This window comes from Halochromatium roseum, from assembly GCF_016653315.1.
GTDB classification, from domain to species: Bacteria; Pseudomonadota; Gammaproteobacteria; order Chromatiales; family Chromatiaceae; genus Lamprobacter; species Lamprobacter roseus.
The window spans coordinates 1-57,671 of record NZ_NHSH01000065.1; the positions used below are offsets into that span (position 1 = coordinate 1).

Below are 57,671 nucleotides of genomic sequence, written 5' to 3' on the forward strand. Positions count from 1 at the left end.
CAACACGTTCAGAAATCGTGCTACTCGCATGGCTGATCAGGTGATCTTGGTCGTTGCAGGGTTGGCCAACCTCAAAAATAACTATGTTTTTCAATGAGAAAACGATTATTATTTGGTCACAAGTCTACTGAATAGAATCTGACGATCGTCGAATCAATGCATTCAAGAGAAACCCCTTTTGCTAACACTTCTATGCGAAAATCCTACGCGAGTAAGGCATCAGCGCCCACCGGCCCTAACTCTCAGGGCGCTTCGCCACCCCGGCAGATGAATCACGTGAAACCACGTTAAGCTCATCACATCCCGACATCAGAGGCTAGAATCGATGCAGACGCCCGACGATCATCAACACATCGTAAGCGCCTACGACCTTGAGCTTGCCCATCTCCGAAGCCTGGTCGTCGACATGGTCTCTGCCGTGGCTCGGCAGACGAGGGATGCAGTCGAGGCACTTGCGACCAACAGCAGCGCACTCGCTCGCGAGATCGTCGACCGCGACCCCGATGTCGACGCACTCAGCCTAGCCGCCGATGAAGAGGTATTCCGGGTCATCGCCAAGCGGCAGCCAACCGCGATCGACCTGCGCCTGGTCTTGGCAACGGCGCGCATCGTGGGCGAGCTGGAACGGGCCGGCGACAAGGCCAAGCGCATTGCAAAGCATTGCCTGAAGCTGATCGACACCGAGACCCGCCCACTCTTACCGGAATTGGCCATCGAGCCGATGCAGCGGTTGATGGACATCGATTGTGAGCTACTACAGGATGCCGTCTCTGGCCTTGTCGAGGCCGATCTGCAGAAGGCCGTTGCCGTTTTCCAGGCGGACTCGCGACTCATAGCCGCGAGTGAGCAAGTGCGCATCAGCCTGTTCGACCCTGCCACGAAACTCAGCGGCGATCACTTCGCCAGCCTGCTCACGGTCGCCCATGCCCTCGAGCGAACCGGCAACCATGCCAACAATATCGCTGAGCAAGTGGTTTACGTGATCACAGGTGAAGATGTACGCTTCCGCAACCGCGAGTTGCTGATTGACCGGTTGCGCAGCAGAGCCCCCGCATCATCCAACCGCTAACGACGCAGATCATCGATCAGCTCCCGATCCTCACCGACGGCTTACCCAACGCCCGCTATCGCCCGCTATCCGGAGCCCCGCACTCGATGTCCAGGTAGTCTGCTCTTGCAAAGAGCGCGGGTTCGACCCGTCGGGCCATGCCCGCCCCTATTGCAACTCGACAGAGGCCTGAATCGGGTTAGCCGAAACGGCCAGTGATGTAGTCCTCAGTCAGCTTGTGCTTGGGCTGATTGAAGATGTCATCGGTGGTGCCGACCTCGACCAGATCGCCGAGATGGAAGTAGGCCGTGCGCTGTGACACGCGCGCGGCCTGTTGCATCGAGTGGGTGACGATGGCGATGGTGTACTGCTGGCGCAGTTCATCGATCAGCTCTTCGATGATCGCGGTCGCGATCGGGTCCAAGGCCGAGCAGGGCTCGTCCATCAGGATCACTTCAGGTGAGACCGAGAGGGTGCGGGCGATACAGAGACGTTGCTGTTGGCCGCCCGAGAGGCCGGTGCCGGGCGCGTCGAGCCGATCCTTGACCTCTTTCCACAGGCCTGCCCGCTGCAGGCTGGTCTCGACCAGCTCATCGAGTTCGGCGCGGCTGTTGGTCAGTCCATGGATCCGTGGGCCGTAGGCGATATTCTCGTAGATCGACTTCGGGAACGGGTTCGGCTTCTGAAACACCATACCGACTCGGGCCCGCAGCGGCACCACATCGATGCTTTTGTCCTGGATCTCTTGGCCATCGAGCTTGATCGAGCCTTCCACCCGCGCTGCCGGAATCGTGTCGTTCATTCGATTCAGGCAGCGCAGAAAAGTCGACTTACCACAGCCTGAGGGGCCGATCATCGCGACCACCTCGTTCTGCCCAATATCAAGACTCACGTTCTTGATCGCGTGGTTGGCGCTGTACCAAACGTTGATGTCCCGGCACCGCATGCGAGGATTCGGCGAGCTGATCTCACCGACCGTGGTGGTGGTGGATTGATCCTGTGCCAGGTGATCGGCCGTCAGGTTAGCGGGTTTCACTGCAATAGCGTCAGCGGTCGTATTCATTAAAGGATCTCATTACCAGCGCCGCTCAAAGCGCCTGCGTAGCAGCACAGCGGTTAGGTTCATTAGGATGAGGAAGGCCAATAGCACCATGATCGCGGCCGAGGTGCGCTCGACGAAGCCACGCTCGGGGCTATCCGCCCATAGGAAGATCTGCACGGGCAGAACCGTGGCCGCATCGGTGAACCCCTGCGGGATGTCGACGATGAAGGCGATCATGCCAATCATCAGCAGCGGCGCACTCTCGCCCAATGCCTGGGCCATGCCGATGATGGTGCCGGTCATCATGCCCGGTAGCGCCAATGGCAGCACATGGTGGAGCCGGGCCTGCAGCGGCGACGCACCAACACCGAGCGCGGCTTCCCGGATTGAAGGGGGCACCGATTTCAGCGCCGCCCGACTGGCGATGATGATCGTCGGCAACGTCATCAAGGTCAGCACCATCGCCGCCACCAACGGTGTCGAGCGTGGCACGCCGAAGAAATTGATGAACACCGCTAATCCCAGCAGACCGAAGACAATCGACGGCACTGCGGCCAGGTTGTTGATGTTCACCTCGATCAGATCGGTAATGCGATTCTTCGGCGCAAACTCCTCCAGATATAAGGCCGCACCGACGGCAATCGGGAACGAGAACAGCAGCGTCAACACCAAGGTATAGAACGACCCCAGCACCGCACCAGCAATACCGGCCAGCTCCGGCTCGCGCGAGGTGCCATTGGTGAAGAAGGGAACATTGAAGCGCTTGCTCAGCAGTCCCTCATGCTGCAGCTGCAGCACCCAGGCGAGTTGCTGATCCGTGAGTCGGCGCGCATCCTGGGGCGTCGTCAGCTCAAGCGTCTCCCAGGTGCCAGCCTCGGCTGGCGCGGCCGAGGCCGGTGGCACCAATAGTTCACCGCGCGCCCGGTTCGGCCCCAATGCCACCAGCTTGATCAGCCCATCGTTGATACGCAGCAGGAAACTCGGTGCGTCGGCGCTGAGCACCAACGCATCGCTCCCTTCGGCCTCTGCGCGTAAGTCCTGGATCTTGGTCTCCAGCTGTGCCATATCGCGCTCATTGCGAGCCGCCTCACGCTCAGCTTCGCCCGCTTGGTCATCGCTCAGTCCACCTTGCTCGAGCAGCGCGGTCTGCGCATCTCGCGAGCGCTGCAGACGCGCCTGCTGGCGCGCTAGACGGTCGGCGTTGTCGATGAGGCGAGCCCGAGCCCGCTCGAGGAGTGGCAACAAGCCGTCATCCGTGACCCGGACAACAACCGCATTGCCGATCTTGTCCAGATCACCGTCGACGGAGGCAACACCAGTGCCATCGAGACGCGAGATCGGCGTCGAGCGTCCCTTCATGAACATGTCGACGTCATCATCGACCAGCAGCCGGACCGAACGCTCGCTACCAATCACCGCCGGATCGCTGGTCACCATCTGCCGCAGCTGCAAGGGTGCCCCTGGGCTGAGCAACGCGTCCAGACTGCGCCGTTGGGTCCGGCCCGTGACCTCTGGAAACTCGGCGCGTAGGGCGTCACGAGCAAGCTTCAAGAAGTTCACAGACCGCAGTTGCCGCGCAATCTCGATCTCATCCAGGCCACCCTCGGCCAGCGTCCCGCTCGGATCGATCAGCTCGGCATTAAAGGCTACCGGCAGCTCAACATAGGACTGGAAAAAGGCCGTGTAACCTTTGCTGACGATGCTGACAAAGAGGATTAGCACGAAGCTGAGCCCAAGCACCACGGCGCTGGCGCCAAACAGCCGAAACCGGCGCTCGGTCGCATAGCGGCGCTTGAGGCTCGCCTCGACGATCTCTCTCGGGCTGCGGCGCGTGCCGCTTGCAGTTGATGTGTTACTCATACTGTTCACGGTATTTGCGCACAATGTGCAGCGCGATGACATTGAGAATCAGCGTGACGACGAAAAGCGTGAGTCCAAGCGCGAAAGCGGCTAGGGTCTTAGCACTATCGAACTCTTGGTCACCGGTGAGCAGGGTGACAATCTGCACCGTCACCGTGGTCACGCTCTCGAACGGATTCGCGGTCAGGTTCGCGGCCAAGCCGGCGGCCATCACCACGATCATGGTCTCGCCGATCGCCCGCGAGACCGCCAGCAATACACCGCCAACGATACCCGGCAGCGCGGCCGGGAAGATGACCCGACGGATGGTCTCGGATTGGGTCGCACCGAGCGCATAGGAGCCATCGCGTAGTGATTGCGGCACGGCGTTGATCACGTCCTCAGAGAGCGAAGAGACGAACGGAATGATCATGATGCCCATCACCAAGCCCGCCGCGAGCGCACTCTCGGAGGCGATGTCGAGGCCGACACTCTCGCCGAGCCCGCGCATGAAGGGAGCGACCGTCAGAGCGGCGAAGAAGCCATAGACGACGGTCGGAATGCCGGCCAAGACCTCCAGCACTGGCTTGGCCCAGGCGCGCACCTGGCGTGGCGCGTACTCAGCCAGGTAGACCGCCGACAACAGCCCCACCGGCACCGCCAGCAACATGGCAATAAACGAGATCAGCAAGGTGCCAGTGAACAGCGGGATGGCGCCAAAGGCCCCTGAAGCACCCACCTGCTCCGCACGCAGTGCGATCTGCGGACTCCATTTGGTGCCGAACAGAAACTCGGTCCAAGGCACCATTTGGAAGAAACGGATGGATTCGAACAGCACCGAAAGCACGATACCGAGCGTGGTCAGGATCGCGATGGACGAGAACAGCACCAGCACGATCATCGCGATCGACTCAACCCGATTGCGCGCCCGAAGGCTCGGCGTGGTGTGCTGCCAGGCCCAGGCCATACCCGCCAGCACCATGGCACCCACCAGCGCCCAGAGCGTTGCGGTGGCAATGCCCTGGAGACGCTGATAATGGGCAGCGGCCGCCTCGACCTCCGCGCTTGGCTCGCGGCCCATCAGGTTGCCGTCGGCCAGGTTACGGATATCGCTGACCAATAAGCTCAACTGTCCTTCAGAGAGTTCAGCGGTCATCTCCGGTGGCAGCTCGGCAAGGGTCAGCGTAGTCAGAATCTGGCCCTGCATACCGGTCCAGAACAGCAACAGCAGCAAGGCCGGGAGGCCAACCCAGAGCGCGGCGTAGTAACCATAGTAGGCCGGCAACGAGTGCAAGCGATTAATCTGAGTGACGCCGCCAGCCACGCCAATGGCACGTTTACGCCCGATGTGATAGGCCAACCCCATGGCGGCCAGGATGATAAACAACAACAGCGAAGGACTCATAAGGACTCGCGGTCTTGATCAGTCTCTGTACAGCTAGAACGCAACACGCCAGCAGCCCTCACGGGCCACTGGCGCTTACGAGCCACAATGCCGCGCCAAAGCCGCATCGCGGATCGAGCCAGCGCTTATTTCGGACTGGACATCGGCTCCAATGCCTGTGATGACTTGGCAACCGTCGCACGCATGTCATCCGGCAGCGGGATCAGCCCCTTACTCGGCAGATAGCCATCCGGACCCCAGGCATTCTCGCTAGTGAAAGCAGTGACGTACTCTTGGATGCCGGGAATGGTGCCGACATGAGCGTTCTTGACATAGAAGTACAGCGAGCGCGAAACCGGATAATCGCCACTGGCAATGTTGTCAAAGGTCGGCTCGACGCCGTCGATGATAGTGCCCTGTAGCTTGTCAGCGTTCTGATCCAAGAAGCTGAAGCCGAACACGCCGAGCGCATCCGGGTTGGAGTCGAGCTTTTGCACGATCAGGTTGTCGTTCTCGCCAGCCTCGACGTAGGCACCGTCCTCACGCACCGAACGGCAGACGGCCTTGTACTGATTCTTGTCTTCCTTCTTCATCGCGGCGATCCAATCGAAGGTCTTGCAGCCACCTTCCATTGCGATCTCAGCGAAGGCATCACGGGTGCCGGAGGTCGGCGGTGGGCCGAGTACCTCGATAGCAACGTCAGGCAGGTCTGGGTTGACGTCCTTCCAGGTCTTGTAGGGGTTAGCCACCAGCTCCTCACCGCCCTTGGGGTTTGGCACATCCTTCGCTAGTGCCAGCCACAGGTCACGCAGTGACAGCTCAAGCTGCGGCGCCTTCTTCGAGTTGGCAACAGCGATGCCGTCATAACCAATCTTGACCTCGGTGATCTCCTCAACGCCGTTTTCCTGGCACTGCTCGAACTCCGAGACCTTCATCCGCCGAGAGGCATTGGTCACGTCCGGATGCTCGACACCAACACCAGCGCAGAACAGCTTCATGCCGCCGCCCGAGCCGGTCGACTCAATCTTTGGCGTGTTGAACTCAGTCGCGTTACCGAAGTTTTCAGCAACCGTGGTCGCAAACGGGAACACCGTCGAAGAACCGACGATGTTGATGGTGTCGCGCGCCATCGCCTGCGACGACAGGGAAAGCGTGCCAAGTACAGCAATGGCAATCACAGATTTGTTCATGGAGAGACTCCATCAGGGGGGTGAATCGAGTCACCTATTGTGTCTCTTAACCATTGATATGATATGACTATAAGATTGCCGTTTGATGACAACGCCTCAGCCGCTGTGCGCAACGCCCTAGACATTCACCGCAGACATCCACGCCAGCTGAGGCGCTACGAGCAGTTGCTTAACGCTGATCGATGATGCGCCGCATGGCGCGCTGGACGCGGTTGCTCGGCACCGAGAAGCCGATGCCGACATTGCCGCCGGAGGGTCCGATGAGGGCGGTATTGATGCCGACCACCTCGCCAGCCAGGTTCACCAGCGGGCCGCCAGAGTTACCTGGATTGATCGAGGCATCGGTTTGGATGAGACCACCGAGGGTGTCACCAGCGATACCACCACGCCCGACGGCACTGACGATGCCGGAGGTGACGGTCTGACCGATGCCGAACGGATTACCGATCGCGACCACGAAGTCGCCTACCTCGAGCGCGGAAGAGTCGCCAAAACGCAGCGCCGGCGCCCGCACCGGTGGAATCTTTAGCACGGCGGTATCGGCGCTCGCATCGCTACCGATCAAGGTCGCCCGGAAACTGCGTCGATCTTTGAGGGTAACGGTGATCTCGGTTGCGTCGCGAATCACATGCGCATTGGTCAGTACATAGCCGCGCTTGGCGTCGATAATCACGCCCGAGCCGGCGCTCTGGGTGCGCTGACGCTGCCCCGATTCGGGTAACGGCAGATCAAAACGCTCCAGGAAACGCCGGAATGCGGGGTCGCGCAGGAATGGATGCTCCTCGAGCCGGGTCTCGGAGTCGACCGATATATTGACCACCGCCGGCGTGATCGGACGCAGCAAGGGTGCGAGTGAGGGGTAGCCTTTACTGCCAATGCCTTTGAGATAGGCCGGCAGCGCGCCCCCCCGATCGGCTGACGCTGAATCCGACCGTGTCCCCGTATCGAGCGGCGCAAGCGCTGTGCCCGCACAACCGCTGGCGAGCCCAAGAATGAGCGCGAACGCGATCAACGCTCGCGCACAGCGTGCTGTCATCGGCATCAGGCTCAAGCTGAACCGGGACCTTAGGCGCGGAGGTTGCGCTTCGCACGCCGCCCTCGATCGCTGCCTACGCCAGTGTGCAATGCCTAGCAAGTCCATGCGCAGCATCAGTTCCTGCGCAACGCCGAGTACTGGGCCAAGGCGCTCGCCACCTGGAGACGGAAGCCATAGGCCACCGGTTGATTGATCATCAGGCTAAACGGCAGCCAGTCGCGCCCGCGGCGCACAAACCCAGCATAGGTGCTGACCCCGCGCAGGGTACCGGTCTTCGCACGCACGTTCGCATCATTGTCTTGTGTCGGCAGCAGATCGAGATGCGGCCGCAGTCGTTCGAGAACCTCTAACATCTGTCGACCGCTGAGGCGATTACCGCGTGAGAGGCCGGCGCCGTCTTCGATGCGGAAATCACGCCAGCCGAAAGTCTGGCGCGCCCAGCGCTCGATGGTCTGCTGCGCGTTGGCCATGCTTGCGCGGCCGCCCTGCTCGCCAAGCAACAGGAACAGATCGTTGGCGACAAAGTTGGTCGAATATTCAAGCATGTTCTTGACCACCTGGCCGAGCGTCTGGCTACTGCGATGGGTGTAGACCAGTTTCGCCGACTGCGGAACCGCGCCTCTCTCAACCTGGCCCCCAACCTGAAGACCGCCCTGCTGCAGCTTGGCCTTGAAAACCTCGCCAAAATGACCCAGAGCGGTCTCGCCATCAACAAGATTGATGCGGTGCTTACCATCCCCCAGACCACGGCCGAGCCGCTGCGCTGTCGGAGTGATCGGGGTTTGTATCTCGGCGCTGGAGACGCGCCCGGCTGACACCAGCAGGCTTACGGTGTTGAAGTTGACCGCGAGCGCGGTGACGGGCGCGTCGTAGGGATTGTTACTCGACGAGCGACCGGGGATGACGACCTGGGTTCCAAACAGCTGGGCATCGAGCCCAAGCCCAGACACTGAGCGCACCCCAACAGCCTTCAGTGCAGTCACCACCTGATCCAGCTCCTCCGAGACCAGGTAAGGGTCACCGCCGCCTTTCACCCAGAGGCGGCCATCGCGGCCCAGATAGAAGCGCGTCTCGAAGCGGTGCTTCAACCCCCAACGCTCAATCGCAGCCAAGGCGGTGATCAGCTTCATGGTCGAAGCCGGAACCAACAACCGATCTGGCTCCTCGGCGATCAACAGGCGGCGGCCATCGCTGACCACTAGACTCGCGTCCTGCAGCGCCAGGGCTTGCTCGACCGGCCCAGCGACGGCAGCGCCTGCCAGCATGGGCGAGACCAACAGGCCAAACAACAAGCCAGTGACCACCCGCAAAGGGAACAGAACGCACATGAAAGACACCCCAAAAGACCGCCTTTAGAAACGCTCGCGAGCATAGCACGCGGCCGTCATTCTACCGCGGCGCAGGCAGCCTTTAACGCTCAGTTTCAGGGTAACGACGGCAGAATCGGGACGATGGCGGCCTCAAGCCTTAGGCTCTAACTCCAGCGACACCGAGTTGATGCAGTAGCGCAGGCCGGTCGGCTTCGGCCCATCCGGAAACACATGCCCGAGGTGGGAATCGCATCGCGCGCAATGCACCTCGGTTCGACGCATACCATAGCTCGTGTCGGTGTCAGTCTCGACCGCGGACTCGCTCAGCGGCGCGTAGAAGCTCGGCCAGCCAGTGCCGGAGTCGAACTTGTGCTCGGCGTCGAATAATTCCGCTCCGCAGGCTGCGCAGCGGTAACGACCAGGCGCTTTGGTGTCAAAGTAAGCACCACTGAAGGCTGGCTCGGTCCCATGCTCACGCAGCACCCGGTATTGCTCAGCGCTCAGCTGATCGCGCCATTCGGCCTCGGTCTTCTTGATCTTCTCGCTCATGCGCTTGACCTCGTCATCTTGGTGACATCGTCATCCTGGTGGAAATTCGGGTTTGTCATGAAGGCGCGCAGCCCGGGGTCGGCTGCGGCTTGTTGAGGCAACACTGCGGGCGTCGCTATACTCGCGAGGTTCCAAGCGGCCCTTCGCTCCTTCACACCTCTGGTCTCAGCAATGCACCCCACTGCGCTCCAAACCCTGACGTTATCTGTGATGGGGCCAGGCCTTGCCGATGTCCACCCTGCTCGCCCGTCTCAGGCCTGAGCATGCGGCGCTCCTCTCGCCCCTTCATCGCCCGCTTGATCATGGCGGTCGCCGCCGTCGGGCTGTTTATCGTCGGCTATCAGTGGGGCAACCAGTTCCAAACCGCCCATCAGCCCCCGCTGCGTATCGAGGGCGTGTTGCTGCGCCCACCCATTGAACTGCCCGAGCTTGATCTGCATGGATCTCAAGGTCCGTTTAACCGCACCGACCTAGACGACCATTGGTCGCTGATCACCTTCGGCTCGCCGGGGAGCGCGGCCGGCCATCGTGGCGTCTCGCGCCTGATCGAGATCGCAAACCGGGTCGCTGATCAGCCCGATCTGCGAAAGCGACTGCAACTCCTGCTGATCAGCGCCGATGACGCACCAATGCTCGCGCGTGACTTCGAGCAGCTCACACCAAGCTTGCGGGTATTGAGTGCCCCCGAACAGCTGTTGGCCGAGCTGAAGACAGCGGTTGGCGCCGGGCAGGACGAGCCCGCAGAAGCTGCCGAGCAACCGCCGCCGTTGTTCCTGGTCGATCCAAGGGCGCGCTTGGTAGCCCTGTTCGCTGGCGGGCAGCCGGCTGCCAAGGTCGCGGATGATCTAAAAATGCTGTCGGAACGGCCAGAGGCATTGGTGGCCGCGCCGCAACCGGCTGATACCGCTACGACGACTAATCCAGACCAATAAGACTGGCACCACGCATCCCTACGGTTCAGCATCGCCCGAATCCGCTGTCTAAAGCATCTCGCTACCGAATCCACCCAGCGCACCCCATTAGCGAACCCGATTAGCGATCCCATCAGTGACCCATCCCACCACCAGATCCCACCGAGGCCGTGCAGCCCGCGGCTTGAGCGCCCGCCTGTTCGTTGGACTGCAGTACCTGCTGCCACAGCACGCCCTCTCCAACGCGATGTTCTGGCTGACTCGCCGCCATTGGCCGGCGCTGACATCCTGGATCATTCGGCTCTATGTCCGCATCTTCCGCGTCGACCTGACGGAGGCCGCTGAGCCCGATCCAGGCGCTTACCCAAGCTTCAACGCCTTCTTCACCCGCAGGCTGCGGGCCGATGCCCGACCGCTACCAAGCCTAGCGGATGCCATCGCCTGCCCGGTCGATGGCCGCATCAGTCAGGCTGGAAGGATTCATCACGGCGAGTTGATCCAAGCCAAGGGTCAGCACTACTCGCTTGAGGGCCTATTGGGCGGCGATCCGTCGCTCGCAGCCTCATTCCAGGACGGCCTCTTTGCCACCCTTTACCTCTCGCCAAGGGATTATCACCGCATCCATATGCCGATTACGGGTCGCCTGCGACAGACCATCCTGGTCCCGGGTCGGCTGTTCAGCGTCAACCCGACCACGGTGGCTGCCGTGCCGGGCCTGTTCGCACGCAACGAGCGCGCCATCTGCCTGTTCGACACCAGCGCCGGCCCGATGGCCGTGATCCTAGTCGGCGCCATCTTCGTCGGCAGCATCGAAACCCTCTGGTCTGGACGCCTGACCCCACCCCGCGCGCACGCGATCCGCGTCGACAACCCTGGAGATGGGGGAGTCAGCCTGAGCCGCGGCGATGAATTCGGCCGCTTCAACATGGGCTCGACCGTGATCCTCCTGTTTCCGGCGCACAGCGCGCACTGGGAGCCACAGCTACAGCCGGGCACGGCGGTGCGCTGTGGCGAGCAGATCGGTCAGTTGGATCGCGACCGTTAGCCAGCTCGGGCGAAGCCTTAGGCGCTTGTCGAATACGCTCGTAGCGACTTGCACCAGAGCATTGCGCAGGATGTCGTGTGCCTTCATTGCAGCTCGTCTGGAGCATCGCCGGACTCTGTATCCGGCTTTTTGTCCGGCTGTTTGTGCACCCATGCGTCCGGCTATGCGACACGGAAGGCAGACGCAAAGACCCACAAGGCGGCCCGAGGGTTGACAGCGCCTCAGGCGCGCTCGACCGGGAACGCCAGCACCGCGTCGATCTGATCTGCGCCAAGCGCGCACATCAGCAGCCGATCGAGTCCCAATGCAATCCCCGCGCTGGCTGGCATGCCAGCCTCAAGGGCAGCCAAGAAGGCCTCATCGATCGGCGGCACCGGCTGCCCTGCAGCCCGGCGTGCACGCTGATCGGCTTCGAATCGCGCGCGCTGCTCGTTCGCGTCGGTCAGTTCCTCGAAGCCATTCGCCAGCTCCATGCCCTCCAGATATAGCTCGACGCGCTCGGCGACGCTCGGATCACCGTCGCGCAACCGCGCAAGCGCCGCTTGGCTGGGCGGATAATCGCGGACAAAGGTCATGCAGCCACGGCCTAGGGCAGGCTCAAGGCACTGGCTCATCAGCAGGTCCAGCCAGCCATCGCGGTCCAGCTCGAGGTGATCGCAGCCTTCAAGGCCCTGTGCCCTCGCCACGGCCTTGAGCACGGCAGGCGTTGCTCGCCAGGGATCTAGCTCCAGCCGATCTCTAAACAGCTGCCGGTAGCTCAGCACCTCGTGCTCAAGCCCCGACCGATCGAGGATCACTCGCACCAGGTCGGCGACCTCATCGATCAATGCACTCAGAGACCAGCCGGGCCGGTACCATTCCAGCAGACTGAATTCGGGATGATGCCGACGCCCGCGCTCGCCATCGCGAAAGACCTTGCAGACCTGATAGATCGGACCACTGCCTGCAGCCAGCAACCGCTTCATCGGCAGCTCGGGTGAGCTGTGCAGATAGAGCTGCTGGCCCGACGGCGCGTCCGCGCCAGACCCAGACCAGCGGGTGCGCAGCGATTCAATGGCCGGATCGGTCGTCGCGCTTGCCGAGAGCAGTGGCGTCTCGACCTCTAAAACCTCGCGCTCGGCGAAGAAGTCTCGCAACCGCTGTAGCATGCGCGCGCGCCCGCGCAGCACATCGATCGAGGCGCTTGGCTGCCAGCAAGCCTGCCCGGCATCAGCGCGACCTCGCAACGTGTCACGCGCGATCGTTGCCCGACTCACCGTTGCGCCATCGCGATCAGGCAGCCGGCAATTGCCTGAAAATTGGCTAATAATCGCCTAACAATCGTCTAATCACCCGAATCACTCTTCTTTGGCGCGCGAGACGTAAGAGCCGGTGCGCGTGTCGACCTTGATCATCTCACCGGTCTGTACGAACAGCGGCACATTCACCACCGCCCCGGTCTCGAGCGTCGCAGGTTTACCGCCGCCACCGGAGGTGTCGCCCTTCAGACCGGGATCGGTCTCGGTAATCTCGAGGACGACGAAGCTTGGCGGGTCTACACTGATCGGCTGGCCGTTATAGAGCGTAACGCTGCAGAGATCCTGCTCCTTGATCCACTTCGATGCCTCGCCGATCGCGGCCTCGTCAGCGGTGAGTTGCTCGAAGCTGCTCGGGTCCATGAAGTGCCAAACCTCACCATCGTAGTAGAGATACTGGAGATCGGTCTCGAGTACATCAGCCGCTTCGACCGAGTCGCCAGACTTGAAGGTCCGCTCGACAACGCGGCCGGTCTTCAGGTTGCGGACCTTGACGCGGTTGAAGGCTTGCCCCTTGCCGGGCTTGACGAACTCGTTCTCGACGATCGTGTACGGATCGCCATCGAGCATAATCTTCAGCCCGCCTTTGAATTCATTGGTCTTGTAACTTGCCATCAGATCCTCTTGCAGTGCATCGTGCGTTCAATGCGATGGTCTACCCGGTAGCGTTATGACTTGGGCCGTCATGACTCGGGGCGCCAATACCGGACAGAAACCAAACCGACTATGGTAGCGCGAACCCAACAGCGATGGCAGACCCCGAGCTGGAAACAGGAGCTGGCGGCGGCCTTTACCGACCCGGTCGCGCTGCTGCAAGCGCTCGAGCTCAGTCCGGCCAAGCTACCCGAACCGATTCAGCGGTCGGCCCGCTTTCCGCTCTTGGTCCCCCGAGGGTTCGCTGCACTGATGCGCCGCGGCGACCCCAACGACCCACTCTTACGCCAGGTGCTTCCGCTCGTCGCAGAGGCACGCCCAGCAGCAGGATTTGTCACCGACCCGGTTGGTGACGCCAACGCAGGCCTTGTGCCAGGATTGCTGCAGAAGTATCGCGGCCGCGCGCTGCTGATCGCGACTGGCGCCTGCGCGGCGCACTGCCGCTACTGTTTCCGCCGCCACTTCCCTTATGCAAGCACAGGCGCTCAGAGCGATCGACTCGCTACCGCCATCGCAGCGCTCGAGCGAACCCCGGATATCGACGAGGTCATCCTCAGCGGCGGTGATCCGCTGATGCTCGATGACGGTGCACTAGCTGCGCTCATCACGCGCCTCGACGATCTCCCACGGCTCAAGCGGCTCCGACTGCACACACGCCTGCCAAGCATCTTACCGAGCCGGATCACCGATCGGCTCTGCGCGATCCTCTCCGGCAGCCGGCTACAGGTCGTCATCGTGGTCCATATCAATCATCCAGCCGAGCTTGGACGGGACGCCTGCCTGGCGCTGCTCGGCCTGGCCGAACTCGGCACGCCGCTGCTCAACCAAAGCGTGTTATTACGTGGTGTTAATGACGAGGTTGAAACCCTGGCCGAGCTGTCGGAGGCCCTGATCGCGACGCGGGTACTGCCCTACTACCTGCATCTGCTCGACCCCGTCAGCGGCGCCGCGCATTTTGACGTCCCGGAGACCAAGGCCCGCGCCCTCGTCACCCAACTCCGGCAGCGACTGCCTGGCTATCTGGTCCCAAGGCTGGTGCGAGAGCAGCCCGGCGAACCCTCGAAAACCGTCTTGCTGTGACCGGTCTTGCGCTGCCCAAAACGGCGGTGCGTCGAGGTCAAGTATCTCGCAGGTTCGCAATCCCGTGCGGCACATGGCCGGTGGTCACATGGCCCTGGGTATCGCGGCAATGGTGCTCTTGATCGTCGAAGAAGATATCGGCATCGAAGGCAGCCAAGAAGGGCCCCTTGGACAGGCCATCAAGGAACAGCGATTCATCGATCCGGATGTTCCAGGCGCGCAAGGTGCGCACCACCCGTTCATGGGTTGGAGCACCGCGGGCGGTGATCAGCGCCGTTCGCAAAGGCGCCTCATCGATCGGGAATAGGGCCTGAATGCGCCGCAGTGCAACGAGAAACCCCTTGAACGGTCCATCGGATAGCGGCTTTTGCGCGGCAGCAACCTCATTCGCGGTGAATGCGGCTAAGCCTTCGGCGCGAAAGATCCGCTCCGACTCATCGGAAAACAGGACGGCGTCGCCATCGAAGGCGATACGCAGCTCCTCATCATCGTCGTCGACCGCGGGTCGAGCCGGAGCCGGCAAGATGGTCGCCGCGGCGCAGCCCGCTTCGAGTGCCTGGCGCACATCATCACGGTCCGCCGACAAGAAGAGATGGGCGCCGAATGCGGAGACGTATCGGTAGGGGCTAGCACCACTGGTAAAGGCCGCGCAATGGATCGCAAGCCCATGATGGCGAATCGAGTTGAAGACCCGCAGCCCCGTGTCACTGCTGTTGCGCGAGAGGAGGATGACCTCGACTCGGCCCCGATCGCCAAGCCGTTCGTTCAGGGCGAGCAGCTTTTTGACCAGAGAGAAGGCAACGCCTGGTGCCAAGATCTCACCCTCATGCGCCACCTGGTAGGCATGATAGGCCTCGACCCCGTGCTCTTCGAAGACGCGATGAGACTCCGAGAGGTCGAACAGGGCGCGAGAAGAGATCGCAACGACGAGACGAATCTGGGGGCCAGTCGTCGTCGCGGCCTCGCTCGCCACGCGGCCAGGGGATTGTTCTGGGGCAAGCCCTGAGTTGGCCGTGCTCACCAGCGCCAGAGCGGGCTCGCCCAATCCTAGCGGGCTCACCAAGGCATGAACGAATTCATGAAGTGCATCGGGCGACCGATACTGCGATTCATCGAGCCAAGATCTTCGCGCATTGTCGCGGTGGTGAAGGTCATCGACTGCATCGATTGGGTCATGGTCTCAATCGAACTCAACATCGGCTCTAGGGTAGCGACATCCCGCGCCATCGAATCGACACCCACCGTCATGGTGCGGACGTTCGAACTTATCTGGCCCATGTTGTCGGAGATCGACTGCATGTTGCTCGCGAGTACCGTCATATTCGAGTCGACACTGATGGCCAGATAATGGACGTCCTTGGCCAAGCTGAACACGAGATAAAAGCCATAGGCGGCGAGGATGATGAAGGCGAACAGCGTCGGATAAACGATCAGCTCCCAGCGTCGAGCGCTGGTCTCAAACGCCTGCGAAAGACGATCCATCGCGAACTGGCTCGCTGCAGGATCGCCTTCTGGCGACTCGAGTCCGGTTGTGCCCGTCTTGTTAAAAGCCTCTCGCTCGAGCGGGTTCTTGCCTGTCATAAGAAATCACCACCTCTCAGGTACCGCCGCGGCCCTCCCAAGGCCAGACCATTGGGTCGGCGCCGGGTGGTATGCATCGGCCGATTGCCGCGCTGAAACTGACGACAGCGTCGGCAAGCCTGCCGATAAATCAGTCTACGAAGCGTAACACGAACGCAGGCTTATACAAGCAATCCGCGCTCAAGACGAGACGTCCAAAGCCTCCGAGCTTCGGTGCCGATCGTTAACTCAACACCTCGGGAAACAAGCTTGCAGCGAGCGCGTAAAATTCTTTCGCCCCTTTGCCTCGGGACTCGAGCTCGAACACGGCCAAGCCTTCGCTAAAGGACCGCCGGAACACGGTGCGTTGCGACAATCGCGACTTCACGAACCGGATATCAGGCAACGCAACCAAGGCGGCCGCCGCTTCGTCGGTCTCCCGGACCGCATGATGGGTATCGCCCCGATTGATGAATCCGAGAATCTCCGGGGGATGAGTGCGCTCAACCGACTTCACCAATTGGATGAAGCGTTGCGTTGACCAAATATCCGCTTGCGAGGGAGGTACCGGCACGATCACACGGTCGCAATGCTGTATCGCCGCGCGCAAGGCCTCCATATCAGAGGTGCCGACATCGATCAGGGTCTCGTCGTGCTCACGGAGCTTATCGGTGCCAAGGGAGGCCCAGTCCAACACTGGAAGCACGGGCTCAAAACCCTCTTCACGCCGCACCGCAGTGACGTCGGTCAGGGTACCCTGTGGGTCGGCGTCTACCAGTTGTACGTCGACCTCGGCCATCGACAACCAGACGCCCATATTAAAGGTGAGGGTGCTCTTACCGGAGCCGCCCTTCAAGGAGCCGATGACTGTAATCATCCGTTCTTGCCGCGATCACGCAAAGTGGCTGGAGGGGTTGGAGTGTAGCAAGACATCAACGCAGCGAGGGCTGCGGCGAGTAGCCTGACCACTCATCATCCGCATGGTAACCGAATGTAACGCCTTCGTCTTGGTAGCTGCGCCAGGGGCCGCGAGGCAGATAGTCGCGCTCATCGATCTGGGGATAAGGGCTGTCTGCGAGTGAGCGTGCATTATCCCGCTCGGACAGCGGACGAAACTCCCAGCCGGCGGAGCCACCTGGACGCAACGCTTGGAGATCGGGGTCGGGGCGAAACTGATAACCACCCGATCCGTACAGCCGATTGCCGTCGGCGTCCGTGAAACGTTGCTGACTGGAGACATCCCACTCCGAAGCGGCATCCCCTGACCAATAGTCGCGTCGCTCATACAGCGATCGGCCATCAGATCGACCACCGACGCTGTCGCGCCAATATCGGCCCTGGCTCGGCTGTCGCCATCCGTCGCTCCCTTCGCTCGGCGCCTCCCGCCAGCGACGCTGATCGCTCCAGTCGGATATCGGCGCTCCCGATTGCCAGTGATGGTCGTGGTCGGCAGCGCCACGGCCGCCGGCATCGAAATCGTCTCGTGGCGCCGAGGACCAGGTTGCGTCCCGAGGATCTTCTGACAGATACCACTGACTCCGGCTATCCCAAGCGCCAGGCCAGTCTGAGCCCTGCCGACCAGGATCTGTTCGCCCCCATTCAGGTGGTCGTGGTGTCCGGTAATCACCGGGGGAGGCGCGAGCTGTGCTGGAATAAGCCGATGACCCATGGCTATCCGTCTCGTAAGGATTCCAAGCCCATAGGAGAGGGCTTGCGAGCAGCGGAATCATGGCCAGCAAGACCAGATGCAGCCGAGCCCGCACAGGTCGCCGCCCACCTAGGGTTGAGCGACCTCGCGCTGAAGGTCTCGAATGCATTCTTTTCATGGTGTCTACCGCATTAACTGGTTTCAGGCCCGTCGTTATCGTCCGTCTTGAGGCGAATACCGCGTCTCGAGGCCTTCGGCTGCGGCTTCGCTGGCGCCGCCTTCTTCGTCGTCGCCTTTTTTGCCGTTCCTTTCTTCGTCGCCGCCTTCTTCGTCGCTGCCTTCTTGACCGGAGCCTTTTTCGCCGCAGCCGGCTTTGCCGGTGCCTTAGGCTCGGCAGCTGTAGCCGACGTCTCCGCTAACGCCTCACTATTCACTGTAGTCGGCTCTGGCCTACTTGTCTGATCTGACGTCTGATCTGGCTCCGATTCCGGGCGCTCAGACGCACCGGCAACAGAGGCACTGGCGGACCCGGCGTCCGTTTCTGACTGACGCAACGCATTGGGCAGTGGCCCGGCTGGCGCGGTTCCCGCTGGCGGTGATGATCGCCGTTTCTTGAGCATTCCCTTGATCCAATCCAACAGCAGCAAGAACAGACCTCGGAAGGCATAGAGCGCGAGCGTCAGAACGCCGCCAATCTTGGCCAAGACGCCGCCGCTCTTTTGCTTACCCTGGGTAGAGGTCGAGTGGGTCGCGCGACCAGGCTCATCGTGCTGTAGATCTTCGGCGCAAGGAACCACCATCCCGGGCGGAGCACTCGCGACGGCCACCTCACAGAGATCCTTGCTCGCGGCGACACAACCGAGAGGGATCACGATCAAGGTCAGCAGCGTCGAGACCAGCACGCCTGATGACAACGAGATCGCCATGCCTTGGAAGATCGGATCGGTGACGATGACGCTCGCGCCAGCCACCAGCGCAAGCGCCGTGATCACGATCGGTCGTGTTCGCGTCGTACAGGAACGAATCACCGCCTCAGCGACCGGCACGCCCTTCTGCACCTCATGGATGGAAAAATCGACTAGCAAGATCGAGTTACGCACGATGATACCGGCCAAGGCAATCCAGCCGATCATCGAGGTGGCGGTGAACTCGCCCCCATAGCCAAGCTCGAAGGCCAGCCAGTGCGCCGGGATGATGCCGAGCAAAGTCAACGGAATCGGCGCCATGATCACCAGTGGGATACGGAAGTTTCCGAACTCCCAGACCACCAGGACGTAGATCAGGATCAAGGCGACGCCGAACGCGGCACCCATGTCGCGGAAGGTCTCGTAGGTCACGGTCCACTCGCCCGCCCATTCAAAGCTCGATACCTGATCCGAGGGCGGCGGCCCCAGCCAGTAGGACTCCGGTTTCACCCCATCCGGCGCTACATAGCCCATCTCGTCGATGCGATTCTGGATCTGCATCATCGCGTAGACAGGTGCCGCTAGGGCACCCCCGACATCCGCCACTACGTACTCAACCGCACGCAGGTCTTTCCGATAGACGATCGACTCCTCGGGCACACGCTCAAAGCTTCCCAGCTCACGCAGTGGAATCGTCGTGCCAGAATTGGTTCGCACCGGCAGATCACCGAGGCCCTGAATCTGCGAGCGTTCGGCGAGCGGCACCTGTACCACGATATCCACCGGCTCGTGGCCAGCACGCATCTTCACGTCGCCGATCTCAGCCCCACCAAGAGCCATAGTCAGATTGCGGTTGATGGCATCCACCGAGACGCCGCGACGCACGGCCTTTTCGGTGTCGACATCAAAACGCCAATAGTCGAAGGACTCGCGCAGATAGTTGTCGACATCGCGCGCGCTCTCGGCTTGGGCAAAGATGTCAGTCAGTTCCTGCGCAAAGGCGCGCCGAACCTCCGCGCTCGGGCCGTGGATCTCGGCCACGACTGACTGCAGCACCGGCGGTCCAGGTGGCATCTCGACCACGGCGATGCTGGCGCCGTTCGCATCCGCCAGCGGCTTCAGCATCTCACGCGCCTCGACCGCAATCTCGTGGCTGCTGCGGTCACGATCGTGCTTATTGGTCAGCTGCACCTGCAGCTCCCCCTGCCAGGGATCGGAGCGCAAGTAGTAGTGGCGCACCATGCCGTTGAAATCGAACGGCCGCGCCGTGCCAGCGTAGAGCTGAATCGCGGTGACCTCCGGCATGCTGCGGATCTTCTCCGCCATCTGATGCGCCAGATTGGCGGTCACCGGCAACGCGGTACCCTCGGGCATGTCCAACACCACCGAAAACTCCGGCTTGTTGTCCAGTGGCAGCATCTTCACCGGCACCCACTTGAAGTAGAAGAAGCTCAGGGTGAAGAGGAAGGTGCCCCAGAGCACCAGCTTAAAGATCAGACGCTTGTGCTTATGCTCGATCAGCGGGGTGAGGATGCCGACATAGAGCTTCTCGAGGTTCTTCGACTCTTGATGCTCGCGCTTCTCGGCGATTTCCAAATAGCGCATGGATGGCCGCAGCCACTTCGAGATCGCCAGATAGGGCGTGAACACGAAGGCCGCGAACAGCGAGATCAGCATCGCCACCGAACCCAGCGCCGGAATCGGCATCATGTAGGGGCCCATCATGCCGCTGACGAAGCCCATCGGCAGCAAGGCCGCAATCACGGTAAAGGTCGCGAGGATGGTCGGATTACCCACCTCACGCACCGCATCGACCGCAGTGACCTCATCGGTACGACCTTCCTCGAGCCAACGCCGGTAGATATTCTCGACCACCACGATGGCGTCATCGACCAAGATGCCGATCGAAAAGATCAGCGCGAACAGGCTCACACGGTCGATGGTGTAATCGGCGATCCATGCCACAAAGATGGTCATCAACAGGACCACCGGAATCACCAACATGACCACGATCGCCGGCTTCAGCGCGCGGAAGGCCGCCAGTACCAGCAAGAAGACGAAGAAGGTCGCGATGAACAGCTTGAAGATCAGCTCCGAGACCTTCTCATCGGCGGATTCGCCATAATTGCGAGTCACACTCACCGCAACATTGTTCGGGATACGCTCGCCTTTGATCTCCTCGACCTTGTCCAGGATCGCATTCGCCACCGTCACGCCGTTGGTCAGCTCTTTCTTCGCGATCGCGATGGTCACCGCAGGCGCGCCATCAGCCCTGAGATCACTCCCAGCCGCCGGACCGCTGTAGTAGGCGACCAGCTGATCCGCATCCTCCGGCCCTTGGCGCACGCGTGCGATGTCATGCACGTAGACCGGGATCTCGTTATAGGTGCCAACCACCAAGCGCTGGATATCTTCAGCTCCCTTCAAGAACGAGCCCGAGACCACTGAGAAATGCGTGCCACTCGATTCAACACCACCAGCGCTCGCCTCAGCGTTCGCCGCGCGGATGGTACTCGCCACCTCGTCCAGACTGATTCGATAGCCAGAAAGCCGTTCCGGATAGGCATCAACGGTAATCTGCTCGGCCCGCCCGCCGACGATGAAACTGTTGCCGGTGTCCTTGACCTCCTTCAACGATTGCAGCACGTCTTGCGCGAGCAGCCGCAGTTGTCCGTCATCGACATCAGGCCGGCCGTTGCCATCGACGTCCTTGGACCAGAGCGTCAGGGTAACGATCGGCACATCGTCGATGCCCTTGGTCTTCACCAAGGGCGGCATCACCCCAGGCGGGATCTTGTCCATGTTGGACGACAGCTTGTCGTTGACCTTGACCAGCGACGGGCCGACCTCCTCGCCGACCTCGAACTCGACTGTCACCAGCCCTTGGCCACGTTGTGCGGCGGAGTAGACGTGCTTAACGCCCGGGATCTCGCTCATGATCCGTTCGAGCGGCTGCATCGTCAGACTCGAGACCTGCTCTGCCGAGGCGCCCGGATATTGCACCATGATGTCGATCATCGGTACTGAGATCTGCGGGTCTTCTTGACGCGGCGTCGCGATGAGACCGAGCAGTCCCATCATCAACATCGCCACATAGAGCAATGGCGAGAGGGGTGAGCGGATGAAGAAACGGGCAGTTCGGCCTGCAAGACCGAGACTGTCACCATCCATCGAAGCAAGGGAGCGAGCGTCTTCTGGCGCTGCGGTGCGAGGGCTATCGTCCTGGCTCATAGCGTGTTTCTTACATCAGGGGCAGACGTGAAAAAACCGAGACAGGGAACAAACGGCAGAACCCCGCCTCGGTCCTCGGAGAACATCTCAGCGGCTTGAGCGGTCGCCCTGCGACCAGCCAGTGGCGATGCCAGGTCCCGGGTTGCTGAGGATGCGCTCACCGGCACGGAGACCACTGAGCACAGTCACACCACCATTCGGTGTCGGCTCGCCGACGCGGATCAAACGCAGGTGCGGATTGCCCTCTTCGTCGAGCACATAGACCCCAGGAAGGCTGCCGTTATAGCGAATCGCCGTGCGCGGCACGACCGGATTCACGCGCGCCGGTGCGTTGAAGTCCGGCACCAAGACCTTGGCATACATGCCCGGCTCAGAGACGCCTTTCGGCAGGTCGAACTTGACTTTCACCGTGTGTCGCTGCGGATCAGCCATGGGATAGACCTGCGCAACGCGCACCGGCACATTGCCCGCATCACCCACCTCATCGGCCGCCGAGCGCGGACGTGCCGGAACATCAAGCTCTGCACGCAGCATCGCCCCCTCGCGCAGACCAGGCCGCAGCCGTGCCGGGACGTCGACCTCGACCTGCAGGTACTCGACGTCGGCAAAGGTCAGCAGCGGTTGGCCGGGTTGCACCGTATCGCCAACCTCGATGAACTTGCTGACAATGACGCCGTCAAAGGGCGCGATTGAGCGCGCATCGCGCAGTTTCGCATCCAAGGCCCGCAACTCCGCCTGCAGCTGCATCATGGCATTGCGCGCTTCCTGAATCTGCGTGCCAGAGGCGTATAGATCGGCAGAAAGCTCGGCGTCCTGATCGCGATCACCGATGAAATCCTCCATCGGCCGCGTGAAGAACTGATCGAAGAGATTCGGCACGCCCATGCCACCTGGCGAGGTCCGCGAGCGTGGCGAATACAACTCCCGACTGTACTGCACGCCAGCATTGCGCAATTGCGCGTCCGCCGTCGCCATCTGCGCAAGTAGCGCCTGACGTTTGGCCTTCAACTCGCTGGCGTCCAGTGAGACCAGCAGATCACCGCTGTCGAATGCATCGCCCTCGATGCCGGCGAGATAGTCGACCCGCCCTGGTAGCTGTGCCGCCAGCGTCACCTCTTTGTACGGCACGACGGTACCGCCGACGGAGACGGTCGGCAGACCCTCCGCCTGCTTGACGACATAGATGTCTTCTACGGTCTGGGCTGATACCGCAGTGACGGCACCCATAGCGGCGAGGAGCCCGATCGAGAGCATGCGCATAATTAGATTTCCCATGATTTCGGGTACCCGAGAGCTGAATACGGCGAATCCGCAAGCTGGACAGTCGCGAGCCTCGGCTCAAGCCCCTGGCACACTCCTGCCAAGCCTGGCGCCGCGAGCCAGAGATCAGCAGAAGAGCAGGGGATGCTGCGCTTGATGCACAGCACTCCATGTAAGACCGGCTCGGCTATCGGCAATAGCCCCGGCCTAACAGCGGTCGGCTCTAGAGAACGCAGTCTGCAGTTGAGGCCCATTCGCACTGACGGTGGTGGTACTGATGAGTCTGATCGTTATTGTTGGCTAGATAGAAGACGAGCCAAGCCGAGAAGTATCCTGAAAATACTGCCTGATATCAAGCAAAGCAGGCATTTAGGCCAAAAAAATCAGCCCCTTAGATGCCGCAAAATCCTGCTTTCGCCGCAAAGGCGGCCGCAAAAAACAGCTAAGCCATTGACTACCGCATGCTTTATCGACTGAGGGCGCACTTAACCCCTTAGTCCGCACGGACACTACCCTGCATGGATCAGAGCGTATAGTATCCGCTGGCGTTCAAGCTTTCACCCGCCCTCGAGCTCGACCACGATTATTGACAGGAGCATGACGCATGTCTTCAGCCGCCGGCCCGGAAAGCGTGCAGAGGCGTCTCAACGACCTCGAAAGCCACCTAGAGCAGGAAAACCCGATCCTCTTGAGCGCAGTACAGAGCTTCCGGACGCTCGACCGGGTCGCCTACGACATGCACCTACTGCCCGAGAACAAATCGTTCGCCAGCCAGGTACCCTGGTGGCCACTGATCTCAGTGCTTGGCACCTTCTCTGCCGGTAAGTCGACCTTCATCAACGACTTCCTCGGTCAGACCATTCAGCGCACCGGCAACCAGGCCGTCGATGACCGTTTCACCGTCGTCGTCTACAGCCCGGAGACCCGCAGCCACGCCCTGCCCGGCGTGTCACTCGATTCCGATCCGCGCTTCCCCTTCTACCAGATGTCGCGCGAGATCGAGCGCGTCGCCGGTGGCGAAGGCAAGCGTATCGACGCCTACCTGCAGCTCAAGACCTCCTGCAGCGACCGCTTGCGCGGCAAGATCCTGATCGACTCACCCGGCTTCGACGCTGACGCCCAGCGCGATGCCATCCTCAGCATCACCGACCACATGATCGACCTCTCCGATCTGGTGCTGGTGCTGTTCGACGCCCGCCACCCAGAGCCGGGCGCGATGCGCGACACACTGCAACATCTGGTGGTCAGGACCAAGAACCGCGCCGACTCCAGCAAGTTTCTCCATATCCTGAACCAGATCGACACCTCAGCCAAAGAGGACAACCCGGAAGACGTCGTCGCCGCCTGGCTGCGGGCACTTGGCGAGGTCGGCATGACTACCGGACGCTTCTTCACCATCTACAGTGGCTCGGCACCGGGCATCCAGGACCCGACCCGGCGCGAACGCTTCGAGCGCAAACGTGATGCCGACCTGAGCGAGATCTACGAACGCATGGACCAAGTCGAGATCGAGCGCGCCTATCGCATCGTCGCCTCGCTGCGGCAGACCGCGACCAGCTTTGCCGATGAGACCGTGCCACTGCTCGAGACCGCCGTGCGGCGCTGGCGCGCACGCACCCTGATGGCCGACCTCATTGTGCTCGTCACCATGATCTCATTGTTCTTGGCTTGGAGCATCAGCAGCGGCCATTGGAACGCGCTCTCCTATGAGCCGGCTTGGCTCGAGACACTTGAAGGCTGGGGCCTCAACTGGGCCTTGCAGGGTGCCGAGGCGCTTGCGCTGCTGGCCTTTGTCGCCGCGCACTTCGGTCTGCGCAAGCTCGCCGCTTTCAGCGTGCGTCCCTGGCTGCGCAAGCAACTGCGCGATGAAAAACTGCCCGGCAATGTGCTCGAGGCGTTCCAGATCAACACCCGCAGCTGGCAGACCTTCTTCCTCGGCAAGCCGCTGGGCTGGAACGACTGGTCAGAGGGACGCATCGCCAAGGTGCTGCATGACTGCGAGACCTATGTGCAGAATCTGAACGAGCGCTTCACCAATCCACGCGGACTCAAATCCACTCCAGCACGCGACTGAGTCAGCGGGCGGCGATGGGCACGCCGATCCATATCGGCGTCGATCTTGGCGGCACCAAGATCGAGGCTGCCGCACTGGACGACGCGGGCCAACTGCTGCAGCGCAAACGTATTGCAACGCCACGCCATGACTACCCAGGCACCCTTGCCGCCATCCATGGGCTGATCTTGGCACTCGAGGCCGAACTCGGGGTCCGCGCCAGCATCGGCATCGGCACCCCAGGCGCGGTGTCGCCGTTCAGCGGACGCTTGCGCAACGCCAACTCGGTCTGGCTCAACGACCGCAGCCTGTGCAGCGATCTGGAGCACTGTCTGCGGCGTCCGGTGCGCATCGCCAACGATGCCGACTGCTTCACCCTCTCCGAGGCGACCGATGGCGCCGCTGCCGGCGCCCGCTCGGTGTTCGGCGTCATCATTGGCACCGGCACTGGCGGCGGTGTCGTCATCAATGGGCAGTTACTCAGCGGACCCAACGCCATCGCCGGCGAATGGGGGCACAACCCACTACCTTGGCCGCAAGACGATGAACGCCCGGGGCCCCATTGTTATTGCGGCAAGTCTGGCTGTATCGAGACCTGGGTCTCCGGTCCGGCGCTGAGCGCGGACCTTAAGCGCCACAGCGGCCGCCAGCTCGACGGCAAGGCCATCGCGGCCGCCGCCGAGCAGGGCGACACCGATGCCGAGGCCGCGCTACAACGCTATGAGGATCGGCTTGCGCGCGCGCTGGCGTCGGTGATCAACCTGCTCGACCCCGAGGTCATCGTGCTCGGCGGTGGCCTGTCTAATCTGCAGCGGCTCTACCAGCACCTGCCTGAGCGAATTCGCCCCTACATCTTCGGCGATGGCCTCGCCACCCGGATCATCCCGCCCCGCTTCGGCGACGCCAGTGGTGTGCGCGGCGCAGCCTGGCTGTGGCGCTAGCTGCACGCACGAATAGTCGGCAACAGGTCTTTAACAGACTGCGCCTGCATCCTGACAACCAACACTGGCAACGACTTGAAAAGGTGTAACTCATACACTAAGTTAACCAAAGGGAAACAGCCAACAGCCGTCAACGATGACCGACAAGCCCCAAACCAGCGATGCCGCCACCGCCACCAACCCTGGGCAGCCTTATTGCTACCGCTACCCACATCCGGCGGTCACCACTGACGTCGTCCTGTTTACGATTCGCGACGATCGGCTACAGTTGCTACTCATCGAGCGCGGCAACGAGCCGTACAAGGGCAGCTGGGCGCTCCCCGGCGGCTTCGTTGATATCGATGAAGACCTCGCGACCTGCGCCGCGCGTGAGCTGGCGGAAGAGACCGGGGTCGAGAACCTGTACCTCGAGCAGCTCGGCACCTTCGGCAAGCCCGGACGCGATCCGCGCGAGCGGGTGATCAGCGTCGCCTATCTGGCATTGGCACCCGAGTCTAGGCTCCAGGTACGCGCCGGCGATGATGCCGCGGCCGCCGCCTGGTTTCCGGTCACGGCCTTGCCACCACTGGCCTTCGACCACGACGAGATCATTGCGATGGCCCATCGCCGTCTGGTGGCCAAACTCGACTACTCGACCATCGCCTTTCAGCTCGTGCCAGAGACCTTCACCCTCAGCGAGCTGCAACGGGTCTACGAGACCCTGGTTGATGCAGAGATCGACAAGCGCAACTTCCGCAAGTGGGCGCAAGCGTTGGAGGTCATCGAAGACACCGGAGAACTCCGCCGGCGCGGCAGCCATCGCCCGGCGCGCGTCTATCGCTTGCTCGACCGCGAGCGCATCGCGTTCCTCAAATAGTTAGCGCTCATTGCCTGATGCCTGATGCCTGATGCCTGATGCCTGATGCCTGATGCCTGATGCCTGATGCGCTCAACAACCGCCCGTCGGTAAGCCGTTGCAGCGGCGATTCGACCAAGACCGAACACAAAACGGCCATTGCGCCCAAGCATTGGGCCCACAGCATTGCGCCCAAGACCTGATCGATCCTCAGCAACCAACGATGATCGTCCACGAACAGCCGCAGTCGCCCCGGAGACAAGCATGACCACCGCGACCCAGGAAGCCCCCATCCGCGACCGCATCCAGGTCCCTGCGCATCCGACCTGGCCAGCCCTCGACGCTGCCGCCAAGACCGCGCTCAAGGACCGCATCAAGCGCCTGCTCGCCGAACAGAACGCGGTGCTGGTCGCGCATTACTATGTCGACGGCGACCTGCAGGAGCTGGCTGAAGAGACCGGCGGCTATGTCGCCGACTCGCTGGAGATGGCCCGCTTCGGCGCCGAGAGTGGCGCCAAGACGCTGGTCGTCTGCGGCGTGCGCTTCATGGGCGAGACGGCCAAGATCCTCAATCCCGAGAAGCGGGTCTTGATGCCGACGCTGCAGGCCACCTGCTCGCTCGACGAGGGCTGCCCGGCTGAGGCCTTCAGCGCCTTCTGTGACGCACATCCCGATCACAGCGTCGTGGTCTATGCCAACACCAGCGCCGAGGTCAAGGCACGCTCAGACTGGGTCGTCACCTCCAGCATCGCGCTACCGATCGTCCAGCACCTGCATGAGCGCGGCGAGAAGATCCTCTGGGCGCCCGATAAGCACCTCGGGCGCTACGTGCAAAGACAGACCGGCGCTGAGATGCTGCTCTGGGACAGCGCCTGTGTCGTGCATGAGGAGTTCAAGGGCTTCGCGCTCGAGCGCGTCCGACGATTGCATCCGGACGCAGCCATTCTGGTCCACCCTGAATCCCCCGATGAGATCGTCGACCAGGCCGACGTGGTCGGCTCCACCACCCAGCTGATCAAGGCCGTCCGCGACTTGCCCAATCGCGAATTCATCGTCGCCACCGACGAGGGCATCTTCTGGAAGATGCACCAACTTGCACCCGACAAGACGCTGATCGCCGCCCCCACCGCCGGCGAAGGCGCCACCTGCGAGAGCTGTGCGCACTGCCCCTGGATGGCGATGAACGCGCTGCAAAATCTCGAACAGGTACTGCGGCGCGGCGACCAGGAGATCCAGATCGATGAGGCCATCCGCCAGCGCGCCGTGATCCCGATCCAGCGCATGCTCGAGTTCGCCCGCGAGCAGGGCATTGGTCAGACTCGCGGCATTCGCTGAGCCTCGACAGACGACGCCACAAGGCGATGTCTGACAAAGGGGATACCGCCTTGCGAGTCTTGGCGCCCGCCTTCCGCCATGACGCCCCGAACGCGACAGGCTGAAAAGCCAGAGTCTTCGATGAGCACCAACGACGCTTTATCATCCAGCACCGAGATCGAGCGCCTGCTGGCAATCGATCGCGGCCACGCCTGGCATCCCTACACCTCGACCATCGACCGCGACCCGGTCTATCCAGTCCGCGCCGCCCAGGGCTGCGAGATCGAGCTGATGGATGGCCGCCGCCTCATCGACGGCATGGCCTCTTGGTGGTGCGTGATCCACGGCTACAACCATCCACTGCTCAATCAGGCCGCGCGCGAGCAGCTCAAGCAGATGGCGCATGTGATGTTTGGCGGTCTGACCCATGCGCCGGCGGTCGGGCTGGTCGAGCGGCTTGTGCGGATCACGCCTGAGCCGTTGCAGCAGGTTTTTCTTTGCGATTCCGGCTCGGTCGCGGTCGAGGTCGCGATGAAGATGGCGCTGCAGTATCAGCAGGCCATCGGTCAGCGCAAGCGCGTGCGCTTTCTCACCCTGCGCTCTGGCTACCACGGCGATACCTTCCATGCGATGTCGGTCTGCGACCCAGTCACCGGCATGCACCATCTCTTCAACCAAGTACTGCCACAGCAATTCTTCGCGCCGGCCCCGACAGCGCGTTTCGGCGAGCCCTGCAGCGATGACGACATTGCTGAGTTTGAGCGCCTGATCGAGACCCATCGCGACGAGATCGCGGCGGTCATCCTAGAGCCCATTGTCCAGGGCGCCGGTGGCATGCGCTTCTACTCGGCCGAGTACCTGCAGCGGGTGCGCGCGCTCTGTGACGCGCATGGCGTGCTGTTGATCGCCGACGAGATCGCCACTGGCTTTGGCCGCACCGGCCGGCTGTTCGCCTGCGAGCACGCCGGTATCAGCCCAGACATCATGACGCTCGGCAAGGCGCTCACCGGCGGCTATCTGACCTCGGCCGCCACGCTGACGACCGAGCAGGTCGCGTATGCCATCTCCAGCGCCGAGCCGGGCGCCTTCATGCACGGCCCGACCTTCATGGGCAACCCACTGGCCTGCGCCATCGCCACTGCCAGCATCGACCTGCTGCTTGGGCCTAGCCCTGGCTCCGGCACCGGCGGCCAAGGCTGGCAGGCCAATATCGCGCGCATCGAGCAGCGGCTCAAGAGCGACCTTGAGCCCTGCCGCGAACTCCCTGGAGTCGCCGACGTCCGCGTCCTCGGCGCCATCGGCGTGGTCGAGATGGAACAGCCGGTCGCCATGCGTGAGATCCAGCGTCGTTTCGTCGAACGAGGCGTCTGGGTGCGTCCGTTTGGGCGCTTGGTCTACCTGATGCCACCCTTCATCATCAGCGACGAGGAGCTGCAGTGGCTCACAGCGGCGGTTGTCGAGGTACTTGCGCAGTCAGCGCCCACGTAGGCGCGCAGGCCGGTGCCGAAGTGTCCGCCCTGCAGGGTGCTTGGCAATTCGCCGCACAGCCACTCGCCATCCGGGGTTTGCCAGACCTCAAGGCGGTAGCGGGTGTTGTGCGCTTGAATCTTGAGATCTTGGACCACCACGTCGCGATAGCCCTTGAAGCGCGAGCCCGGTGGGGGTAGTTGACTCGGCGGAATACGGCAGTCTTCGTGGATCTTCAGCTGCGCGGTTTTGGCGCGCTTGCTCGAGCCCGGGCGCTTGCGAGTGCCTTTGGACGGGTCCTCGTCGCCTTCCTGGTCCTCGCCTTGTCCGGCCTTCTGCTCCATCCCGATGGGCTTGAAGCGCGGCTTGCCTTTCTCGCCCTTGAGCTTCGCGATCTCATCGCGCAGTTGTTGGATGGTCTCGGTCTGCTGCTGGGTCTGCTCGGCCAAGGTCTCGATCAGGCGCACCAACTCCTCGATCAGCGCGGTGCGCTCGGTCTCGGGAATGAGTGGGAGTTCGATCACAGCGGTTCAGGCAGGGACTTGTCGGGGTCAGGATGAGAGTGTCTGGTCGCCATGGTAACGCAGCAGCGACTCCCGGTTGCCATGACTTATTGAGAAGTTACTGCATGCGCGGTGTCAATCAACCCACCAACCCGGCCCGATCAAGCCGACGTATCAGCGCCGATTTGCGACTGTGCTGATCTCGCAGCCGTCGCAAGCGAGCGGAAAAGGCCTCGAGCGCACCATCGGTCTCGGCAAGCTCGCGCAGATCCTTGAGTCGCTCGACCAGCTGTTGGTAAGCGGATGCAGAACGCTGTTCGACGAGGTCATCGACCTTGCGCCACAGCACCTCTTCTTGACCACGCAGCGTGGTGAGATAGCGTTTGCGCGCCGCGGCCGCTTCGGCCGCCTTACGCGCTTGTTCGGCGGCGCGTGCCGCGTCCTCGCGCTGCCGACGTTCGCGATGGAGCATCTCGGCGCGTTCGAGCAACTGGCCCACCGTTCGGCGAGCCGGCAAGCCCTCCGCATCCTCGCCTGGCTGCAGCTCGCGCTCGATCTGCTGCCGCAGCTCGGCAAGGCGATAGGGCTGGTCGCCGATGATCAGTTCCGCGAGCAACGCATCTTTCTCGGCCGTTGAGCGCTCGGCCAACCAGCGTTCAATGTCGGCCGCACCGATCGCATGGGCCTGTAGCGGGGCACTCGCCTCCGCGGCGGTGACGAGCAGATCCTGCGGGATGCGGAGAAACTCGGCCAAGGCCCGATGAGGGGCATCCAGCTCGCCCAGGCCGGGCGGAACCGGCGGCTCCTCGGCCACCTCGTCGAGATCACCGGCACCGGCCTGCGCCAGCCACCCGAGATACAGACTGCGACGGTCACCACGCATCAGGCTCGAGCGTACCCCGATCAGAGACGAGAGCCAGCCGTGCCCTTCCTCCCAGTCCGGATTGTCCGTCTGCGAGATGAAGGAGAGCACGAGATGCTCTGCGGTCTGCCACCCTTCCAGGCCGTCCTCAAGCAGATAGTCACCGATCTCGCGCTCCTTCAGCAAGGCAAGGGGCAGACGCAGCATCAGCCAGCGCGTGCCCCAATTGGCAACGTGGAGGAAGGCATCGAAATAGCGCTCCATCCAGCGCCGTGGACTTCCCTTGAAATCACCCCAGTGATATTCGTTCCAAAACCGAGTCGGGGTGATCTCGGCGCGCGAGGACCAGCGCCGCAGCTCAGTCATGTCCTCAGCGCTCAAGGGCTGATCAATGGTTTGGAACTCGAAGTATTGATACTCGCTCATCAGGGTCTCAGGCAGTTGATTGCAGATCCACCGGCGGCAGCGCCGCAAGGACCGCGGCCGCTGCAAGCGGACCAACCGTCCTGTTTGGATTCCTCGCCGACTGCGGCCATTGAGCAGGATTGTTTCGGTGCATCGAGGAGGCCGATGCTGGTGGCACCCATGTCGAGCGTGCAGTCCCAAACCGATCCTGATGAGAAGGGTAGCATTTCACCCCGTCTGCCGCTTTCACGGGCAGCGGTACCTTGCCTGCTCGCCCCCGCTCGATGACCTACGCGCGTGGGGTGCCGTCGTTGCAGTCGAGCCTGCGCGGTGCGGGTATCAGGGCAAGCGATCAGGCTGGCGGCGAGCATCCTGGGCAATATCATTGAATAGAACAGCCCGGCTAGTGCTTTCTTGTTGGAGACATTTGCGCTGTAGCGATTTTCGGCCGCCCAGCCCCCGCAGAGCCAGAGCGATTCCGCTGGCGGAGCAGCGCGAACGGGGCATCCAAAGCGCACGGGAGCGCCACCAGACCCTTCAGATGAGATTTATTCTCATCGCTCGCGAATCATCGGCAAGCGCCACCCTCGGGAGCCTTGCCCCGATCCAAAACCGCCTGCTTGAGCGGAGGTCGGGCTAACCCGTCGCCGGGATCGGCTGCACCAACGAGCGCATCTGCTCGGGGCGACCCTGTCGGACATGGCCCAGCGCCATGGCCATCATCACCGCGATGGCCAAGCCGACGCGGGTAGTCATCTTGGCGATGCCGCGGATGAAGTGCAGCTCAAAGCCGAAGTGGCGATCGATGCGATTGTTGATCCGCTCCAAGGCGCTGCGGCGTTTGTAGCCGCGCTGCCAGCTCGGGCTACCCTGTGGCGTGGGGACGAAGATGCGCCGGTCGTGCTCATCGAGCTTGATGCGCACCACGCGCCCAAACTCCCCGGGTGTCACCCCACCGGCCTGGTGGCATTGGGCCTGACCTTGGCACTCCAGCCCATAGGCGGCCGCCGGGCAGCGGTACTTGAGGGCGTTGCGATCGGCCTCGAAGCCCTGAAAGGCCAGGTCGCGTTGTTCGCCGGTGACCGGACAAACGCAGTGAACCGAGCCCTTCTCGGTGTGCACGATGGTGTCAGCCCGCTCGGGATTGAGGGGGCGAGTGATCGGCTTGGAGGGGTCGTAGTCTGGGTCGTTCTTCTCCTCGCGCCACAGCGCTCGGGTGTCGATCAGCGGGCGGATGGCGTACTGATCCCACAGCAGCGCCTTGGTTTCGGCGCTATCGAGTCCGCGATCGGCACTGAAGTCTCGGCAGCGTTCAGCCAACGCCGGGGTCTCGCTGAACAGGTCGCGGATCATCGCCCGTAGGGTCGGCTGTTCCGACACCGAGGCGGGCGTGAGTTCAAAGGCTACCGGGATCTCATACTGGGTATCGGCGATCAGGTGCAGCCCGTAGCCGAACCAGCGCTTGATCTTTTTCCAGGCTTTGCCGGTGGCGGCATCAACGCCTTGGGTTTCGTGATGGCCCCAATCGGCATCGGGGTCGGAGGTCTGAGCGCTCGTGCGCGCTTTCTGCCCGGTGCTGTGACTGGCGATGTCGGTGCCATCGAAGCCGAGATGCTGACCGAAGTCGGGCAGCTCCGCCATGAGCTGCTCGCGCAGGATCACCGCCAGCTCACTGATCATGCCCAGCATCTCTTCCAGCTCGATGACCTTGGCCAGAAAGCGCGAGACGTTCCAGCTTGAAGGCGCCGCGTGCACCGGCGCTGGCGTTGGCGGCACCTCAATGCGCGCGAGGCCCGTCTCAGGATCGGTCACGATCTGGGGCTTGGGCTTGCGCTGAATCGGCAGCGGGTCGAAGCCGCAGGCCTCCATGAGGCTGGGATTGCGGGCGAGCTCGCGCAGCAGGGATTCGATGCTCGCGTGCTGGAAGACAATACCGGCAAGCAGGGCGTTCCACATCGGGCGCACTGGATAGTCGTTGCGCCCCTGTTGGCGCATCACCTCAAGGTATTGCATCAGGCGCTCATCGGGGAGATGATCGATCGCTAACTGCAGGCGATCGAGGTCGCTGCGCGCCTCGATCGCGTCCCAGGAAAACAGGTTCGTTTGTGTCATGGTCACCAAGGGGTCTCTCCTCTTCAGGGGTGTCGTCTCGACAGCGACAATGATCCCTTGGTGGCCGCCCTTTTTCACCCCCTGCGGGGCGGCTGGGGTGATTTTTCCCCTTCTCGGCCGAGCGTCACGCGCAAGTCATTGATTGTTCGTTCTCCGCTGGGGTAAACGAAATCCGACCCGACTTGTAGGCTCATTCAATTCAGTGAGTTAGAGACTGCGCAAATGTCTCTGTTGGAGCCAGCACAGCCCTGGGCTTGCTTGAACACAACTCCGATAGGTGATGAATGACCCTTGAAGCCTGGCTCTCCCTCGCCCTGCTCTGCGTGCTCGGCGCCATGACCCCGGGTCCGAGCTTGGCGGTGGTGCTCGGCAGCATGCTGCGTGGTGGGCGTGGCGCGGGGCTGGCGGCGGCCCTGGCCCACGGCCTTGCGGTCGGGCTCTATGCCGTGCTGACGGTTGCCGGTCTGGCGGCGTTGCTGACCGCCTCGCCCAGGCTGTTCGCACTGCTGCAGCTCGCCGCTGCCGGCTACCTGGTCTTTCTGGCCAGCGGCGCGCTGCGCCAACGCGCGATGATGACACCAGCCACTGGGGACGCGATCAGCGGTGAGAGAATCGTCATGGCCGCCCGCGATGGCTTCATGATCGCCTTCCTGAACCCGAAGCTCGCGATCTTCATGCTGGCGCTGTTCGCGCCCTTTATCACCGTCGACCAGGGACTCGGCGCCAAAGCGCTGCTGGTGCTCACCATCGGCGGCATCGATGCGCTGTGGTACTCAACCGTGGTCCTGGTGCTGGTGCGCAGCGGACTGCTGGTGGCGCTGGAGCGCCATGTCGTCTATGTTGGACGGATCTATGCCGCGCTGCTGCTGGCGCTGGCCCTGTTCGTCGCGAGCCGCGCCATCTCAGCGTTGTTCTGATTGCTCACCGAAACCGAGTGGAGCAAAGAGCACCAAAACACGACTTGTCAGTGCAGGTTCCTCCGCATCACCTGACAATTCCGAGTGTATAGTTGCGACTAGCGCACCGCACACCAAAACGGCATCCCCTGCCAGGATGAACGCTGCCCCACGTGCGGCACCAAGCTGCTGCCCGAGGGCGCGTACCACGACCAACGATTGCAACAGAAGCCCCAAGGCTAAGGTGGGCGCGCAATGAGGGTGCTATTGATCCAAAATATTTTTGGATATCGCCAGCGCAACTCTCGCCATGGCAGCTTTTGGGCCGAAACAATGCTGGACCGACACATTGCTGGACTGGCGCATGCTGGGCCATGCTGGGCAACACCAGATCCGACATCATACCGGCAGCACCGGCATCACCGTGCACGACGAACCGATACACCAATTTTTCAGGATAAACCTTGACAAGACTGTCTGCAGAAGCCGATGTCGAGTCCCCGCAATCGCTTCGGAACAACCCAGCCGTCCTCGACGATTCCATGACACTGAAAGAAGCCCTCAGATCACTGACCGTGATCGAACTGAAGCAACGCTGCAGCCAGATCCCGGACCTACGGACCGGGAACGTCAAAGACAGTCTGGTCAACGGCCTCGCTGGCTATCTGCTCTCCGATGCACTCGCCACACTGGTCGCCGGGCTGAGCGAGCTGGAGCGCAACGCCGTCGCCGAGACCCTTTACAACTGGAATGGCAGTTTCAGCGCAGTGGCCTTCAAAGCCAAATATGAAGCACTGCCGGATCATTTCACCTACGACCCTTATCTCTGGCTCGGGCTCGGCCGTTCGAAGACCAAGCACCAGCCCAGCACACTCAAGCTGTTCTTCTTCGGCACGGACATCCCAACCGACCTCGCCGCGCGTCTGGCGCAACTGGTACCAGAGCCGCCGCCCCTGCGCATTGCCACTCTGGATGACGAGCAGTTACCGGAGACGGTCACCATCAAGCATTTCAGCGGTGACGAGTCCGAGCCCCTGCGACGAGCAGACACCGAGATGATGGCCCATCAGGATCTACCCGCGGTGCTCCGGCTGATTGCAGAGGGCGGCATTGGCGTGGGCCCCAAGACCGGCCTGCCCAGCGCCGCCGCGATCCGGCGCCTTGAGTCGGTGCTGCTCGGCGGCGACTGGTATGGCGCCGAGGATGACAATGACGAACCGCGCTGGGCCGGCGGACCAATCCGCCCGATTCGCCCCTTTGCCTGGCCACTGCTGTTGCAGACCGGCGGCCTGGCGAAGATCGACGGCAGCAAGCTCGGCTTGACCGCCAAGGGTAAGAAGGCGCTGTCGCAGCCCGTTCACGAGGTCGTCAAGCAGCTGTACGAGCGCTGGCAGCGCAAGGGCAGCCCCGATGAGCTGCGCCGTGTAGACCTGATCAAGGGGCAGACCAGCAAAGGCGTCAGACTCACAGCGCCGATGGACCGGCGCTTGGTCATCGAAGACGCCCTGCGCGCCAGCTGCCCGGTGGGCGAATGGCTCGCCGTGGATGACCTGTTCCGGCAGATGAAGGCCGAGGGTTACCGCTTCGATGTCAGCGGAAACCCCTGGAAGCTGTATCTTTCGGATGCCAATTATGGCTCACTCGGCTATGACGGCGCTGCCAACTTCGAGATCCTCGAGGCGCGCTACACGCTGGCTTATCTGTTCGAGTACCTCGCCACGCTCGGCATAATCGATATCGCCTACTCACGACCCTACCGCGCTCGACCCGACTATTACGATCATTGGGGCGCCGACGACCTCGATTTTCTGAGCCGCTACGACGGTCTGCGCTACCTGCGCCTCAACGCGCTCGGTGCCTACTGCCTGGACCTGACCGAGCACTACGTCGCTCAGCTCGCGGAGCGCCCCCCCTTGTTCCGGATGGACGTGGATCTAAACCTCGATCTGCTCCGGCCAGCGGAGCCTGCCGAACAGCTACAGTTAGAGCAGATCGCGAAGTCGCTGTCGGCGGATCGCTGGGGCCTGAACACGGAGGCCCTCTTCAACCGCGGCGTCGATGCCGCCGAGCGCGAGCGCATCCGAACCTTCCTCGAAACGTCCGTAGAGGGCGACCTGCCAGCCGAGGCGACCAATCTGCTCGCGCGCGTCGAGGAGCGCGCCACGGCGCTGACCGATGCCGGCCCGGCGCGGCTGATCCAATGCCGCGATGCCGCCTTGGCCGCGATGCTCAGCACCGATCCGGCCACCGCCGCGCATTGCAGCCGCGCCGGTGAGCGGCAGCTCTGCGTGCCGCAGAAGAAGCTCAACGCCTTCCGCAAGGGACTGGCCAAGCTCGACTTCGTCCTGCCGGAGCTTGCACCTTGACCCCGATGGCTGAGCACCAGGACCAGGGCCAGACCCGGGATCAAGATCAGGATCAGGATCAAGCCCCTAACCAGGCCCAGGCTCAGCGGACTGACCTCATCGAGCGCGCCTTACAGGCCGATGCCGATGCCGATGCCGCGCTGGAGCTGCTGCGCCTGCCCGCCGCACAGCTCGAGCCCCTGCTCGCCGAGCGCACCCCCACCGAGGCCCTGACGCTGAAGGGCTGGCTGTGCGTCCTGCGCGGTGATGACGCCGACGCGATCAGCCTGTTCGACCAGGCCCATCAGGCAGAGCGCAAAAGCACCCGCAAGCGCAACCTCTATCTACCTGGCCTACCCGGCGCGCTCTATCTGCTGGCGCTGCTGCAGCGTGGCGAGCCGGACGATCTCGCCAAGGTGCACCAGCAGGTGCAAACCTGCCTGCGCGCGAGCGTCACAGACAAGCTCGAAGCGGCCTTTCGCGTCATCGGCGAGCTGGCTCAGGTGCTGGCCGGTCAGAGCAAGCCCAGTGAGTGCTATGCCATCCAGCACGGCTTCGGCTATGGCGCCCATCGGCCGCTGGCTTTACTGTTTCGCGCCTTGGCGCTCCACTGGCTTAGCGAGCCAATTCATGCCGACATCCAGCGCGCGCTTGCAGGATACGCTGAGCAGTACGCTCAGCAGAGCGCCAAGCAGAGCGCCAAGCAGAGCCCTCAGCAGACCGCCAAACAACACACCGAGCAAGGCAGCAGTCAAAACACTGCGCCGGGTATCGCGCAGCTCGACGAGCAAAGTTCCCGCTGGCTCCTGAGCGAGATCATCGCGCTGCTCGATGTGATCGGCTATCGAGACCCATTGCCGCCGGCGCCCGCAACCCCGCCAAGTTTGGTCAACTTGACCAATCTCCTCAAACCCAAACCGCCCTGGACACTGGCGCTGGAAGCGCTGCAGCGACTCGCGCCCGATCACGCCCCCTCCAAGAACAACCAGCCTGAGCAGGATCTGCGCCTCGTTTGGCTGCTGGTGATCCAAGGCAGCTATGCCAACCTTGAGCCGCGCGAACAGAAGCGCACCAGGGGCGGCGGCTGGACGCGGGGTCGCGCCGTCGCCCTGTCTCGCCTGGCCAACGAGCCCGAGCTGATGCCCCATCTCAGCGCTCGCGACCGGGCCATCTGCGCCTGCATCGTGCGTGAGCGGCAGCAGACCCCTTTCGGCAGTGCGACGCAACAGAGCTACAGCCTGAACCCAGATTGCGCCTTGCTGGCCGCTGTCGGCCACCCGCTGGTGCTGGCCGATCCGAGCGACGAGACGCCGCTGGAGCTGATCCCGGCTCGCCCCACCCTGCGGGTCGTCAAGCAAGGCAAGGACCTGCTGGTTCGCATCGAGCCCTTCCCGCAAGGCGGGCGCGGCGTGCAGCCGGTGCAAGAAAGTGCCCATCGCGTCCGGCTGGTGCAGTTCGACAGCAGCCACCAACAGATCGGTGAGATCCTTGGCGCGGACGGACTGGTCGTGCCCAAAGCCTCGAAAAAGGAGTTGCTGAAGACGCTGTCCTCGGTGGCCCCCTTACTAACAGTCCACTCGGATATCGGCGGCGGGGACAGCAGCGCCGCTGAAGAGGTGCCGGCCGATGTGCGCCCACATTTGCACCTGACCCCGACCGGTCAAGGCCTGGATCTTGGGCTGCAGCTGGAACTCTTCGTGCATCCCTTCGGCGATGCCGGCCCCCAGCTGCACCCCGGCGAGGGCAGCGCCACCCTGCTGACCGACCTCAATGGCCGCGCCGTCAGCTGCACCCGCGATCTGCGCGCCGAGCGCCAGGCCGTGCAACAACTCTTAACAGCCTGCCCGGCACTCGCAGACGGTGCCTCGACGAGCTGGCAACTCGACGACCCAGAGGCGGCCCTGACCGCGCTGGAGCAACTGCAAGCCTTGGGCGATGCGGTGGTGTTGGACTGGCCCAAGGGCAAGCGCATCACGCTCAGCGTCGCGGCCCAAGTCGGCCAACTGCGCACCAGCGTCAATCAGAAACAAGACTGGCTCGAGCTCGGCGGCGGCCTGCATCTGGACGATGGCCGGGTGTTGGAGCTGCGCGAGCTGCTGGCCCAAGCCGCGGAGGCCAAGGGCCGCTTCGTGCGCCTCGGCGAGCGCGAGATCCTGAGCCTGAGCGACGCCCTGCGGCGCCGTCTCGACGGGCTGCGCGGCCTGACCGACCGCGGCCGCTTCCATCCGCTCGCGGCACCCGCCATCGCCGAGCTCATGGACGGCATGGAGATCGCCTCATCACCGGCCTGGGAGCAGCTGCTCGCACGCCTTCACGAGGTCCGCGAGCTAGACCCGGCCATCCCCTCCACCCTGCAAGCCGAGCTGCGCGACTACCAGGCCGAAGGCTACCGCTGGCTGGCCCGGCTCGCGCACTGGGGCGCTGGTGCCTGTCTCGCCGACGACATGGGGCTCGGCAAGACCGTTCAGGCGCTGGCGCTGATCCTGGCGCGCGCACCCGAGGGGCCAACGCTGGTGCTGGCGCCGACCTCGGTCTGTGGCAACTGGCTGGACGAGGCCACGCGTTTCGCGCCGACCCTGCGCCCGCTGCGCTTCGGCGCCGGTGATCGCGCCGCGATGCTGGCACAGGCCGGTCCCTTCGATCTGATCATTGCCAGCTACGGCCTGCTGCAGACCGAGGCCGAGCGCCTCGCCGAGGTGCAGTGGCAGACCATCGTCGCCGACGAGGCCCAGGCCTTCAAGAACGCCCTCACCAAGCGCTCCAAGGCCATCATGCAGCTGCAGGGCGCGTTTCGGATCATCACCACCGGCACCCCGATCGAGAACCACTTGGGCGAGCTGTGGAACCTATTCCGCTTCATCAACCCCGGTCTGCTCGGCTCGCTGGAATCCTTCAACGCCCGCTTCGCCAACCCCATCGAGCAGCATCAGGACCAGGGCGCCCGACAGCGCCTGCGCCAGCTGCTGCGCCCCTTCATCCTGCGTCGCCTGAAGAGCGAGGTCCTGAGCGAGCTGCCGCCGCGCACCGAGATCACGCTGAGCCTGGAGCTGAGCGACAGCGAGCAAGCGCTGTACGAAGCCGTGCGCCGCGAATCCATCGCCCGTCTCGAAGACGCCGAGGCCAACGCCAACCCTGGCCAACAGCGCATGCAGCTGCTCGCTGAGATCATGCGCCTGCGCCGCGCCTGCTGCCATCCGCGCCTCGCGCTGCCCGACAGCACCTTACCGAGCAGCAAGCTCGACGCCTTCGCCGACATCGTCGACGAGCTGATCGAGAACCGCCACAAGGCACTGGTGTTCAGCCAGTTCGTCGATCATCTCACGCTGATCCGCGAGCATCTCGACCGTCGCGGCATCCGCTACCAATACCTCGACGGTAGCACCCCGGAGCCGCAGCGCCGCGCCGCGGTGACCGCCTTCCAATCCGGCGATGGCGAGCTGTTCCTGATCAGCCTGCGCGCTGGTGGTGCCGGACTCAATCTCACCGCTGCCGACTACGTCATCCACATGGACCCCTGGTGGAACCCGGCCGTCGAGGACCAGGCCTCCGATCGCGCCCATCGCATCGGCCAGCAGCGCCCGGTGACCATCTACCGACTGGTCGCCAAGGGCACCATCGAGGAGCGCATCCTGCAGTTGCACGCCAACAAGCGCAGCCTAGCCGACGCGCTGCTGGAAGGGACCGATGACAGCAGCCGCCTGAGCTATGCCGAGATGTTGGCGTTGGTGCAGGACAGCGGTGGCGAGTGAGCATGGCAATCTGCTGTAGCGAACGCCTACCTTCTTCGATGCACTGGGCCGGGAGCAGACACGAGTGACCCTGGAGCCTGGCTCTCCCTTGTCCTGCTCTGCACGCTCGGTGCGCAGCTCCTATCGCCCGATCAGCGCCGAGATCGAACTCTGCGACGCCTGCTAAGCTAGGGCGCAGACCCACTCTCACCCGAGGCTCGCCATGGCCGCCACCGCAGCGCGCATTGCCGACACAGCAGCATCAGCACCCATGCCGGCTCCCGCCCATCGAGCCGCGCAGCCCGACGACCAAATCGTCCTGCTCGATCATGCCGACTGGAGCGACTACGAGCGGCTGCTCGAGATCCGCGGTGAATCTGCGGTCCCGAGGCTGACCTTTATCGACGGAGTGCTGGAGCTGATGACGCCATCCAGGTATCACGAGTTTGACAAGACAACGCTTGGCCGGCTGATCGAGGCCTGGGCGCTAGAGATGGATCTTGCCATAGCCGGGTTTGGCTCCTGGACCATCAAGTCGACGCTCGCCAAACGCGGCGCCGAGCCCGACGAGTGCTATCTGCTCGAGCCCATCGAGACGGAGTCCAGTCGACCGGATATCGCCATCGAGGTCGTGCGCACCAGCGGCGGGCTGAACAAGCTCGAGGTCTATCGCGCGCTGGAGGTGCCGGAGGTCTGGTTCTGGCAACAAGAGCGACTTCAATTCTATGGCCTCGAAGGCGAGCAGTATCAACGGCTCCAACGCAGCGGCAAGCTGCCGCAGCTCGATCCAGCGCTGATCGAGTCCTGCATGGGCGCACCGACCCAGACCGAAGCCATCCGGAAGCTCAGTGGAATCAACTCGGGCAGGCCGAGCAAAAGATCGCCTCTCGTCTCTATTTTTAAGATTGAAGCACGAGACAAAGGACCGCACTTCGTCGCCAGTTAAGCGGCCTATAAGCGCTGTTCACATCACCCTGACTCTGGCAGCATCACGACCCCATGAACCGACACATCCGCCCCCTGCTCCTCGCCCTCCTCGCCTTCCTGAGTGCGCCGACGTTCGCCAGCGCACCGCCCTTGGTCGACGCCCAGTGGCTCAAGGCCAACCAGGACCAATCGGACCTGGTCGTGCTGGACATCCAATCAGCGAAGGATTATCAACGCTTCCACATCCCAGGCGCAGCGAATGCGCCCTATGATCGTTGGCGCACGCAGCCGCCGAAGCCAGACAGCAAGGCGGCTGCTCGATCCAACGCGAATGCCAACGCCAGTGAGCTGACATCGATGTTGCCACCGATCGCGCAGCTCGAAGCCATGCTCAGCGAGCTTGGCGTGAGCAAAGACGACCATGTCGTCATCGTCGCAACCGGGCGCGGAGCCAGTGACCTAGCCGCCGCTGCCCGTGTGTTCTGGACACTCAAGGTCTTAGGACATGAGCAAGCGAGCGTGCTCGACGGCGGCCTAGTCGGTTATGCCGATACGGGTGCAGCGCTCGCGCGTGGAAGTGAGCAGCGCCCTGCAACCGAGTATCGAGCAACGCTCCAACCCGAGCTGGCTCCCAACGCCGAAGCCGTCCGCGACGCGCTCGCCGCGAAGACGCCGCTGGTCGATGCCCGCAGCGAAGGCGAGTTCGTTGGCATCTACACCGGCGACGCTGCCGAGCGCCCTGGCACCATCCCAGGATCGCGCCACTTGCCGCACGATTGGATCAGCGACAGCGGCTCCGGCAAGCTGCGCAGCCCGGGCGCACTCAAGGCGCTGTTCGAGGCCCGGGGCGTCGCGACCGATGGCGAGCAGATCCATTTCTGCCACAGCGGCAACCGCGCCGCCCTGACCTGGTTTGCGGCCTACGCGGTGCTCGGCAACGAAGATGCCGTCCTCTACGACGGCTCGATGATGGAATGGGCACGCGATGACAGCCTCCCGATCAGCGCCGAGATCGAGCTTTGCGACGCCTGCTAAGCTAGGACACAGACCCACTCTTACCCGAGGCTCGCCCTGTCCGCTACCGCAGGGCGCATTGCCGGCACATCAGTATCAGCGGCTCGAACGCAGCCGCAAGCTGCCGCTGCTCGATCCAGCGCTGATCGAGTCCTGCATGGAGGCACCGACGCAGACCGAGGCCATCCAGTAACTGCGTCGGATGCGACAGACTGACTAGCGAGGGCGTTTACACAAGGCCCAGCCGATCCAACCGGCCCTTGCGACAGCAAAGCGCCCCAGCGCGGTTCATTTCGATGAGCCGCTTCCGGTTGAGGTGGCGGGATCCGAATAGGGATAGCCTGGATACGCGTAACCGGGATAGCCATAGCCATAAGGCGCAACGCCGTAGGCATAAGGATAGCCGCGGTAGTAACCGGGATAGCCACCCCAGTAACCGGGATAGCCATAGCCGTAACCCGGCCCATGCCAAGGACCACCCCAGCCGTTACCCCAGCCTGGACCCCAACCATCACCCCAGTTCCAGGGGTTGAACGGCCCCCAGAAGGCGTTCGCGGAGCCGGCCGCGAACAGGGTTGCGCCAGCCAGACTGGCGGCGAGCAATAGACGCTTCTTGATGAGCATTTCTAACCTCCGTTCATTGAGATTATCAATCGCGCACACCGCCCCTTGGTACTGGTGCCTCGGCACGGTGCCGAGCTAGCTTAGGCAGACAACCGCCGCGCCGGGTTGATTGAGATCAATATTCGACAATGCTCATGAACGATGTCACACGACCGTCAAGCCGCAACCTGCAATCATTGACCATCCTTAGCCGCATTGGGGTTGTGCTGCCGTCGCGCGAACGGGAACGGCTGAACGCAAACGGCTCAATAGTCAGGCCTGCCATGCCCTGGCTTCAGGGCGCTCGCGGGCGCCAGTAGGAGCACACTGCTCAACATCAACAGCGGCATCGATCGCCCCAGCAGCGGCTAGGCGTGCCCAGTTGACCCCGCGGTCGAACTGGACGTCGGCAACAGCCGCGAGGTGCAAGTCACCAAGGGCCTCGAGGCCGGCGATCTAGTGCTGATCTCGCGATCGAAGAATCTCAGCGGTGGCGATAAGGTCACCGATGTGACCACAAAGCATTACCCCTCAACCGCCGATGATGTTGAGTTCGACACGCTTGTTTCTGACCACCTTTTGCAGCGCCAAGCGGTTGCGGGCATTGACCAGGATGGGACCGGCGATGTTGCCATAGATGCTCGGCTTCACCGCGTCCGCCGCATCGCGCTTGGCCAGCATCAACAACACCACGACCTCGTCGGATTCGGTGACCTCCAATAAGGTCTGCTCCTCTTCGGTCAGCTCGAGGACATAGTTGAGACCGTAGACGCGCGGGTCCACCACGGTAAAGCTGATCGCCGGCTCGGCGACCGCCTCCAGCCAATACAGCGGACTCTCTGGCTGCTGACTGCGTAACAGCCGGTATTCTCTATAGTCTTCAAAACCACCGATGCCGTTTGGGAAAACGATGGCTTGGTCGGTTGACGCGGACATGCTGTTCACAGACTCACTCATGGCTTGCTCCCTTAAGACCCCAGTCCATTGACGGCGGGTAGATTAAACGATGGCCGACGACAGTGATGCGACCATTTCGAAACTCATTCTAGACCATGCGCGCGCCCTGGTCTGTGCAACAAGGGCATTGAGGCCAGCTTCAACAGATCTCGGTTGTCAACCCGAGAGTCACTCTAGCGCAATAGTCGCTAGCGTTCGGGATCGCACCAGCTCGCCCCGGTTCATCGCACGGCGCCAAGGGTTGGACGGTCACCATGGAGATGTCGCCCGTCACAACGACTGGCGTTGAATAAACGCCGCGATCTCCTTGCGCGCCTCGATCATCTCCCGATCAAAGGCCGCGTATAGGCTTGGCTCATCCCCTTGGTATAGGGTCGTGGCAAGCGCCTGCAGGCGTTGTAGACCAAGATGACCAGTCAAACCCTTGAGCACATGCAGCTACTGGCGAATCGTGGCAGCATCCGGCACGCCCCGAGCAAGCTTAAAGTCAAGCTTGAAGTCAGCATAATCGGACAGAAACTGCTGCAAGACCGAAACATACAGCTCAGCATTCCCACCCATGAGGGCTAAAGCCGCATCCACATCGAGGGTTAGCAAACCCGCAAGCCGTGGTTGCTCGGCAGCGCCGACGGCAGTTGCTGTTTGCTCAGGGTCGGCCTGCGCGGTCTGGGCGACAGCAACCGTTGCTGACGGATTATGAGTGGCTGGCAAATAGCATTCTATCCGTGAGAGCAAGTCCCGCGCTGAGATCGGTTTGCTGAGATGGTCATTCATACCGGCCGTCTGGGACTTGGCGATATCCTCTGGGAAGGCATTCGCGGTCAGCGCGATGATCGGCACCTTGGCATCCATGACACGGATACGCTGCGTCGCCTCATAACCGTCCATGACGGGCATCTGCACGTCCATCAGGATCAGATCGAAGCGGTTGCCCGCATGCTTATCGACCGCCTGCTGCCCATTCTCGGCTGTCTCAATGAGCAGACCCGTGTTGCGCAGAAATCCCAGCACGAGTTCACGGTTGATGAAGTTGTCTTCAACCAGCAGCAGCCTGCGACCGGCAAACAGCGGCGGCTGTTCGCCAGGCTTAGGCTTAACATCATGGATCTTGCGGAATCCATCTGCCGTAGGTGGTGCGTCGCCATGGCCGTTAGACTGAAGCTGAAGCGAAAACGGAGGCGGATGAACCAAAGATGCTTCCGGATCAGCCTCTTTAGCATGAGGTTCTTCACGAAAACCATCATCAGGCTCGGCTTCATCCCGAGCGACCTCGTCACAACTGTCCTCGTCGCAATTGTCCTTAGCATCAACATCCTCAGGACAACCATCCTCATCGAGAACAACCGCCGCCTCAATGTCGACACTGAAACAGCTGCCTCGGCCTGATTCACTCCACACCTCAATCCGCCCACCCATCAGCGTCACCAGCTGCTGGCTGATGGCCAGCCCCAAGCCGGTGCCGCCAAAATGCCTGGTGGTGCTGGTGTCGGCCTGGCTGAAGGCCGCAAACAGGCGTCCTTGCTCCTCTGGTGTCATGCCGATGCCGGTATCCTCAACCTCGAAGCGCAGGCGCCCGGGCGCTGGCTGGCGAACGCGCAGGCGGACCTCTCCGGCTGGGGTGAACTTCACCGCGTTGCTCAACAGATTGGTGAGCACCTGTGTCAGGCGCAGGCTATCGCCGAGATACATCCGCGCCAGCGCGTCGGGATAGTCGACCACCAGGGCCAGCGCCTTCTCTTGCGCCGCCACCTCGACCAGCTGCATCACCCGCTCGATCAGCCGCCGCAGATCAAACGGCACCCGCTCGAGCCGCAGCTTGCCGGCCTCCATCTTCGAGAAGTCGAGGATGTCATTGAGGATGCCAAGCAAGGACTCCGCCGAGGTCTCGATCATCTGCACATACTTACGCTGCTGTGCTTGCAGTGGGCTTCGCAGCACCAGCTGCGCCATCCCCAGGATGCCCGTCATCGGGGTGCGCACCTCATGACTCATGTGCGCGAGGAAGCGGCTCTTGGTCTCGGTCTCAGCGCGCGCCTCGGCCGCCTGTGCCGCCAGGCGCCGCAGCTCAGTGATCCGCTCGGCTAACGCAAACGACAGCAACAACATCTCCAAGGCGCTGCCGATCTGCATCGCATAACGGGTCAAGAAGCTGGTCGGCACCAAACCGAGGTTACGCGCGCCCAGCAGCGCGGTACCCACTAAGAGGATGGTCCAGGCGAGCATAAAGAAGCGCGCTGAGACCACCCCATTGCGCCATCCCTGCACACCCGCGCCGACTGCAAATGCCGGAAACAGCAGCCCGGCAATCGAGGTCGCCATGGCGTTGAACTGATGTGGGCTCCAAGGCGCAACAATGGCTAGGGCACCAAAGATGACGGCCCAGAGCAGCAGGATGCGATCCGCCCAGGGTGCGTAACGACGCGTATCAAGGAAGATGCGTGAAAAGATGGCGCCAAACAGGCCGGTCAGGTTGAAGCCCATCACCGTTGCCAGATTGCCCCAAGCCGGCCACCCCGGCCACAGCTCAGCGAAGAACAATCCAGTCCAGGCGCCCTGCCCCAGCGCCATCGAAGCCACGAAGAGCAGATACCAGAGATAGAGCGGATCGCGCAGCGACAGGTAGAGCAGGCCGTTGTAAGCGAGTAGCGCCAGCAAGATGCCGAAATAGAGCCCGAGCGCCAAGTTCGACTTCGCCGTCGCAATCTGAAAGGCCTCTGGCTGCCAGAGCAAGGTGCCAAGCGTCAGGCTGCCTTGATTCTCCGCCCGCAGATAGAGATCCACGGGCTGGCCCGCCGGCAGCTGGAGCGGAAAGACGAAGTTGCGATGCACCGTGGGGCGTTCAGCGAAGGGACGCAGATCACCGGCGGCCGCCTGATACAACAGCACCCCGCTGGCCTGATCGACCAAATAGACGCGCACCTCATCCAGGGTCGGAAAGGGCAGCTCCAACAGCCGCTGCCCACCCCGTGGCGAGAACAGAGACACCTTGACCCACCAGACGGAGGTGTCGTAACCGAGATTCGGGTCTTTGCCCAAGTCCTTGGCCAGGAAGCGCTCCGAGCCGATCACGGCCTCGAACTCAAGCTCCCCGCGCGGGTCCTCGAGGTACTGGTAATGCGGCCCCAGCGCCAGGTGCTCCTCGGCATCGATCAGCAGATCGCCAGCCAGGGCGGCCGGCGGCATCAACGCGTTGAGGAGCAGCAGGATGACGACGGATAGAGGACCAAAAGGTGATAGAAATGTGCGTGAGGTAAAAGACCCCTGGTGCATTGACACTTCTTAATCAATTCCTGAATGTAGCCTGAATCATAAACCCGTTGCCCATCATACGCATGGATGCGAAGCGCTGCCGGCCGCCGCGCGCTTTGGCAGCGCGCATTCGCACACCCCTGATCTGCTAGGCTAGGTCAATGTACCGGCTTGCCCAAGGTCACAGCCATGATTCCTAGCGCACCGCACAGGCTTGAGCCAAACCCGGCTAGGCACTAAAACCCCGTGTACGAACTCGACCCCTGATCACCCCATGGCAGAGACTCCAGACCAACGCCCCGAGCTGATCCTGATGGACATCCAGATGCCGGTTCTGGATGGCTACCAGGCTGCCCGCCAGATCCGCACCCTACGATGCCGAGATGCCGATCATCGCGCTGACCGCTGACGCCGACGCTATCGAAAAGTCCCTGGCAGCCGGCATGAATGCTCACCTCAACAAGCCGATCGACATCCGCCAGTTGAAGGCACTGCTGCGCCGTTTCCTGCTGCAGTAACCGAGGCACGAGCAGGCTGCAGCCAGCATGACTGAATCACCAAACCCGATGATTGGCATCTCCATCTGTGCGATGGAGACATGCTGAAGACCGTGATTGCGGACACCGCTCGTTGTTTCGCGCGAGCCATTGTGATGCCCAACTTAAAGCTGCCGGTGACCACCGTGGCCCAGGCCGAGGCCTATCGCAGGCGCATTCTGGCGGCGGTTCCTGAGGGCATGACCTTCGATCCGCTGATGACACTGTACTTGACCGACAACACCTCGCCTGACGAGATCCGCCGGGCCAAGGCTTCAGGCTCGATCTATGCGGTCAAGGTTTATCCAGCGGGTGCAACGACCCATTCCGACGCCGGGGTTCGGGACCTGAGCAAGGTTGATGCGGTGTTCGAGACCATGCAGGAGGTCGATCTTCCGCTGTTGCTGCACGGCGAAGTCACCGACCGGGATATCGATGTCTTCGACCAAGAAGCGGTGTTTATCGAGCGGCATTTACAGCAGATCAATACACGGTTTCCGTCCCTGCGCACCGTGCTCAAGCACGTCACGACCCAAGACGCGGTCGACTACGTGCTGGAGGCCTCTGAGCGGGTCGCAGCAACCATCACCGTGCATCATCTGTTACTGAATCGCAATGCGATCTTCGATGGGGGTTTGCGGCCGTATCATTACTGCCTGCCGCTGCTCAAGCGCGAAACCCATCGTCAGGCCTTGGTGAAGGCGGCCACCAGCGGTATGCCCAAGTTTTTTTCTCGGGACGGATTCGGCACCGCATCCAAAAAACACCAAGGAGTCGGGTTGCGGCTGTGCCGGCATCTACAGTGCGCCGGCGGCGATTGAGCTGTATGCCGAGGTCTTCGCCGACGCCGGGGCATTGGATCGACTCGAAGGCTTCGCGAGTTTCCATGGTCCGGATTTCTACGGCCTGCCCAGGAATGACGACAAGATTACCCTTGAAGCCGATGCTTGGTCGGTGCCCAAGCGGATCAGCACAGGGTTGGACGAGATCGTGCCATTGCGCGCCGGGACCGAAGTCGCCTGGCGACTGGTTTGAATCGCTGAAACGGCCATGGAGCTGCGCTGGCCGCGCCCTCCGCCATTGAGGGTAGACCCAAGAGTCGCCTCATCAACCACAAGAATTTTCCGTGTTTCACCGGAAAATTGTTAAGATTAAGCCTATTATGAAGCGCTAACGGCGCGTGGAGCCACTCTCGCCCTTTTTACCGCTCGGGGACGCGGGCGCCGATAACTGAGGCATCAATGATGATCGTGTCCGATACCGACGACTCTCCCTGGGTAGTGTTCGAGCTGCAATCGCAACTCTACGCGATCAACACCCGACACGTCCGCGAGATGATCGAGATCCCCAAGCACACGGTGCTGCCCGAGGCCGCCAGCGACATCCGGGGCGTGATCGACCTGCGCGGAGAGATCGCCGTGCTCCTCGATACCCGTCAACGCTTGGGTATGGCCTCACTGGAGCAGGAAACGCACGCGCTCATCGATCTGCTCGAGGCGCGCGAGCAGGACCACGTCAACTGGCTCGAGGCGCTTGAGACTGCATTGCGCGAAGAGAGCACCTTTCATCTAACGACCGACCCTCATCGCTGCGCATTTGGACAGTGGTATGACCACTTCCACACTGATAACCCCCTTCTACAGAACCAGCTACAGGCGTTTGACAAGCCACACAAAGCCCTTCATGCCTTAGGCGTGGACTTGATCCGCATGAGCGAAAACGGAGAGCGCGAGCTGGCCTTGCACCGCCTCGAACAGGCCCGCGGCTCGACGCTGAAGCGACTCAAAGCCCTGTTCGCCGAAACCCGAGCGTTCCTCCGCGCAAGCGTTCGGGAAATTGCGCTGGTCTTGGACTGGGATGGGCAGCTCGTTGCGCTGAGTGTGGACAAGGTCACTGCGGTGGAATACCTGGACGAAGAGGGGCGCCAGAGCGCTCCCGACATGGGGGAAGTGGGCACGCGCTGCGTCAACGAGATCGGCCGACGCAAAGACAGCGAACAGATGGTGCAACTGCTCGACCTCGAGGCGCTGCTGTTACCGCTGCGCTCATCCCAAGCCTTGGGTCTCGCTGCCTAACGAGCAAACGACGCCGGGCGATGGCGATCCCGTGACTGGCGCTTGGGCGGATAAACTGGACAGTTCCGCCTCTATCAGCGCCTGTCCGCTCGGTCTTCCCCGGTCAGCGCCTCGGCACCGCTTCAACCAGACTCGCGGTATACGACTCGCGCGGAGCACGCAGGATATCAGCCGTCTGACCCTGCTCGATGATTCGACCCTGGTGCATGACAGAGACCTGTTCACACAGGCGCTCGACCACAGCAAGGTCGTGCGAAATGAACAGATAGCTCAGCCCAAGCTCACGCCTGAGTTCAACCAGCAGATTCAGGATCTGTGCCTGCAGCGAGAGGTCGAGCGCCGATACCGGCTCGTCCAAGATGAGTAGCTTAGGCGCACCGAGCAATGCCCTTGCGAGCGCGACGCGCTGCGCCTGACCGCCGGAGAGCTGATGCGCGAAACGCTCTAGCATCGCACTGCTCAAGCCAACCTGATCCGCAACCTCGCGGATACGCCGCTGCTGTGCGCGACGATCGCGCCCGATCTCAGAGCCGCGAGCAAGCCCAGACAGACTGCTACTCAGGATGCGACCCACCCGCCGCCGCGGATTCAGCGCCGTGGTCGGGTTCTGGAAAACATATTGCAATTCGCGCCGCCAACGCGCGCGCTCAGCCTCGTCGAAGGTAGCAAGCGTCCGTCCCTGCCAGCGCACCTTGCCGCTGCTCGCCGTGGTCAGTCCGGCAGCGATCCGCGCCAGCGTCGTCTTGCCACTGCCGGACTCGCCCACCAAGCCAACCGCTGCGCCCTCTGGGATAAGCAGATCGGTCGGCTGCAGAACCGTTTGCCAGCGCTGACCGGCGCCCAAGAGCGCCCGCCATCCACTTCCAGCCGGGTAACGCTTTCCGACGCGCTGCAGTTCCAATAGAGGCGCTAGCAACGGCTGGTCATCCGCATCAGTCTCGGTCAGCATGAGAGTAAAGCCCTCATCGAGAAGCCCTTATCGAGAAGCCAAGCCTATAAACCGCGCGTCATCAGTCTGAGCGCAGCAGCGGGAACCAACAGCGCACCCAATGATGATCTTGCCACCGCTCGAGTCCTGGCTCCTGTTCTTCACATCTGGGCTGCGCGTTCGGACAGCGATCTGCGAAGCGACAGCCGCCAAAGCCATCCGCCGCACCGTTGAGGCCCACCACGCGCGGCGCCGGCGGCTGACCGGGAATAGCGGCGAGCGGTTTCTCTGGCCGCCCCAGCTCAGGCGAGCAGGCCAGCAGTGCCGCAGTGTAAGGATGCGCCGGTGCACGCAACAGTTGCTCGAGCGGTGCGTCCTCGACCAAACGTCCGGCGTAGAGCACGAGCACCCGCTCGCAGAGACTAGCGACCAGCGCCAGATCATGGCTGACAAAGAGCAGCGCGCGATCGCGGCTGCGGCTCAGCCGATCCAGTACCTCAATGATCTCGGCTTGGACGGTAACATCCAGCGCCGTGGTCGCTTCATCGGCGATCAACAGATCAGGCTCATGAGCCAACGCCATCGCGATCACGACACGCTGGCGCTGGCCGCCCGAGAGTTCATGCGGGAAACGCCGCTGAATACCTCGCACCTGATCCAGCCCGACCATCGCCAGCAGCGCCTTGACGCGGGCACCGACGTCCGACAGGGTCTCCGGCTTGCTAACCCCGGCTGAGGCGCCGGTCAGGCGTTTACTCCCAAGACCGACGTTTGCAGAGGAACCTGCATCTGCATCTGAACCTGCAACCGCCTTAGCACGATCGCGAGCGGTAGACTCAAAGCTCGCCTGCTGCGCGACCAGATGGGCTTGGATCGCCCCGCGCAGCTGATCACCAATCCGCAGCAGTGGGTCCAGCGCATCGAGCGGCTCCTGCGGGATGTAGGCGATACGCCGGCCGCGCAGATCGCGCAGAGATTCTGCATCGAGCCCGAGCAGCTCATTACCATCGAAACGCACCGCGCCCTCTAGCCCGCCACCGGGCGGCGCGAAGCCGAGCAGGGCCAGCGCCGTCAGACTCTTGCCAGAGCCTGATTCACCCACAAGGCCGACCCGCTCGCCGGCCTGTAGACGCAGCTCGAGCCGATCAACGGCAATCGCCGGGCCGCACTGACCTGGCACCAGCACCGACAGCGCATTCACCTCGAGCAGTGCTGGCTGAGACGCAGTTCCTAGGCGGCCCGAGACATTGGCCCAAGCATCGGCGTGCTGATCATAAGATTGATCGACAGATTTAAGAGCAAGCCCATCAGCAACCGCATTCCCAGCTGCAACAGCGGAAGCGTCGGTATGAGCAAGCGCAGCGAACAGGGAAGAACCATTCCTGATCGCAGCATCGGCAAATGCGCCCTGATGGCAGTCATCTCGATGGCTCACATCCTGGAGAGCATCCGAAATCGAACCTTTAACCGAGCCTCTTTCAGAGCCTCTGTCAGAGCCTTCTTCCGAGCCTTTTTCCGAGCCTTCGCCGCGGTCTTTGGCTCGGTCTTTGCGCCGGACAGCGCGGTCGTGCAAGCGCGGATCGAGCAGATCACGCAGCGCGTCACCAAACAGATTGATCCCAACCACCAGCATCAAGATCACCATCCCCGGCAGCACGGCGACCCGCGGATAGGTGGTCAGAAACTCACGGCCCTCGCCGAGCATCGCGCCGAGGTCAGCATCCGGTGGCTGCACCCCGAGACCGAGAAAACTCAGGCCAGCCGTCTCCAGGACCATCCAGCCGAGCGTGGTGGTCATCAGCAACAGCAGTGTTGGAACCAGATTCGGCAGCACCTCGACGACGATGATCCAGGGCTCGCGATGACCGGCCAGCCGAGCCGCGTCGATATAGGCCTGGTGCCGAATCTCGAGCACTGCGCCGCGCACCGCACGCGCGAAGAACGGCACATTGGCAATCGCGATCGCCAGCATCGCATTGCTGAGCCCCGGCCCCAACGCGGCAACAATCGCGAGCGCCAGCAACAGATACGGGAAAGCCATCAGCACATCGACACCGCGCATCAACAGCGCATCGGTCAGACGGCCGAAGAAGCCCGCCAAGAGGCCGATCAGCGAACCAATCACCGCTGCAGTCAGCGTTGCCAGCACACCGACGAGGATGCTTGAGCGGGCGCCCCAGATGAGTCGCGAGAGCAGATCTCGGCCTAGCGCATCGGTCCCCAGCCAGTGTCCAGGTGCCGCAACCGGCAGCATGCGCAGCGCCGGCTCGGTCAGGGTGGGATCAGCCAGCGGGAGCCAGGGTGCAATCAGCGCAGGAGACAAGACGAGCGCCAGCAGACCGGGTCCGAGCAGCGCACCGCGATGGCGCTGCCAGCCTGACCAGTGCATGCTCATCACAGCCTGGACCCAACAGATAGAGAACAAGCCCGCGAACAAACCCGCGAAAAAGCCCGCAAGCAAGCCCGCAAGCAAGCCCGCAAGCAAGCCCGCAAGCAAGCCCGCGACCGCTGCGAGCTGTATCGCCATCCTCGCTGATCGCCAAACGGCATCGATCGACCATGGCCCAAAGTCGTGCGCTTGTGCTGTCCATACGTCATCGCGAATGACTAGAGCCAACGCTGCTCGATAGCGCGCCCATCAGGCCGCCCGCGTGCGCCGATCCAGCGCATGCTGGGCCAAATCAGCGACCAGGTTGACCAGCACATAGGCCGCCGCGAGCACCAGCACCCCACCCTGCACCAGCAACAGATCGCGCGCTGCAATCGCCTCCACCAACAGCCGACCCAGACCCGGCCACTGAAAGATGGTCTCGATATAGACCGCACCGCCGATGACGAAACCGGCCTGCAAGCCAATCACCGGCGTCATCCGCGCCAACACCGATTTCAGCGCCTGCACCAGCAAGATGCGCCGCTCCGGGATACCGCGCGCACGCGCCATGCGGATCGGCGCCGAGGCCAGCACATCGATCGCGGCCCCGCGGGTCAGACGCCCAATGACCCCACCGGCCACCAGCGCCAGGCTCAGCGTCGGCAGGATGAGATGCCAGGCGATATCCGGCACCGCAGACAGGCCGCTGGCATCGGACCAGACCCAGGTCATGCCGCTCGCGGGCAGCCAACCGAGCCAGACCGCGAAGACCAGGATCAGCACAAGCCCGAGCCAGAACGACGGGATCGAGATGCCGAGCAGCACGCCAAAGGTCACCAACCGATCGGTCATCTGGTTGTGACGCAGCGCTGCCAACATCCCTGCTGCCAGCCCCAGTAGCGTCCCCAGCAGCAGCGCGCTACCGGCCAGCAGGGCGGTGGGACCCAAGCGTTCCAGCACTACATCGAGCACCGGCCGCTCCAGCGATACCGAGCGCCCCAAATCGCCGTCTAGCACGCCGCTGAGCCAGATGCCATAGCGCACCGGCCAACGACGGTCCAGCCCGAGCTCGGCGCGCAGTTCGGCCAGGCGTTCCGGCGTCGCGTAAGGACCGAGGATTGCCAGCGCAGGATCACCCGGCACCAGGCTCATCACGCCAAACACGACCAGCGAGACGCCGAACAGCACCGGCAACAACAGCAGCAAGCGTTTGAGGACATAGGCGCTCATTGGCTGTCCGTACCGCTAGCGCAGCCCTGCTTGGTGACCGCCCCTAAGCGCAGGTAGAATGATGGCTCGAGCTGGAGCCCGGAAACCTCAGCGCTTGCTACCAGGTTCTGCCGCCAGCTGGCAATCACCGCCCAAGGCACATCCTGATGGACCTCCCGCTCGAGCTGATGGTAGAGGCGTGCCCGTTCGTCGCGATCGGTGGCGCGGCGCGCCTGCGCGATCAACGCATCAACCCGCCGGCTACAGTAGTAGCCGGAGTTGAATCCACCCTGCTCCGGACTCGCGTCGCAACGCAGGGCCAGATAGGGCAGCGTATCGGGATCATTGGTCATCCAGGCCATCTCGGCCATGTCGGCCTCCGTATCCAGCCCCTGATTGACGCGCGCCAGATAGGCATTCCACTCAAAGCTCCGAATCTCAGCGTCGACCCCGATCCGACCCAAATCGCCCTGAATCGCCGTCGCCATCGCCAAGGGATCGAGCATTCCAGAGCCGCCTCGTGGTACCAGGAAGCGCAATCTTAGGCCGTTCTCATAACCGGCCTCAGCGAGCAGGCGACGCGCCGCCGGTCGATCCTGCCGATAGGGACGCAGCTCAGGATTGTTCGCCCAGTCGAACGCCTCTGGCACCGGACCGGCAGCTGGCACCGCGGTCTTGCGCAGCACATCATCGGTGATGACCTGTCGATCAATGGCCAGGTTCACCGCGCGCCGCACACGGACATCACTGAGCGGACCCTCGCGCGTATTCAGGATCAGAAACCACAGATGCGGCCCCGTCGCTTCCAACACCTGGAAGCCGTCCCGCTCGCGGAACCTGGCCACGTTGTCCGGCGACAGCTCTAATGCCAGGTCGACGCCGCCAGCAAGCAGTTCGGCCACCCGCGTCATCGGATCAGTGATCGGGCGGAAGATCAGCGTCCGCACCGAGGCACGACCGGAGTCACACTGCAGCCCGGCTAGCGGTTGCGCCTGCTCCTCACGCAAGCTCCGATTGCTCGCCAAATGGTCAGCGGCGAAACGCTCCAACCTAACCCGCTCCCCTGGGCGCCAGTCGACGAACCGAAACGGGCCTGTGCCGCTCGGATGTCGACCCACTTGATCGCCCCAGCGCTTGACCGCGGTCGGAGAGACGATCAGCCCTGCCGGATAGGCCAGGTTCGAGAGAAACGGCGCAAAGGGCTGATCCAGCCGAAACCGCACTGTCAACCGATCGAGCACCTCGATCGACGCAACTGTCTCGAAGAAAAAGGCGAGCGGGAACGGGCCGGTATCATGATACGGATGCTCCGGATCGAGCATGCGCTGAAAGTTGAAGCGGACCGCCTCGGCATCAAAGCGCGAGCCATCGTGGAAACGCACACCATCTTTGAGCTTGAAGGTGTAAACACGGCCATCATCCGAGATCTGCCAGGACTCGGCCAACGCCGGCGCCGGCTCGAGCGTCCCTGGCTGATAACGCACCAGACCCTCGAAGAGGTTCACGAGGATGCGGAAATCGTTCAGCGCCGTGGTCACCTGCGGGTCCAGCGAGCGCGGCTCCGCCACCTGCGCCACCACCAGCGTGTCCGATGGCGGCCGCATCCGCTCACAGCCGGTCACCAAGAGCGCCAGCCCGACCAAGACTGCGACACCAAAGAGGACGCCAGGCTGCTCCGGCCCGCAAGCGATCAGTCGTCGCCAACGTTGGTTAGAGCCGGCAGATTGTTTATGCAACAAGGCCAGCAACAAAGTCTCGGCATTTGATCTTCGTAATGATCCTCTCTCCACTACGAGCGCGAAGCTCTATTTTTGGGCGCGCGACGATACCTTCGGCTTCGAAGTCCCCCCAAGTGGATCTGATCCCGCGTTTCACCCACTCGACGGCGTCATGAAGTGTTCCTTCACCAATGATCGGAATGACGTCGATGCCAAGCTTCGTCGCGACATCCTCAACATCGGAGCGCTGGAGCCACCATTCGCCGACTCGCACATCGAACAAAACAAAGTCCGGGTCTTGCCGGTACTTGCCGCCTCCTTTCTGAATCTTTGCGCCATACCCCTCGCCATACAGACAGGCATCGCGGCCAAAAACATCTTGCATTCTTGCTGCCAGTGGCAAGTACCGCTCATTGAGCCGAGCAATGAGCTGGCCAGGAATCTGCGCCGCATCCGTCTTCCCAGCGAACGTCACGAGCCCAGCATTGAAAATGACCCTTATGTTCGTTCCGTCCACCTTCTCGGTGAAGATCCATTGGTTGTTTGCCAGATACTCAAATTCCGGCAACGTCCATTCACCCTCAAGCAACGTCTTGTGCTTTGTGCTCATGTCCCGCTTAAATAGCGTCTGTATCTTATGGTATTCATTCATTGCTTGTTCCTTTAAGTGTCGTGACACATTTCCAGAAGCTGCTCAAAGTAGCATCGAGACTGCAAGGGCGCCCTACCCCGTATCGGAAAGCCTGTCCCAACGCCGCTGAAGCGCGGCCATGCTGTCCGCATGGCTACAGATGAGTTCAAGCACCTCCGACAAGGCATGACTGAAGCTCGCTGAGCTGTCTCCGCCGAACATGTGAGAGATCTCGTGGAGATAGGTGCTCATCGCCTCACCGAACAGGCCCTCGGTCAGTAATCTTGCCTTCAATGAGACATAGGGCAGCCGATAACGCACCCGCAGGCCCCGCCAACGGACTTCGGGGCCGGTGAAGGGAAGACAGGAGGTCATGCCTTGCCAAACCGCGCGTCGATTATCGATGACACGACAGGGTGGAAGGTCCACCAGCGTCAGCAAGTCAGGCAGCAATAACCTGGCAGCAGTCTCCAGAAGCTCGACGCGCGGCAATTCTTGGGGTGTCGGCTCACGGTTGACGGTGAAGCCATCGTGCTCTGCACAGATCGCTTCCAAGTCGGCATACCCAAGCTCGCGAAACGCCTTCTGCACCAAACGATGACGCCGACCCTCGGCTCGCCACCACGCAAGCGCCTGACGCCGCTGATTGTAACGCGGCAGGTCACTGCGCCTGACGGGCTCGGCCACGAGCAAGTTGGGGTGGTCTTGCCGCCACTGAGCGCTGGCGTCGGGGCAGGCAGCAACCTTGCTGACCAGCGTCTGGATGATTGGATACCAGGAGTCGAAATCGTAACGCTTCCGCGGATGCTCATACCAATGGCGCCCCAGCACCTTCAGCACCTGGGCGGCTGCATCCGGCGGCAGCTGAGCGGCGATGCGCTTCACGATGTTGACGACATCCATGAGAAAGAAGTTGTTGCGCTCACGGTCGTTGCCGCGGTGGTCATGCAGGCAGAACACGAGGGGATGGGGAATCGAGCCCAAAGCCTGGAATCCGGCAAAGAT

The 57,671-nt window shown here is 62.5% G+C and carries 44 protein-coding genes and 3 pseudogenes (1 of these 47 running past the window's edge); 18 read left to right on the forward strand and 29 right to left on the reverse strand.

The genetic code is table 11. The features are described 5' to 3' along the window. Positions 1-325 precede the first annotated feature (325 nt). Positions 326-1,069, forward strand: a complete 744-nt coding sequence (gene phoU / locus CCR96_RS16135) for a phosphate signaling complex protein PhoU (protein ID WP_201221154.1) — start codon at positions 326-328, stop codon at positions 1,067-1,069. A 178-nt stretch (positions 1,070-1,247) separates the two neighbouring features. On the opposite strand, the gene pstB is transcribed toward phoU, so the two are convergent. The 8 genes and pseudogenes from pstB to msrB all read right to left on the reverse strand — a co-directional run bounded on the left by pstB (position 1,248) and on the right by msrB (position 9,398). Beyond that, positions 1,248-2,111: a phosphate ABC transporter ATP-binding protein PstB gene (gene pstB, locus CCR96_RS16140; RefSeq protein WP_201221155.1), complete on the reverse strand. Its 864-nt coding sequence runs from the start codon at positions 2,109-2,111 to the stop codon at positions 1,248-1,250. 12 nt (positions 2,112-2,123) lie between these two features. Beyond that, positions 2,124-2,918: pseudogene (gene pstA / locus CCR96_RS24685) on the reverse strand (phosphate ABC transporter permease PstA); the annotation flags it as partial. Between the two features lie 525 nt (positions 2,919-3,443). After that, a pseudogene (locus CCR96_RS24690) lies at positions 3,444-3,992 on the reverse strand (DUF3333 domain-containing protein); the annotation flags it as partial. Continuing rightward, positions 3,943-5,334, reverse strand: coding sequence for a phosphate ABC transporter permease subunit PstC (gene pstC, locus CCR96_RS16150; protein WP_201221157.1), 1,392 nt, complete (start codon positions 5,332-5,334; stop codon positions 3,943-3,945). The gene pstC and the pseudogene CCR96_RS24690, both read right to left, overlap by 50 nt. 125 nt (positions 5,335-5,459) lie before the next feature. Then, positions 5,460-6,503: a PstS family phosphate ABC transporter substrate-binding protein gene (locus tag CCR96_RS16155; RefSeq protein ID WP_201221158.1), complete on the reverse strand. Its 1,044-nt coding sequence runs from the start codon at positions 6,501-6,503 to the stop codon at positions 5,460-5,462. 169 nt (positions 6,504-6,672) lie between these two features. Then, positions 6,673-7,545: a trypsin-like peptidase domain-containing protein gene (locus tag CCR96_RS16160; RefSeq protein ID WP_201221159.1), complete on the reverse strand. Its 873-nt coding sequence runs from the start codon at positions 7,543-7,545 to the stop codon at positions 6,673-6,675. Positions 7,546-7,652: 107 nt separating this feature from the next. Further along, on the reverse strand, positions 7,653-8,867 hold the full coding sequence (locus tag CCR96_RS16165; RefSeq protein WP_242519141.1) for a D-alanyl-D-alanine carboxypeptidase/D-alanyl-D-alanine-endopeptidase: 1,215 nt from the start codon (positions 8,865-8,867) through the stop codon (positions 7,653-7,655). Between the two features lie 132 nt (positions 8,868-8,999). Next, a complete protein-coding gene (gene msrB / locus CCR96_RS16170) occupies positions 9,000-9,398 on the reverse strand; it encodes a peptide-methionine (R)-S-oxide reductase MsrB (protein WP_201221160.1) in 399 nt (132 codons plus the stop codon). Between the two features lie 263 nt (positions 9,399-9,661). Here msrB and CCR96_RS16175 point away from each other — a divergent pair, with 263 nt between their 5' ends. Then, positions 9,662-10,330 (forward strand): hypothetical protein, encoded by a 669-nt coding sequence (locus tag CCR96_RS16175; protein ID WP_201221161.1) that lies wholly within the window; start codon positions 9,662-9,664, stop codon positions 10,328-10,330. 163 nt (positions 10,331-10,493) lie between these two features. Continuing rightward, a complete protein-coding gene (asd, locus tag CCR96_RS16180; RefSeq protein WP_242519142.1) occupies positions 10,494-11,354 on the forward strand; it encodes an archaetidylserine decarboxylase in 861 nt (286 codons plus the stop codon). A 221-nt stretch (positions 11,355-11,575) separates the two neighbouring features. On the opposite strand, the gene epmA is transcribed toward asd, so the two are convergent. Together epmA and efp are read right to left on the reverse strand one after the other, a co-directional pair. Continuing rightward, complete coding sequence (gene epmA / locus CCR96_RS16185) at positions 11,576-12,610, reverse strand: EF-P lysine aminoacylase EpmA (protein ID WP_420827277.1); 1,035 nt, start codon at positions 12,608-12,610, stop codon at positions 11,576-11,578. 81 nt (positions 12,611-12,691) lie between these two features. Further along, on the reverse strand, positions 12,692-13,264 hold the full coding sequence (gene efp / locus CCR96_RS16190; protein WP_201221163.1) for an elongation factor P: 573 nt from the start codon (positions 13,262-13,264) through the stop codon (positions 12,692-12,694). 111 nt (positions 13,265-13,375) lie between these two features. Here efp and epmB point away from each other — a divergent pair, with 111 nt between their 5' ends. Continuing rightward, the gene (gene epmB / locus CCR96_RS16195) at positions 13,376-14,383 is read left to right on the forward strand and encodes an EF-P beta-lysylation protein EpmB (protein WP_201221165.1); all 1,008 of its coding nucleotides are present in this window, start codon (positions 13,376-13,378) and stop codon (positions 14,381-14,383) included. A gap of 37 nt (positions 14,384-14,420) precedes the next feature. Here the strand turns inward: epmB and CCR96_RS16200 are convergent, their stop codons facing one another. From CCR96_RS16200 to CCR96_RS16225, 6 genes are all read right to left on the reverse strand, one after another. Further along, positions 14,421-15,356: a 5'-nucleotidase gene (locus CCR96_RS16200; RefSeq protein WP_201221776.1), complete on the reverse strand. Its 936-nt coding sequence runs from the start codon at positions 15,354-15,356 to the stop codon at positions 14,421-14,423. 83 nt (positions 15,357-15,439) lie between these two features. Further along, positions 15,440-15,964 (reverse strand): hypothetical protein, encoded by a 525-nt coding sequence (locus CCR96_RS16205; protein ID WP_420827278.1) that lies wholly within the window; start codon positions 15,962-15,964, stop codon positions 15,440-15,442. Positions 15,965-16,187: 223 nt separating this feature from the next. Next, the gene (locus tag CCR96_RS16210) at positions 16,188-16,820 is read right to left on the reverse strand and encodes a nucleotide-binding protein (protein ID WP_201221167.1); all 633 of its coding nucleotides are present in this window, start codon (positions 16,818-16,820) and stop codon (positions 16,188-16,190) included. A 55-nt stretch (positions 16,821-16,875) separates the two neighbouring features. Then, on the reverse strand, positions 16,876-17,706 hold the full coding sequence (locus CCR96_RS16215; RefSeq protein ID WP_201221169.1) for a hypothetical protein: 831 nt from the start codon (positions 17,704-17,706) through the stop codon (positions 16,876-16,878). Positions 17,707-17,782: 76 nt separating this feature from the next. Then, complete coding sequence (locus CCR96_RS16220; RefSeq protein ID WP_201221172.1) at positions 17,783-21,727, reverse strand: efflux RND transporter permease subunit; 3,945 nt, start codon at positions 21,725-21,727, stop codon at positions 17,783-17,785. Positions 21,728-21,814: 87 nt separating this feature from the next. Beyond that, positions 21,815-22,954, reverse strand: coding sequence for an efflux RND transporter periplasmic adaptor subunit (locus CCR96_RS16225; RefSeq protein ID WP_242519167.1), 1,140 nt, complete (start codon positions 22,952-22,954; stop codon positions 21,815-21,817). A gap of 637 nt (positions 22,955-23,591) precedes the next feature. Between CCR96_RS16225 and CCR96_RS16230 the strand changes: the two genes are divergently transcribed. From CCR96_RS16230 to bioA, 5 genes are all read left to right on the forward strand, one after another. Further along, entirely contained in the window at positions 23,592-25,061 is a 1,470-nt protein-coding gene (locus CCR96_RS16230) for a dynamin family protein (protein ID WP_201221174.1), read from the forward strand. A gap of 14 nt (positions 25,062-25,075) precedes the next feature. Beyond that, the gene (locus CCR96_RS16235; protein ID WP_201221176.1) at positions 25,076-25,981 is read left to right on the forward strand and encodes an ROK family protein; all 906 of its coding nucleotides are present in this window, start codon (positions 25,076-25,078) and stop codon (positions 25,979-25,981) included. A 136-nt stretch (positions 25,982-26,117) separates the two neighbouring features. Then, positions 26,118-26,837: an NUDIX hydrolase gene (locus CCR96_RS16240; RefSeq protein WP_201221178.1), complete on the forward strand. Its 720-nt coding sequence runs from the start codon at positions 26,118-26,120 to the stop codon at positions 26,835-26,837. Positions 26,838-27,080: 243 nt separating this feature from the next. Beyond that, positions 27,081-28,151, forward strand: coding sequence for a quinolinate synthase NadA (nadA, locus tag CCR96_RS16245; RefSeq protein WP_201221180.1), 1,071 nt, complete (start codon positions 27,081-27,083; stop codon positions 28,149-28,151). Positions 28,152-28,271: 120 nt separating this feature from the next. Continuing rightward, positions 28,272-29,618, forward strand: a complete 1,347-nt coding sequence (bioA, locus tag CCR96_RS16250) for an adenosylmethionine--8-amino-7-oxononanoate transaminase (RefSeq protein WP_201221182.1) — start codon at positions 28,272-28,274, stop codon at positions 29,616-29,618. Here the strand turns inward: bioA and CCR96_RS16255 are convergent. The 3 genes from CCR96_RS16255 to CCR96_RS16265 all read right to left on the reverse strand — a co-directional run bounded on the left by CCR96_RS16255 (position 29,525) and on the right by CCR96_RS16265 (position 33,479). Next, the gene (locus CCR96_RS16255) at positions 29,525-30,121 is read right to left on the reverse strand and encodes a hypothetical protein (protein WP_201221184.1); all 597 of its coding nucleotides are present in this window, start codon (positions 30,119-30,121) and stop codon (positions 29,525-29,527) included. The two genes, bioA and CCR96_RS16255, sit on opposite strands and share 94 nt — an antisense overlap. Before the next feature lie 118 nt (positions 30,122-30,239). Beyond that, positions 30,240-31,388 (reverse strand): coiled-coil domain-containing protein, encoded by a 1,149-nt coding sequence (locus CCR96_RS16260; protein WP_201221186.1) that lies wholly within the window; start codon positions 31,386-31,388, stop codon positions 30,240-30,242. A 615-nt stretch (positions 31,389-32,003) separates the two neighbouring features. Further along, the gene (locus CCR96_RS16265; RefSeq protein WP_242519168.1) at positions 32,004-33,479 is read right to left on the reverse strand and encodes a transposase; all 1,476 of its coding nucleotides are present in this window, start codon (positions 33,477-33,479) and stop codon (positions 32,004-32,006) included. Between the two features lie 284 nt (positions 33,480-33,763). On the opposite strand from CCR96_RS16265, the gene CCR96_RS16270 reads away from it, so the two are divergent. From CCR96_RS16270 to CCR96_RS16290, 5 genes are all read left to right on the forward strand, one after another. Continuing rightward, on the forward strand, positions 33,764-34,396 hold the full coding sequence (locus tag CCR96_RS16270; RefSeq protein ID WP_201221188.1) for a LysE family translocator: 633 nt from the start codon (positions 33,764-33,766) through the stop codon (positions 34,394-34,396). Between the two features lie 521 nt (positions 34,397-34,917). After that, complete coding sequence (locus CCR96_RS16275) at positions 34,918-36,741, forward strand: hypothetical protein (protein WP_201221190.1); 1,824 nt, start codon at positions 34,918-34,920, stop codon at positions 36,739-36,741. Positions 36,742-36,746: 5 nt separating this feature from the next. Further along, on the forward strand, positions 36,747-40,469 hold the full coding sequence (locus tag CCR96_RS16280; protein ID WP_201221784.1) for a DEAD/DEAH box helicase: 3,723 nt from the start codon (positions 36,747-36,749) through the stop codon (positions 40,467-40,469). Positions 40,470-40,671: 202 nt separating this feature from the next. Beyond that, entirely contained in the window at positions 40,672-41,394 is a 723-nt protein-coding gene (locus tag CCR96_RS16285; protein ID WP_201221192.1) for a Uma2 family endonuclease, read from the forward strand. Positions 41,395-41,447: 53 nt separating this feature from the next. Beyond that, entirely contained in the window at positions 41,448-42,410 is a 963-nt protein-coding gene (locus tag CCR96_RS16290; protein ID WP_200249624.1) for a sulfurtransferase, read from the forward strand. A 267-nt stretch (positions 42,411-42,677) separates the two neighbouring features. Here CCR96_RS16290 and CCR96_RS16295 read toward each other — a convergent pair whose 3' ends face one another. The 4 genes from CCR96_RS16295 to CCR96_RS16310 all read right to left on the reverse strand — a co-directional run bounded on the left by CCR96_RS16295 (position 42,678) and on the right by CCR96_RS16310 (position 47,132). Further along, the gene (locus CCR96_RS16295; protein WP_201221194.1) at positions 42,678-43,013 is read right to left on the reverse strand and encodes a sulfur globule protein CV3; all 336 of its coding nucleotides are present in this window, start codon (positions 43,011-43,013) and stop codon (positions 42,678-42,680) included. A 510-nt stretch (positions 43,014-43,523) separates the two neighbouring features. Beyond that, positions 43,524-43,949 carry a flagellar assembly protein FliW gene (gene fliW, locus CCR96_RS16300; RefSeq protein WP_201221196.1) on the reverse strand — a complete coding sequence of 142 codons (426 nt, stop codon included), beginning with the start codon at positions 43,947-43,949 and terminating at the stop codon, positions 43,524-43,526. A 270-nt stretch (positions 43,950-44,219) separates the two neighbouring features. Next, positions 44,220-44,369, reverse strand: a complete 150-nt coding sequence (locus CCR96_RS16305) for a hypothetical protein (RefSeq protein WP_201221198.1) — start codon at positions 44,367-44,369, stop codon at positions 44,220-44,222. A gap of 18 nt (positions 44,370-44,387) precedes the next feature. Beyond that, positions 44,388-47,132 (reverse strand): hybrid sensor histidine kinase/response regulator, encoded by a 2,745-nt coding sequence (locus CCR96_RS16310; RefSeq protein WP_201221200.1) that lies wholly within the window; start codon positions 47,130-47,132, stop codon positions 44,388-44,390. 340 nt (positions 47,133-47,472) lie between these two features. Between CCR96_RS16310 and CCR96_RS25120 the strand changes: the two genes are divergently transcribed. The 4 genes and pseudogenes from CCR96_RS25120 to CCR96_RS16320 all read left to right on the forward strand — a co-directional run bounded on the left by CCR96_RS25120 (position 47,473) and on the right by CCR96_RS16320 (position 49,809). Further along, positions 47,473-47,607, forward strand: a complete 135-nt coding sequence (locus CCR96_RS25120) for a response regulator (protein ID WP_274601139.1) — start codon at positions 47,473-47,475, stop codon at positions 47,605-47,607. Continuing rightward, a complete protein-coding gene (locus CCR96_RS25125) occupies positions 47,582-47,716 on the forward strand; it encodes a response regulator (RefSeq protein ID WP_274601140.1) in 135 nt (44 codons plus the stop codon). The genes CCR96_RS25120 and CCR96_RS25125 overlap by 26 nt, the downstream gene beginning before the upstream one ends. 80 nt (positions 47,717-47,796) lie before the next feature. Continuing rightward, positions 47,797-48,769, forward strand: a pseudogene (gene pyrC, locus CCR96_RS16315) (dihydroorotase). Between the two features lie 206 nt (positions 48,770-48,975). After that, positions 48,976-49,809, forward strand: coding sequence for a chemotaxis protein CheW (locus CCR96_RS16320; RefSeq protein WP_201221202.1), 834 nt, complete (start codon positions 48,976-48,978; stop codon positions 49,807-49,809). 103 nt (positions 49,810-49,912) lie between these two features. Here CCR96_RS16320 and CCR96_RS16325 read toward each other — a convergent pair whose 3' ends face one another. The 6 genes from CCR96_RS16325 to CCR96_RS16350 form a co-directional block, all read right to left on the reverse strand. After that, entirely contained in the window at positions 49,913-50,758 is an 846-nt protein-coding gene (locus CCR96_RS16325) for an ABC transporter ATP-binding protein (RefSeq protein WP_201221204.1), read from the reverse strand. Positions 50,759-50,819: 61 nt separating this feature from the next. Then, complete coding sequence (locus tag CCR96_RS16330) at positions 50,820-53,132, reverse strand: dipeptide/oligopeptide/nickel ABC transporter permease/ATP-binding protein (protein WP_201221206.1); 2,313 nt, start codon at positions 53,130-53,132, stop codon at positions 50,820-50,822. A gap of 243 nt (positions 53,133-53,375) precedes the next feature. Then, the gene (locus CCR96_RS16335; protein ID WP_201221208.1) at positions 53,376-54,338 is read right to left on the reverse strand and encodes an ABC transporter permease; all 963 of its coding nucleotides are present in this window, start codon (positions 54,336-54,338) and stop codon (positions 53,376-53,378) included. Beyond that, positions 54,335-56,056: an ABC transporter substrate-binding protein gene (locus tag CCR96_RS16340; RefSeq protein ID WP_201221210.1), complete on the reverse strand. Its 1,722-nt coding sequence runs from the start codon at positions 56,054-56,056 to the stop codon at positions 54,335-54,337. Before CCR96_RS16340 ends, CCR96_RS16335 begins: the two co-directional genes overlap by 4 nt. Then, positions 56,046-56,687: an RNA ligase family protein gene (locus CCR96_RS16345; protein ID WP_201221212.1), complete on the reverse strand. Its 642-nt coding sequence runs from the start codon at positions 56,685-56,687 to the stop codon at positions 56,046-56,048. The genes CCR96_RS16340 and CCR96_RS16345 overlap by 11 nt, the downstream gene beginning before the upstream one ends. Before the next feature lie 72 nt (positions 56,688-56,759). After that, positions 56,760-57,671, reverse strand: the 3' portion of a protein-coding gene (locus CCR96_RS16350; RefSeq protein WP_201221214.1) for a hypothetical protein. 645 nt of this gene lie beyond the right edge of the window; the window shows 912 of its 1,557 coding nt (coding positions 646-1,557); the start codon falls outside the window, past its right edge; the stop codon is at positions 56,760-56,762.

Bases quoted from the DNA above. Each gene is read 5' to 3' on its own strand.
- phoU (WP_201221154.1), top strand. From the start codon at position 326: ATGCAGACGCCCGACGATCATCAACACATCGTAAGCGCCTACGACCTT.
- pstB (WP_201221155.1), bottom strand. From the start codon at position 2,111: ATGAATACGACCGCTGACGCTATTGCAGTGAAACCCGCTAACCTGACG.
- pstC (WP_201221157.1), bottom strand. From the start codon at position 5,334: ATGAGTCCTTCGCTGTTGTTGTTTATCATCCTGGCCGCCATGGGGTTG.
- CCR96_RS16155 (WP_201221158.1), bottom strand. From the start codon at position 6,503: ATGAACAAATCTGTGATTGCCATTGCTGTACTTGGCACGCTTTCCCTG.
- CCR96_RS16160 (WP_201221159.1), bottom strand. From the start codon at position 7,545: ATGCCGATGACAGCACGCTGTGCGCGAGCGTTGATCGCGTTCGCGCTC.
- CCR96_RS16165 (WP_242519141.1), bottom strand. From the start codon at position 8,867: ATGTGCGTTCTGTTCCCTTTGCGGGTGGTCACTGGCTTGTTGTTTGGC.
- msrB (WP_201221160.1), bottom strand. From the start codon at position 9,398: ATGAGCGAGAAGATCAAGAAGACCGAGGCCGAATGGCGCGATCAGCTG.
- CCR96_RS16175 (WP_201221161.1), top strand. From the start codon at position 9,662: ATGCGGCGCTCCTCTCGCCCCTTCATCGCCCGCTTGATCATGGCGGTC.
- efp (WP_201221163.1), bottom strand. From the start codon at position 13,264: ATGGCAAGTTACAAGACCAATGAATTCAAAGGCGGGCTGAAGATTATG.
- epmB (WP_201221165.1), top strand. From the start codon at position 13,376: ATGGTAGCGCGAACCCAACAGCGATGGCAGACCCCGAGCTGGAAACAG.
- CCR96_RS16205 (WP_420827278.1), bottom strand. From the start codon at position 15,964: ATGACAGGCAAGAACCCGCTCGAGCGAGAGGCTTTTAACAAGACGGGC.
- CCR96_RS16210 (WP_201221167.1), bottom strand. From the start codon at position 16,820: ATGATTACAGTCATCGGCTCCTTGAAGGGCGGCTCCGGTAAGAGCACC.
- CCR96_RS16220 (WP_201221172.1), bottom strand. From the start codon at position 21,727: ATGAGCCAGGACGATAGCCCTCGCACCGCAGCGCCAGAAGACGCTCGC.
- CCR96_RS16225 (WP_242519167.1), bottom strand. From the start codon at position 22,954: ATGGGTGCCGTCACTGCGGTATCAGCCCAGACCGTAGAAGACATCTAT.
- CCR96_RS16230 (WP_201221174.1), top strand. From the start codon at position 23,592: ATGTCTTCAGCCGCCGGCCCGGAAAGCGTGCAGAGGCGTCTCAACGAC.
- CCR96_RS16235 (WP_201221176.1), top strand. From the start codon at position 25,076: ATGGGCACGCCGATCCATATCGGCGTCGATCTTGGCGGCACCAAGATC.
- CCR96_RS16240 (WP_201221178.1), top strand. From the start codon at position 26,118: ATGACCGACAAGCCCCAAACCAGCGATGCCGCCACCGCCACCAACCCT.
- nadA (WP_201221180.1), top strand. From the start codon at position 27,081: ATGACCACCGCGACCCAGGAAGCCCCCATCCGCGACCGCATCCAGGTC.
- bioA (WP_201221182.1), top strand. From the start codon at position 28,272: ATGAGCACCAACGACGCTTTATCATCCAGCACCGAGATCGAGCGCCTG.
- CCR96_RS16260 (WP_201221186.1), bottom strand. From the start codon at position 31,388: ATGAGCGAGTATCAATACTTCGAGTTCCAAACCATTGATCAGCCCTTG.
- CCR96_RS16265 (WP_242519168.1), bottom strand. From the start codon at position 33,479: ATGACACAAACGAACCTGTTTTCCTGGGACGCGATCGAGGCGCGCAGC.
- CCR96_RS16270 (WP_201221188.1), top strand. From the start codon at position 33,764: ATGACCCTTGAAGCCTGGCTCTCCCTCGCCCTGCTCTGCGTGCTCGGC.
- CCR96_RS16275 (WP_201221190.1), top strand. From the start codon at position 34,918: ATGACACTGAAAGAAGCCCTCAGATCACTGACCGTGATCGAACTGAAG.
- CCR96_RS16280 (WP_201221784.1), top strand. From the start codon at position 36,747: ATGGCTGAGCACCAGGACCAGGGCCAGACCCGGGATCAAGATCAGGAT.
- CCR96_RS16285 (WP_201221192.1), top strand. From the start codon at position 40,672: ATGGCCGCCACCGCAGCGCGCATTGCCGACACAGCAGCATCAGCACCC.
- CCR96_RS16290 (WP_200249624.1), top strand. From the start codon at position 41,448: ATGAACCGACACATCCGCCCCCTGCTCCTCGCCCTCCTCGCCTTCCTG.
- CCR96_RS16295 (WP_201221194.1), bottom strand. From the start codon at position 43,013: ATGCTCATCAAGAAGCGTCTATTGCTCGCCGCCAGTCTGGCTGGCGCA.
- fliW (WP_201221196.1), bottom strand. From the start codon at position 43,949: ATGAGTGAGTCTGTGAACAGCATGTCCGCGTCAACCGACCAAGCCATC.
- CCR96_RS16310 (WP_201221200.1), bottom strand. From the start codon at position 47,132: ATGCCGCCGGCCGCCCTGGCTGGCGATCTGCTGATCGATGCCGAGGAG.
- CCR96_RS25120 (WP_274601139.1), top strand. From the start codon at position 47,473: ATGGCAGAGACTCCAGACCAACGCCCCGAGCTGATCCTGATGGACATC.
- CCR96_RS25125 (WP_274601140.1), top strand. From the start codon at position 47,582: ATGCCGATCATCGCGCTGACCGCTGACGCCGACGCTATCGAAAAGTCC.
- CCR96_RS16320 (WP_201221202.1), top strand. From the start codon at position 48,976: ATGATGATCGTGTCCGATACCGACGACTCTCCCTGGGTAGTGTTCGAG.
- CCR96_RS16325 (WP_201221204.1), bottom strand. From the start codon at position 50,758: ATGCTGACCGAGACTGATGCGGATGACCAGCCGTTGCTAGCGCCTCTA.
- CCR96_RS16330 (WP_201221206.1), bottom strand. From the start codon at position 53,132: ATGAGCATGCACTGGTCAGGCTGGCAGCGCCATCGCGGTGCGCTGCTC.
- CCR96_RS16335 (WP_201221208.1), bottom strand. From the start codon at position 54,338: ATGAGCGCCTATGTCCTCAAACGCTTGCTGCTGTTGTTGCCGGTGCTG.
- CCR96_RS16345 (WP_201221212.1), bottom strand. From the start codon at position 56,687: ATGAATGAATACCATAAGATACAGACGCTATTTAAGCGGGACATGAGC.